A 57671-nucleotide genomic window follows, 5' to 3' on the forward strand; every position below is an offset into this window, starting at 1 on the left:
TTTGTGGAATAGCAAAAACTACGTACGCTGCTAAACAGAATGCAATCAACGCAAAGATAACCCTCATTATGTTTAACAAAAAAATCCCACTCCCCAATTATAAAATCGATTCTATAATTCATTATAACATTTAATGTTAATAATTGGATTTTACTCAACCCCTTTATTGCACTAAACTGCCCCATTGGCTTAAGTGAAACACTTCACAATATATTAAATTAAGCATTCTCCTTCAACAATCTGGCCCTATAATAAAAAAGACGCGTTCCTAAATAAACTCGCCCGATTGAGTATTGAACAACACGAAAAAACTGCATAAATAGTTCCACATTTATTGTGTTAAAGCCCAATTTTTCCTTGTTCATATCTTCTGCTGTGTCCAAATTTTATAGATGGTTTGACCGTCTATTTTTGTTTTTTCTGTACAGACATCGACTTGTAAATTATTATAATAAGCCCATTTAGAGACGAAATTTACTTAGCGTATGTTTTCTTATAAAATTAGAAAAATAAATAATATCCATAAGCATAAATGAAAGCCATGTAAATGAGGGCATATTTTATCTTTTAAAGAAAAGGAACTATCTTTGTCTATATAAGGAGAGGACATAATGAAAAATGTTTCTGACATTATCCATATAGGTGAATTAATAGCTGTTTCAAAGGTTTTCCAATTGAATACTTTTCGAATGATTACATTACTAGAAAATGGTTTAATGGAAGTATTCGAAAATAAGGAAGCTTTTTTGGAAAAATACGGAGAGAAGGAAACATATGACGAATTAGATTGGTGTGAGTTAAATAATGGAAAAATCTTTACTAAACCAAAATAGGATAGGAATAGAATTAAACCTCGCACCATTAAACGGCGCTTAAAATAAAGAAGGAGCCTTAACATCCCTTTTATGAAATAACAAGAAAATTAATAAGTAAGGTACAAATAAAAAAACAACGTTTATATTCAACGTTGTTCATTATTTTGGAAGCATTCCTCATTACATAGAAATGCTTTTCATTGACGTTATTTCTTCATGTTATTGGAGGCGCTCTTTTAAAAATTGAATCCATTTTCTTGTTGCATAAGAAATATAGCCATCCTTCCTCCATACTATACCTATTTGCCATTGGACTTCTTGATCGATAATAGGCAATACTTTTATCCCCTTATGAGCTACATTTAATTCAGTTAAATTACTTTGAGGCAGGATGCTAATCCCCATATTGCAAGAAACCATCTCAAGAATGAATTTCCACTGGGACGTTTCACAAACAATGTTTGGTTCAAAACCTATTCTTTCACATTCCTTCATTATAAAGCGACGAACAGCAAATCCTTCATGAAAGATGATAAATTTTTCATCCTTTAACTCTTCCCATTTCACCAATCCTTTTTTGGCAAGAGGGTGTGTATGATGAACAAGGAGGCGGAGGTCTCCTTTCAAAAACGGAATATAGTTAACCGGTTCATTCTCCGACACCTCGAGTACAATCAAATCTAGCTCCCCATTGAATAAAGCATTTTTTAAATTCGCTTCACCATCCTCCACAAAGCGAATAGTGATGTCGGGATATTGTCTATAGAAGGCGGACATAACATCCGTGAGAATTTCCGTACCCACTGAAGAGAAAATCCCCATTTTAATTGAGCCTTTATTAGCGTTTTTAATATCCTCTAATTCTTTATAAAAATGTCGGTATAATTGAGAAATTTGTTCACCATAGTGAAAAAGCAATTTTCCAGTATCCGTCAGTTCCAGTTTTCTTGTTGTCCGTACCAATAACTTTACACCTAAATCTTTTTCTAGTTCTTTTACTACATTACTAATTGTAGGCTGGGAAACATACAAATGTTCGGCTGCTTTAGAGAATCCCCCTTGTTTTACTACTTCTGTAAAGTAATTAATCTGTCTATTGTCCATAATTTCCCTTCCACTTATAAGTTTGACAAATATATATTATTTATTATATGTATTTTTATTATATTTATATAACTTCTATAATAGTCTAGAAATCGGAAATCATGCAAGAAAAGAAAAAAGCGTTTACAAAAAATCCGGTTTCTTAGCAATGTACTTTTTTACATGGTTGGTATGGATATAGTCGATTTAAAAATCAAACGATAAAAGGAGTTGTTACATTACCAGTACATTGCTAAACAAAAGCCTTAAAACAGGTAAAAGTAATTAGTAAAAAGAATTATTGGAGGGGGAAAAATGGAGATTATTCACGTCGCAGGAATATTACTTGCGATTGCGGTTATCATTTATGTCGCAATGAAGGGCATTAATATTTTGATTGTTGCTCCCATTGCTTCAATAATAGTCATATTAACGAATCAAATGGATTTCTTCTCTTCCATCATAGGAACAGAGAATTCTTATATGACGGGTCTCGCAGGATTTATTATCAATTTCTTTGCTGTATTTATGTTAGGATCCATTTTAGCTAAGTATATCGATGCGAGTGGGGCTGCTCAATCCATTGCGCAAAAGATTTTGGAGAAAACAGGTACAGATAAGCCATTTCCGATATTAGTAGCACTCTTCATTATTACGGCCGTCTTAACCTATGGCGGACTTAGCTTATTTGTCGTTGTATTTGTACTAGTTCCACTTGCAAAACCATTATTTAAACAATTAAATATCGCATGGAACTTAATTACTATTCCTATCATGCTTGGTTTAGGTACGTTTACGATGACAATGCTACCTGCAGCACCTTCCATTCAAAATGTTGTGCCAACAGCGTATCTAGGTACAACACTTACCGCAGCACCACTTTTAGGAATCATTGGTTCGGTCGTTGCGATTGCCTTTGGTCTTTGGTATATGAAATCAACATTAAACAAAAGTATTGCAAGAGGTGAAACATTTGCTGATTTTGAAGTAAGTGATACAAATGTTGAAGGGAAGAAAGAAATTCCTACATTTTTCATAAGTATCCTCCCAATTGTACTTCTAATCGTCATCATTATTATTGGTAGCGCCTTGAAAATACCGAATATTATATTAATTGCATTAACAGTTTCTATTATTGTCTCGGCACTTTTCTTTAACAAATATATTCCAAATCAAAAAGTGGTCATTAATGAGGGCGCAAGTGGTTCAATCATGCCAGTTTTTTTAACTGCTTCAACTGTAGCTTTTGGCGTTGTTATCACATTGGCACCTGGATTTAAATATATTTCTGACTTCATATTAGGTATCCCAGGTAATCCACTTATCAGTTTATCCATTGCCTCTGCAACTTTTGGCGCTATAACTGGTTCAGCTTCGGGGGCATTGGGAATTGTTATGGGAGCCTTCTCTCAAGATTATTTAGCGATGGGAATTAATCCTGAGGTTATCCATAGAGTAGCTACTGTTTCATCAGCTGTATTTACAGTTATGCCGCATACTGGTGTTGTATTAACCTTTTTTGCACTAACAGGTCTTAATCATAAAAATGGTTTTAAATATCAATTTATAGCCATGACCGGTGCAAATTTATTAGCGCTAATCGCAGTATTAATCGCAGCTATTTTTATTTATTAATTGATTATTGGGAGTCTGGTGAAATTTTTCATCAGACTTCTTTCTATTTATCTTTATTAACGAATTTGTTGACGCTTATCAGCCTTCTTAGCTGATCATTTTGGCTTGTTGAGCGTAAGTTTTGGTGTATCGAACAAATTTATACTTTAGAGAAGAATACTTATTCTTTATTTCTTAAAGGCACATATCATTTCAATTTTGCTATAGTTTTCTATTGTAAAATTGAAACAATGTGTATGATAGAAAGCATTGGAATTATCCATGATGCTATTTCCATCCTCGATTGAAGTATGACAGATTTTACAGCATTAAATACATTAACACGTTGTGAATTTTTTCACAATGTGATTTTTTATTTTATTGCATACATCTGTGAAGGTTTTGTGAACAATAGTTTAGTTCATAGTTTTAATCATGATGCCAATATTATAAACAGCGTTAAATTTGGAATAACTCTATTCATTTATAGGATCTACAAATATATTTTATTAAAAATATATATTTTTATTATATATGTATAACAACTATAATCATTATATCAGCAAAATTAAATTTCAAGTAGGTGAATGGGAATGGCAACAGGACTACGTGAACAAGTGATTGGTACATGGTCGTTGGTGTCTTACCAAACGACAGATAAGGATGGAAATGTTATTTATCCTTTAGGAAAAGATGCAAAAGGATTTATCATGTATAACCCGGATGGTTATATGTCTGCACAACTCATGGCAGCTGGACGCCCTGCTTATCAATCGGGTGACCTACATACAGGTACACAAGAAGAAATGGCAGCCGCAGCACACGGTTATATAGCTTATTCAGGTCGTTTTGAAGTGAATGAAGATAAACAAGAATTGACTCATTATATGGAAGTAAGCATGAATCCCACATGGCTTGGTCAATCTCAGCCTCGTATCTCTAAAATTGATGGTGATGTAGTCGTTATATTTAATGGACTTAAACCTGAAGATAAACTTACATGGAAACGTGTAGAAAAAAATATTTAATTAAATACAAAAATTAAAACTAAAGGAGTCATACTTATGGTAAAAGAACGTACAGTTATCGTAACTGGAGCAGCTCAAGGAATTGGCTATGCTATTGCAGAAGCATTTAAAAACAATGGTGATTTTGTTGCAATCTTTGATCTAAATGAAGAAGCTGCAAAAAGCGCTGCTGAAAAATTAGAAAATGCAAAAGGCTATCAAGTAAATGTAGCTAACGAAGAAAGTGTTAAATCCGGAGTTGAACAAGTCATAGCGGAACGCGGAACAGTTGATGTCCTTGTAAACAATGCTGGAATTCAGTTTATTTCTCCTGTTGAAGAGTTCCCAGAAGAGAAATGGGACCTAGTGGTCGATGTTATTCTAAAAGGGACATTCTTAACTACGAAACATGTTCTTCCTGCTATGAAGAAACAAAATTATGGTCGTATCATTACGATTTCTTCAGGACACGGCAGAAGACCTGATGCTTATAAATCTGCTTATGTTGCAGCGAAATACGGTCAAATTGGATTTACCAACGTGGTCGCAATGGAAAATGCAAAACACGGCATTACGGCTAATTCAATATTACCTGGACCAACTCGTACTGAATTAATCGAAAAGCAATTGCCAAAACTTGCGGAACAAGACGGAACATCTATAGAAGAAGCATTAAATCACCATATCTTAGGAGCGCAATGGATGAAACGATTACTTGAACCTTCAGAAATTGCAGCTACCGCTTTATTCTTGGCTTCAGACGGTGCAGCAGCGATCACAGGAGAAGCAATCGGTGTTACAGGTGGAGAATAATATCTAATGATGAATTTGGTTGAAAAATCATAAAGCGTAAAGCTTGAAAGGCGACTTTTCGTTCAACTTTGAACGGAAGCTCGCCTTTCTACTATTAGACTAATAGAAGATTCTAGCGAATTGTGGCATTTTAAAAGTAAATACTATTTTATTTGGAGGATCAATTTCCAGGTACTCCCTGATCTCTCGATAATCTTGTCCAACTCTATGATCAACAATTTCCCAAGTGCCGCCTACTTGTGGATTATTTTCTACTACCTTATCCTTCCCCTCCAAGGTAAAAAGCTATTTCCTCATCATATCAGGGTTCAAACATGCATCAAAAACTCTTTCAGGTGCTACATCAAATTTTCTTATCATTTTAAAAGTGGTTGTTGAAAAGTTGCTGATTTTATTACTCCCTGTAATTTTATGTTCTTTCTTTTTTGCATTCAATTTCTCTTTCTCAAGAAGATTAAAACGATTACTATGAATTTTTTCATAAAGTTGCATAAACCTGCCCCGTTTAGCTCAATAACACATTTTACCTTTTTTTTCAATCTTATATTCCCACTTATAATTCTTTTGATGTTTTCCTATGCAAAATTATCGCGAATATACTAATAAATAACGAAAGGGCTATAATGAATTTATCATCAAATATTAAACTGCAAATAAATTCTAGATGTATTATTTAACCCTCTCCTCTTTTTTTAATGATTGAGCAGGGTTTCTTAATGAATGTAAAAGCAAATCCCATTTCCCCCCCTAATGAGACAGTTTTAATTATCTATATTTTACCATTTCATTAAACAAGATGTCCCTAAAATGAACTTGAGCGCAATCTCCTTGTCCCAAGAATTGCGCCCGATTGCTGAAGATCATAACTACATAATGTTCTAAGAAATAGATTAGAGTCCTTATTGAACTAACGCACCCGTTAGTTCAATAAGAAAAAGCATTACCGTTGTTCCAGTAATGCACCTGTTAGCCATCCATGCAGCACAAAATCAGTGCTGCACCACAGAGAATGAAAGTAGGGTTTTTGTGGTCATACTGATATTGCGACATGAGGTTTAATTTTAGGCTCAGCTTTTTTAAAAATTACAATTGCTGGGTCGACTTTAGCATTGCCTTTTTTAGATTTTCACTGTTTTGTACTTTCATGGTAGTTGAATAATAAAATCAACATCAATCTTTAATAAAGCCTAATTTAAAAGGTTTTTACACTTTACCTAAATTTATTTTTGTAAAGTGGGCAAAATAAAAAAACTATAAGCGAGTTTCTTTATGAAAAAAAGCCTTGTAATATTGATGGCCTGCCTAACTCTTTTCTCTTTTTCTCCCGTTCAAGCTGAAACAGTAACTAAAAAGGATATACAGTTGCGTGATGATATAATCCTCAATTTGCTATTTCTACCCATCTATAAAGCAATCGAAAAACATTTCGGAGAACCGAAGCAGTTTTATTGCCAACAGATTCTCCAAATCAAAGAGAAGGTAGAACACGAAACCTACCGCTACTTTAATGTCACCGTGCAGCTAACAACATTTGAAGGTGCTCACGATTTCCCATATGATTTAGTTACTATCACTTTTAGTAATAAATATAGTATGGAGTGGCGGGCTATTGATGTCAAAAGCAAAAGGTTAAAGTCAAACGAAATAACTGAATGCAGACATCCTTTGTAAAAGGGTGTCTATTTGCTGTTGTCCGTTGCGATTTATTCATTTTTGTAAAGTGATTCAACCAAAGCATCCCGTTAGCCATTCATGAAGCGCAAAAGTCAGCGCTTCACCACAGAGAATGAAAATGTGGTTCCAAGTCCATAATGTTTAATGGCTCCCGAAGAAGGTCGTTGAACTATGGTGCCTTTGAGCCCATCCGTTAGTCTGACTCCGACGACCACGGTGTACCATCGACTGTCGCGCCCTATATGGGTAGCACTCATGGGAGATTAATCCTTATTCTGGTCGTTGCGTCAGCCAATTCTATCCTTTTTATAGAAAGAAGGTTCTTGATTATCTTTCAACTCAATAATGAACACTCAGAAGGCTCAGCCTTTTTTTAAAAAGCGTTTTTACTGGGTCAATTTTGTTATGCTCTTTTCAGGGTTTTGAGCTTTTATAATTTTCATGGGAGTTGAAGAACATTATTTTATAGAACTTTTTTACCCAAATTTATAAAAAATTGGTTATACTTACATTGGAGGTAAAGAAGTATGAAAAAAATATCCCTCATGAACAAAGGAGAACTAAAAATGAGAAAACTCGTTCTATTTCTGCACGCATCACTTGACGGTTTTGTAGAAGGTCCGAACGGTGAAATGGACATCGGCTGGGTTTCCTACGATGCTGACTTGGAGAAACACGCGAAAGAAATTCTGAGTACCGCCGACACTGTCATATGGGGAAGTGGGACTTATCAGATGATGCACAGTTACTGGACATCTGTGCCTTCGAACCCCTCAGCTTCGCAGCATGAACGGAATCATGCCGAGTGGATCGAAAAGACAGCCAAAATCGTTTTTTCCACGACGCTGGAGAAAGTCGAATGGAACAATTCCAGACTGGTGAAAGAAGATGTCGAGGAAGAGATCAAGAACCTCAAACAGCAGCCAGGCAAGGATTTGGTCATCCTCGGCAGTCCTAGGTTAGCACACTACCTTATGCAACTTGATTTAATAGATGAGTATAAAATTACGGTTTCTCCCGTCCTGATCGGCAGCGGGTTGCCGTTATTCCAAGGTCACAAGGAGAAGATCAATCTTAAACTTATCGAAAACAAGACATTTGATTCTGGAGCCATAGCCCTCGTTTACCAGACGGTGAGATGACCTTGTCTCCTAAAGCAGATTACGTCAGATACGATAGCATTCCTGTAGATCGTTAAATATCAGGTTTGAAAAAAATAAAGCCCCTCAGTAAGATATGAGTATAGACACCACTCTAACTTACAACTTTAGGAGGAACCCTACCATGAAGTTAGCTTGCCTAACTCTTACAAGTATAGTGAGACTAACAGCAAGCTATTTTACATTTTCTAATTGGTGTATAATAGTGTGAAGAAATTTTATACTAACGGAGGGTATGAAATGAAGATTTTGTTTGATGAAACATACACTTCAAAAGACGGAAAGCTTACAAGCAGGAATATTTGGTATGGATATGCTGATATATCTGTTGATGGTCACCATGGAAAAACCATTAAGCTTAATGAAGATTTTATGGATCAATTATGCGAATTAATAAAAAATGACTTATCTAAGAATGCAGCAAATGCGCCTACTCAAACTAACTGGTATTTCTATGGAAGTGCTGTAACTAAGGACGCTATTGGAGACAATATCCGTCCGACAATTATGGTTCGTGAGAGATCTGACGAGTTTATTACTAATTTTAATATCAGTGACCATGATTTTGCTGTAAATATTGATGCTATTCTGTTGTTTAAAGCGGATTTTGAAAAACGTTTAGCGAGTCATTGATGAGTAATATAAGTATAACCATATTCAAACTATTTGAGGGGATGATTCCATAATGAATTCATTCTCCTTTTTCATGTGGTGGGAGTCTTTTTTGTGGAGGAAAAGGACATTTAATAATACAGATTGTGAATAATTACACTTAAATTAGTCGAGTAGAAGGGAATCTCTCTACTTCACGGTAGATTGTATTCCTCTCCCCTCACAGAACCGTGCTTGCGCAATTAACGCACACGGCTCCTCCTAGTTATCGTTCACATAATGTAGCTAATTTCTTTTCTTAAGTCATATATGTTAACCTTAATTCTTGCGTAAGGTAATGGGTATTTATTAAGAAAGAGTCTGAATTTATCCCAATTAAATGATTTCCTTTGACTTCTTCTATTGAGCCATTTATACAGTAAGTATCCGATTTTGTCTCTGAATTTGTTTACACTTTGGGTATTATCTGTGATGCAATAATAATTGTAATAACCTATAAGAGAGCGTCTAAATCTATCCATAATGATATGAATATCTTTATTTCTATTAATCTTCAACCATTGCTTAGATTCTTTGAGTTTGCCTTGGACTTTCTTCCTACTTGACTTCCGTTTCAATCGGAACTTACCTTGTTTACTTTTCCCACAATAGTGTGTAAAACCTAGGAAATCAAAGGTTGCTGGTTTACTGTTTCCCTTTTGTTTTACATCTTTCTCCCCAAACTTTCCAAAGGGAATAATTTTAGTTTTATCCTCGGCTATTTCTAAGTTAAACTTCTTTAATCTCAATTTTAATGATTCGAAGAATTGTTCAGCTTCACTTCTAGATTGAAAACAACAAACAAAATCATCTGCATATCTCACTATAAATGCTTGTCCTTTGCACTGTTTTCTAACCCTTTTCTCAAACCATAGGTCGAGGACGTAATGGAGGTAAACGTTGGCTAATATCGGAGATATTACACCACCTTGCGGTGTGCCATTTTCTGCCTTGAATTTCTTTCCGCCTCCATATATCCACCTTTAAGAAACCTACCAATTAATCTTAGGAGGTTAGGGTCAGAGATTCGCAGTTTTAAGAACTCCATCATCCATGTGTGGTCAACATTGTCGAAGAATCCTTTGATATCTACATCTACTATATAATTTACTGACCTCTTTTCAATGTAATAGTTCAGTATTTTCAATGCATCATGACAGTTACGGTTTGGACGGAATCCAAAGGAACAGTCTAGAAAATCATTCTCATAGATGGTATTTAGTATCTTTGTAATGCCTTTTTGTACAATTTTATCTTCATGTTCTGGTATTCCCAATGGTCTTTTCTTGTCTGAATTGAGCTTTGGAATATACATTCTCCTTACTGGAACAGGACGATAACTTTTGCTTTTAAGCCTATTTACTAAGCCTTCTATGTTTTCTTTTAGATTTTCACTGTATTGTTCTTTAGTTGTACCATTAACCCCAGTTGCCTTTTTATTAGGTAACTCTTGATGACATTGAACTAATGATTGCTCATCTAATAAATGTGCAAGAGATGTAAATTTCATTTTAGGATCAGATTTTGCTAATTCTGCTATCCTTAGTAGTTTTGTTTCCATTTAATATTCCTACCTCTGCGTGTAGTAAATGTTTCCCTAGTAAGGGTGATAACTGGTAGCTAGCCTTTCCCTCCATCGGCATTACCCAACTTCATTGGTACTACGCTGCTATCCGACTCCCTAATCGGCATTTGGTTTCCTCACTTTGTATCGCTTGTACACCATACTCTTCTAAAAAAAAGAAAAGACCGATAGGGTCTCCCGAGTTGCCGTATCATATCAATGTATAACGTGCCAAGGTCTCTGACCCCAGAGAGGTTTCATTCTTCTTGCCATTACGAATAATGAAATGTTGCTTTCTGTCGCAGTTAAAACATCAGCCCTCTCGAATTACTAACATTATGGGGCTCAATCCCTTCAACCACTTGGCTTTCGGCCCATTACCTAACTGTCTACGCTTAAAGACGAAAGTTACCTTTAGCCCTCCAAGACTCGCTACGAGTGAATGGCTAGTTCTTACTCGACGGGAATCCCACCCGTTATATGATACGACCTATGCTCGGCCGCACAACTGCCCCGTTAGCACAAGAAGACAGGGATCGCCCGCAGCCATCCCTCTTCTTGAACTCTAGCATCTGTTACTTTAAGTACATTATTTCACAAACAAAACATTACTTGTTCCTACGCTAGATTCTACATTTAATTATAAAATTATAATTTTATTAGATTGTCAGTCAGAGTCTTATTATTTTAATGAAAGTTTAGATTTCGTATTCTTTTATTTGAGCTTTTCTCATCGATGAAAGACCGAACCATAGTCCGCATAAAGCTAGACCAGCTATCGAAATCCATAAAGCCGTTAGGAACCCTAGTTCGTCGGCTATGGCACCACCTAGTGGGGCGCCGATAACGACCACACTACGGTTGATGGATCGTAGTGTGGCATTCATGCGACCTTGCAGATGAGATGGTGTGACATACTGCTGATAACCCATTTCGAGAGGACCCTCGATTCCCATGGCAAAGCCGTACAATAGCTGCCCGACAACCGCAAAAATGAGAGCTATGTTAAGTGAGTCGGAGGTGTTAGTTGCTGGAGCTAGAGCCATCACAATCACTGCTGGAGCATAGAGAATTCGAGAAAAAGCCATTGCACGCCCGATTCCCAAGCGAGCACCGGCCCGAGTAGATAGAGACGTTCCAGCGACCGCACCGACACCTGCAGAGGCGAGGGCAAACCCAAGGTGCGAGGCATCGAAGCCAAGCTCAATCAAAAAAAAGGATACTAGGACCGTCATCGTCATGCTATGGAATAAAAACCAGACGTGCGTGTTTAAAGCGAGTGTACGAAGGTATTGGTGTTGGTAGACCCATTGCAAACCTTCCTTGATTTGCTGACCAAGTGGACCAACCTTCACTTTATCTGAGGGCTGGTGTTTAACAGAGGCCATTAAAACACCAGAAAACAGATACGATACGGCATCTACAAGAAGGGCAAAAGGTGCACCGATCCATGAGACAAGTCCACCTCCAATGGCTGGACCGCCCGTTTCCGTAACAGCTGCGCTTTGTTCTAGCCGTGCATATGCACGTGTTAATAAAGGACGAGGGACTAATTGTGGCACAAAGGAACGGTAGGCAACATCATTAAAAAGAGACATGGCGCCAAAGAGCACAAGCAGGATCATTAGCCAGCCAATACTGAGTACTCCTATGACAGCCAATAAGCAAATAAAAGCAAATATAATGCCACGCCCCATATCTGTTACCACCAGTACAGTCTTTCGGTGAAAACGATCAACCAAAACCCCCGCTATTAATCCCAACAATACATATGGAAGCCATCTAGATGCTGAAACCCAGCCAACATCAACAGCACTGCCTCCCAAATTAACAACCACCAATACTTGCAAAGCAATAGTCGTAATATATGTGCCTAAGTTTGAAGTTGTGGATGCAGTCCAAAAACGAACAAAGCTTTTTTGCTCCCTTAATTTCATCGGTGGTTTACCTCTTTTGCCAATTTAGCCACTTTATCCGTTATTCGTTGAACATCTAATTCGCCTTTTTCAGTTAACCCTCTCGTCATTTCATCTCCACCTTTTGGTGAATCACCGTGCCTCACCAAAAATATAAATGTTTTCATAATAACCCCAAATGTAGAGAATTTAATTATTAATAATAACTTCCTCAATTACCAAATTAAATCATTCTTCAGCCAAATTGTACCATTAGCTCAATAAGAAAAGCTTGCCAAATGGCAGCTGTATCTTATGCTCATGCCACCGTTAGCTTAAGTGCATTGCTTCACAATTAGCTTCTAAATGAACCTGAATACCCTTTTTTTGATTAGTAGTCTTATTCAATTAAATGGCTCGATTACGGAACAAAGGATTAACCATTACGCTTAGTTAAACTATAAACCCTGACCTGACTATCTCAATAGAGTAAAACTTATTGATACATCATCATATTACTTTTGTATCAAAATAATTCTCGTTGTAAATGCGAATTACTACGCTACCCCTAATAATAAAAAATGCCCGAACTCATTTAGTAGGGGCTTAAGAAAGTTTGTTTATTATTTCAAATGCTAAGTTGATATTGATATTTAGATGCTCGCGCATAAAGTGTGCCGCCCTTAAATTTAGGTCATAGATGTTAAACTCAATAAAATCAAAAGCAGGAACATATTGGACATATCCAATATGTTCCTGCTTTGAGATAAAGTTTGATCATTTTCTAACTTCGATCTTCCGCAATCGCGCCCGATTGTGGAACAACAAGGTATGTCTTATCTTGTGAAACGGTTCACCGTCACGCATATAAATGAGGTTTCCATTTATTGTGCATAGGTTGGTTCCAATATGTGTTAATATAATTTATGTAAGACCAATAAATTAACACGGGCTAATACAGTTGATTTGTATTAATTTAACTCACGAATTTTTCCTTCTAAGCAACGATTTTGGATTGAATGACAGATATGAGATTATACGGGGAGTAGAAAAACGCCGGTGACCTTAAGTAGGTGACCGGCGTTTCCATATTAGCGTTTCGGCATTTTGCTCTCATCCATGTACAACAGGTTCCAGCGGTGACCGTCCAGGTCGGCAAATCCTGCGCCGTACATCCAGCCATCAATTTCACTCGGCTTGCCAAAGATGCTTCCTCCGGCAAACTCTACTTTTTGAATAAATGCATCTACTTCTTCTCTGCTTTCAGCGCCAATGGAAAATATTACTTCTGCGCTATGGGAAGTATCTGCGGTTTTTGAACCTGTAAATTTCTCAAACGCCGCATCCGGGAACAGTAGAATCGTTGTTTGTCCTATGGCAAGCTTGGCTCTCTCGTTACCAACGCTCACCGCATGGAATCCAATCTCATTGAAAAAGGCAGTTGACCTCTCAACATCTTTGACCGGCAGGTTAATCCAAATCTCCTGTGACATGGCTGTAGCCTCCTGGAATATATTTTCAACTACTCCTACTATACTCTACTTCTGGCAAGAGAAGCGAATCTTATAAAAGAAACCGCAACATAAATAATACAAGTACCATTTACTCATTATCAAAGCAGTCGGCTGGGTAGGTTTACCAAATGATGATGAGTTATTATTAGACTAACGGGAATCGATAGTTCAATAAATGTAGAAAAGATGGTTCTTCCCTAGCGTAGGAAAAATCAGCTTTTTGTTTCCAAAACTTTCTTAACGTTGTTAAAATCGGGGGAATCGTCAAGAAAATGGGCTTAGCGTTGTAAATCCGCATTTTCCTGACGGGACCCCATCTGGCCGAAATCAGCAGCATGCCCCCTGTTAAATGATTTTGTTGCCTTCAAGGCAACAGCTCGCCTTAAGGCGATATTCCATAATCGCGCCCGATTGCTGAAGATCGAGGCTAAGCTTATGCCTCTTTTATTAATATTTATCATATATATCGTCAGCATTTTCAAATCGAATTTCTTCGGAATTTAACGTCCCCATTTTATCACTTCGATCCTCCCTATTACCTGGCAGGTTACCTTCAGGGACTAAATCTTGATTATCTCTAAATACTGTTTTTTGTTTCTTCTTATCATTGAAAGTCATCTTACCACTCCTATTCATCGTTATATGAATAGTTATTATACCCAGAGTTTTAAGTACCTATAGTCTATAGTTTATTAGGCCTCCTATAGCCATGAATTCGTAATAATAATGGTGATCAAAAATTTATTCAGTGTAGTGCATTTGATATTTCAGCAGGAATTTTTGTATAAAGCCCTCTTCACCGTTTTCTGATTTTAATAAATTCATGATTACTTGATAACATAATGGAAAAAATAAATCGAACCATACAGGAAAGAAGGGACCTTGATTGCTTTACACTTATAATTTATACAGCAGTGAACATTTGGGTTTTTCCAATTCACACCATATTAAAACGGATTTGCCCCCGCATAAGTTTCGAGCAATTATGATGGAATTTCGTCGAGGTGGGAAAGGAAACACGGAAGCCTTCATTCAATATATGAAAGAACAATTTCCTGACAGCTTCCAACTGTTTGAGTATGATGATGTAGTACAGTGGGAGGCGGATCAGGAAAATTCCGCTATCCTTGGGAATTTATTAACTCAAAATGATACGACTTTAGATGACCTGACTTAGTTTTCTGTTGCCTGCTTTCTCTACAATTAGTTCTTCCGAAAACCGGTTTCTTCAAACGGAATCTAGCTACTAGCTAGCATCCGCTCATAAAGGAGTTTTTTAAAGAAGAAGAAGATATATATTTTCCAGCATTGTTTCGAGCGTCGAGTGAAGGGATTGTTACTGAGATAAAAGAAACTATATCCAGACAAATATAAGTAGTTGTAACTTTATAACAACACGACTGCGATTATATTAACAAACAAAAACTCATTGATAATATGCAAATTATTAGTGGCACAATAAGAAAAGCTGCTGATGTTAGCTTGTTCTTAAACATAAGCACCCGTTCGTAATATAAGGTTAGCCAGATTTTTTGGGTTGACCTTTCCCTTTATGGTCTTATTATAACGGTAGTCGGTTGAGCTAATTATTGGAAGTTATTATAGAAACTGTGCATTCAATTTCTCCCATAGGTCTTTATTGATGTCAGTGAGGTTTATTTCTCGTCAATTCTTTAAAATGAAAGTTACATACTTATTGTCCAATTGAACTCCTTTCCTAACGGTTGCAACATTTCAATTAATCAAGAATACTCTCTTCTTTAGTAGCCTATTTAAGAGTATCATTACATATTTGAAATGGCTTCACGTGTTGTCCATGTAGCGCTACTGAAAGCTTGGTAGTTCGTAACAGCAGCATGAAAATCGTTTTCACTAATCGTGGCAGTTGCATCGTAAACAACAGCTGTCTTGAAGCCATTTTCGATTAAATCTCTCATATGCGATTCAACACATACGTTTGATAATACCCCAGCCAAAATTACTTGTTCTTTTCTGCGTTGTCTTAGTTGATAGACCAGATCATTTGTCTGAGGACTGGCCACCTTGTGCGGTGTTGCAATGACGGTTGTTTTGTCCCAGATATACGGAGCTAAAGTTGGAACATAATCGGCTTCCGGAGTTGGAGGACTATATTGATTTAATTTCTGATAAACACGCAAACTAATCAACATCTCTTGTTCGTTCCCCGTAAACTGCCAATCATAGTCATGTGGATATAAAAAGTGCGGGGAGACAAAGAGTTGATAACCTTTACTACGGGCAGTGCTTAATAGCAGTTCCAAGTTGGCTAATGTATTATTCTGTTTAATGTTAGCCTTTGTCAAATGATATCCTCTTCCTCCTGGAGACAAAAAGTCATTTTGAGGGTCAGTAATAACAATTGCAGTATTCGCTGGGTTTGGTTTAAACATAGAATTGTTCCCACCTTTTTTATGTTTTCACTTATCGATTATACGAAAGGACACTAATCCTTATTCCGGATATGCGCCCGTTTGTTGAACATAAAAATGATAAAAATAACTTCTATTTATTTTACTAGACAACCCTTTAATTTAATGGGTTTAGATACTGTCGTATGATTTCGTTCACCTTCTTTGTTGAAGAATTTGATAAGGAAAATATGGTTCCGTTATCCTCTTCTTTAGCCATGACTGCTTTTATATCATCTGTCCAAAAAAGATATGAGTCTTTACCAATCTCAATTATATAATCTGGATCCTTCCCTCTTCCGACTAACCCTTGTACCCATTTAGCATTATTAATTACTTTAACAAAAAAATTTATTATTTCTTTATTCTCAATTACAACCAAGGTGTTTTCTTTTTTCCCATAATAATTTTCCGTCTCATAAATATTAATCTTTTGTACGTTTTGATTTTTTTCTGAAGAGCAACCTGTAATGGCAAAAAAGATAAAAATAATACAAAGATATTTAAAGAATAATTTTATAATCTTAATACGCCTCCTCTTGCTCAAAAAGAATATATTGCTAATATTCTATCATATTGATTTTCAGCTTTCTTTATTGCAAAACTTCACAATCTTCTTGAACCTTAACCGAGATATCTAGATGTTGTTAAATAAGTCGAGTAGAAGGGAGCCTTTCTACCTTACGGTAAATTGAACTCCATCCCCTCCCAGAACCGTGCTTGCACTATTAATGCACACGGCTCCTCCTAGTCATCATTCACAGAATGTAGTTAATCTCTTTTCTTAGTTCATATATATTCACTTTAATTCTTGGTGAAGGTAGTGGATATTTATCAAGAAATAGTTTGAATTTATCCCATGCAAAGGATTTTCTTTGACTTCTTCTATTGAGCCATTTAAATAATAAGTTCTCTATTTTGACCTTGAAGTTACTTACATTTAGGAGATTATCAGTGATGCAATAATAGTTGTAATAACCTATAAGCGAGCGTCTAAATCTATGCATGATCATATGAATATCTTTATTCCTATTCTTCTTCAACCATTCTTTAGACTCTTTTAATTTTCCTTGGACTTTCTTTTGACTTGATTTCCGTTTCACCCTAAATTTCCCTTGTTTACTTTTACTGCAAAAGTGAGTAAAACCCAAGAAATCAAAGGTTGCTGGTTTACTATTTCCCTTTTGTTTTGCATCTTTTTCCGCGAACCGCCCGAAGGGAATAATTTTAGTTTTATCTTCGGCAATTTCCAAGTTAAATTTCTTTAATCTACATTTTAGCGATTGGAAGAATTCCCGAGCTTCGCTCTGATATTGGAAACAGCACACAAAATCATCTGCATACCTCACAATGTATGCCTGTCCCATGCACTGTTTCTTCACCTTTTTCTCAAACCATAAGTCGAGGACATAATGGAGATATACATTTGCTAATACCGGAGATATTACTCCACCTTGCGGTGTACCATTGTCTGTTGTGTATTTCTTCCCATCCTCCATGTAACCACCTTTAAGAAACCTACCAATTATTCTTAGTAGGTTAGGGTCATCAATTCGCAGTATTAAGAACTCCATCATCCATTTATGGTCAACGTTGTCAAAGAATCCTTTAATATCAACATCTACTACATAATTTACTGATCTCTTTTCAATATAGAAGTTCAGTATTTTCAAAGCATCATGGCAACTACGGTTTGGACGAAACCCAAAGGAACAGTCTAGAAAGTCATTTTCATAGATGGTATTTAGTATCTTCGTAATGCCTTTTTGAACAATCTTGTCCTCATGTTCCGGTATTCCTAGTGGTCTTTTCTTGTTTGAATTAAGCTTCGGAATATACATTCTTCTTACTGGAACAGGACGATAGCTTTTGCTTTTAAGCCTACTTACTAATTCCTCTATGTTTTCTTCTACATTTTCACCGTACTGCTCTTTAGTTGTACCGTTAATCCCGGTTGCTTTCCTATTGGGTAGTTCATGATGGCATTGAGTTAGTGTTTGCCTGTTTAATAGATGTGCAAGAGATGTAAATTTCATTTTAGGATCAGACTTTGCTAATTCCGCTATCCTTAGTAGTTTTGTTTCCATTTAAAATACCTACCTCTGTGTGTAGTAAATGTGTCTCTATTAAGGGTGATAACTAGGTAGCAGCCTTTCCTCCATCGGCATTACCCAACTTCATTGGTACTACGCTGCTATCCGACTCCCTACATCGGCATTTGGTTTCCTTGCTTATTATCGCTTGTACACCATACTCTTCTAAAAAAAAGAAAAGACCGGTAGGGTCTCCTGAGTTGCCGTATCATATCAATGTATAACGTGCCAAGGTCTATGACTCCAGAGAGGTTTTACCCTTCTCGCCTTTACCGAAGGGTAAAATGTAGCTTTCTGCAGCGCGTAAAGCATCAGCCCTCTCGATTTACAATCGTTATGGAGCTCAATCCCTTCAACCATTTGGCTTTCGGCCCGCCACCTAACTGTCTACGCTTAAAGACTAAAGTTACCTTTAGTCCTCCAAGACTCGCTACGAGTGAATGGCTAGTTCTTACTCGACGGGAATCCCACCCGTTATATGATACGACCTAAGCTCAGCCGCACACGCGCCCGATTGTTGAATTAGCTGCTTCTATATCCACCAAGTAATATATTATTACCTTTTTGAATTATCATCTAATTCTTTCTCAATTTCTTCATTGCTTACCCTTTGTATCCCAACATCTTTGATATTATGATGTTTTGAAATCTGTTTTAATTGATATTTTATAGTCGAAAGGCTAAATACGACATATAAGATAAATAATACTGCTAAAATGCTCCAAAACATTGATATTCCCCCTCGTATACTTACTTAGGATAGATTCCTTTCTTCAATCACCCTGCCTTTTATCCATAAAAACACCCCTTTAGACAAAAATATCCAAAGGGGTAACACATCGTAACTTTTTTATAAACTTCATGACTTTATTTCAAATTCAGACTAGATTAATTTATTTTTCTCCATCTTTACTCAATACAGTTAAAATATAAGGATCATTTCTTACTGCCTTTGTATTCTTATCGAATTGGAGATAATCCTTTATTTCGTTTTCTATCTTTTTAGCAATGTTGGTAACATGGGATCCGTTGATTTTATCTTCGTTTTTATCATAAGTTGAAGTGGATAAGGATGGAATGAATAGGAATACGTTCTTACCTTCAATTCTATATTCGCGATTAGCGCCCTTCCAATATTGCTAACGATATTGTATTTATCCCACCTTAATTCTTGCTCTCGTGCTTTCATGTCAATTCTGGTAATTTTCATCCTGAACTCACCATAATCCTTTGAAAGGGAGCGAAGCAGGCTTTTCAATTCATCCATTCTTGTCTCCGTTTTTGGAACGCTACATACATGAAATGTTCCAATTTATTAATCCGGACCTCGACTGGAAAGGCAGTCACATAATGATGTTTCTTTACGTTAAACTCTTCTTCCCTTTAATCACCCATGCAGCAGAAAAAATATATGGTCAAAAGAATATAATACGGAAAAACGATTAGATTCGTGTAGATTTAATCAAACCATGATCCAATAATGGGATATCGAAAAGGACGTTCATTAATTGCTTTAACAATTCCAACAATCGGAGCTATTATAGCAATTAGTCCAAAAATAATGAGGAATGGAATCCCGATTAATATCCATGAAAAAAAAGCAGACACAGAAATTAAAATACCGATCACAAAATGAAATACCAAAGCCTGTAATGATAAGCTTTTAATTTCTCGATCTGAGATAATAAAATATGTGATAATGGGAACTAGTATAGGTGCAAACCAAGTACTAGCATGAATCAATATTTTGAGTCCCTTATTTTTCATTTAAGATTTACTCCTTTTTGTATCATAATATTCAACAAACCTTTATACATTAATCATTATAAAGTTTTGGTTAGAATATTACATCAGGCTATGTACTAAATCGATATACGACCGTGGTCGTAGTCCAAATCAAAATTACAGTATGCAAACGATTCTTTTACATTTCCCAGCTACTGAGATTACTCCAGAATATGGCCCTTAACATAAAGAAAGAGCACAATTCTTACTGCAGAATTGCGCCCGATTGTTGAAAATGTTTGTAACTTCTTTTCCTTTATTTAATAAGGTTCAATATAATTACAGTGAGAACCCCTAAACCCATGGAACCTATTAACAAATAACCGAGAATACGTATGGGTAATGGTAAGCTTTTTAAATTGACTTTCGAAAGGTTTTTGGTTGGGTAGCCTTCAATCCGTCCCAAATGATCCATGGCATCATTAAACGGCGCTCCTTCGATATCGTTACGGTCAGACTGTTCCAAACGTTTTTCAATACGTTTCTTTACCTTTTCAAGTTCCTCATCCATTATGATTCCACCTACCCTTTTCGAACAATACGAAAATACCCAGTAATAACAGGGATTAATTTCTTTTTCTCTACTTCGATTTTATTACCTATAATCCTTTATTTATTCTATACTGGCCGATTGCAGAAAACACAATTTAGTGATGGCCCTTTTGCCAGTTATAAAAGGATATAGAAAAAGTGATAATAAACAATACTTGAAAAGAGATACCTATAATCATTAAGACTGATGTAAAAGCATCAATTGTACTGCCCGAAGTCGTCCACGATGTAGCACCGGGCGGTCTTGAAAAGTTTACCGCAATTTTATCCCCATTAGCTCCCCCAATATTAAAAACAAAATACCCAACAATAAGAAACCAATAGGAATCCCAAATAATTTTATATTTTTGTTCCCCATTTCATTCGCACCTTTCAAACAAAATTAATTAACAATATGGCCCTTATATGCAAAACGGGCACTACTCTTTACTAAGTAATAGCGCCCGATTGTTGAAGATCAGTGGCTGCTGAAGATGGCTTGAGCACTCGTTAGTTTAAGTAGATTGATTATTTATTAATTCATCATAATACTTTTTTGGATTAGAAATATTGTTATCAATAAAAAACTTTGCCTGACCTTTGAACATATCAATGTAAGAATCTCTACTAATGGTTAAATCTCTTAATTCAGCAATGTCTCCTTGAACTTGTATAGTATCTGCTTTTAAATCAATAACAACAGTCATATATATTTTTTCTTTGTATAAAACAGTACCAATTACTTGTTGCTTCACTAAATCGACAAAAGGAAATTCGTGACGTACTCCTGTTGGTTTAAAAAGCGTATATCCAACAATAGATTTATCTGTGTTATCATTCATTTTTACACCCCATTAATGAATTATTTTATAAATACCTATATTCGTTTTTTTATTGTGCTATCCTGCCCCGTTAGCTTAAGTACAAACTTTCACAATCTTATCGTTAAAACCCAATTTTCCATTAAAATGATCCTCAACAATATGGCCCTATAATAAAAATAAGCGCTGATTCTTGTTACAGAAAAGCGCCCGATTGTGGAAGATCGATAACAAAAGTGATTATTGATTTGCCGCATTTTTCACTGCTGCGACTGCTTTGGCATATTCCGGATGGTTTGTCGCTTCAGTTACGTATTCCACATATGTTACTTTATTGTCTTTATCGAGTACAAAGATTGCACGCGCTAGCAAACGAAGTTCTTTAATCGCTACGCCAAAAGCTTCACCGAAGGAAAGTTCACGGTGGTCAGACAGCATATTCACTTCCTCAAGACCAGTTGCTTTACGCCAGCGAGATAAAGCAAATGGTAAATCTACGCTTACAGAGAGAAATTCTACGTTATCCATTTTTGCAACTTCCTCATTAAAGCGACGAGTTTGCATATCGCAAATACCTGCAACTGCATCTATTGAAGCGATCACACTAATCAAACGAACGATTCCTTTGTCGTCATTCAATGAATATGGCTGTAAATTTTCTGAAAGTGCAATGAAATCAGGAGCTATGTCTCCAACTTTTAATTCTTGACCGATAAGCGTTACAGGTTTTCCACCAAATGTAATCGCATTTTTCCTTTCTTTTTTCATATCTAATTCCTCCACTAAGCCTAAATTTAATCTTATAGTAAAGTGTTTCAAGCAATTTAAACTTGTTGCCTTATAAGATTCCAATTCAAAAATGTATTAATGTTCTCTATTTTTTTGTTTAAAAAAGATTAAAATGTTTACGTGCCGCATCAATAGCATTAATCAAAAGTAGAATGTTTACTACCAGTTTTTCATGAGCAATTTTAGTTATTTCCTCACATAAAAAAGGCAGCAGAACCGCCGCCTTAATTTTAAAGACCTGTTTTATTTGATATGCCTAAAAAAATGAATTTCTACATCTTTGGGTGAATCATATCATTTCACAGAAACTTTACCTTGAACTTCAATCTTAACATCTGCTTTTTTCAATATATTTCCGACATCGCACCCTTTATCTGCTGCTTCTGTCGCTCTTTGTGCGGATTGAATTTGTTCTTCTGTTGCATCTTCAGATAACACGATGTGAGGATAATGGATAATTTTAAATTCACTATCAGATATATTCGCCTCTGAGTTCACTATAAGTTCAGCAACAGGCAGGTTTCTGCTTGCAAGCACAAACGTAAGAGTTGCCGCATAACAAGTCGTTACAGAAGCAACGAGAACCTCTTTTGGATTTGCTCCATTTCCACTACCACCTAATGATGTTGGAATAGCGATTTTTGTATCAAGGTACTCTGCTTTAAGAGTTCCATTCCCTGTTACCCCACCATCCCAAACAGCATTCACATTTATTTTCATATCAGCCATAATTAACACTCCTTCAAATAAATTAATTGCATATATCTTGACTATTCACATATTTTTTTATTCTATAGGTATCGCAAGCACTACTTAAAAAGACAAGAAAAACAGTTTTCATGATTTAACTAGTACCTACCGGTCGGTACAAAACGTAGTTTAACATACTCTTTAAAAAGTTGGCAAGTAAACAGTTTATATTTCTTTTAAATTTGTATTGTTTACAAATCACATCGTTGAAATTGATAAAGTTGAATGTTTTGCTGAATCTTTAAAACGCATTTTATAAGATTTTCTTATTTAAAAGATATATTTCAAAAAATTGAGACTCTTCACCTAATCAAATTTGCTTTAAATAATAAAAGACATTCTTCCGTTTATAATTTGCTGTGGGCTTTTTAACTGAAAACTGTTAATTGAATTCGAATAATCAATTTTTAATTCATCATCAAAAAATTAGCTCTGATTTCTCCAATAAAACAGAACGATTATTAGTCTCAAATAGAACGTCTTTAGCTTCATCCATTGATGAGACAAAAAACAAAGTAGGTACTCCTGCCCCACAGGCAAGCCCTTCATTTACGTTTTGAATTTTAAGATATCCCTTTTGATCCCCAATTTTTTTGTTCAGTTCTTCTGCTGCGCTTTTTGTGATAGTCACTGTCATTCGATACACCTCCTTTATTCTTTTCTCTTTGAATAAAATATATTTGTTTTAAATTTGAAGTACTTATTTTTGTACCTACCATTCGGTACATAACGAATTATACTCTATTCATTCACATGCTGACAAGAAATTAGTCCTCAGTATAGATCTGGTTTTTAATCCGAACTCTGATTAATATTCATAAAATTTGTGTCCAAAGCATTATTCTTGAAAACGGGAAGTAAATAATGTTAGTATTATTGTACCGAACAGTTGGTAAAACAATACATGATAATTAACTAATCGAAGGTTAAACTAAATAAAAATTGAAAAGGAGTTTTGAAAATGCCAATAGATCTATATGCAAAAGAAAATATGCAAAATTTAGCTCAATTAAAGGATCTTGCACCAGAACAATTAAAAGCTTTTAGTGATTTTAATGCTGCTGTCTTTAAAAACGGCGCACTATCAAAAAAAGAAAAAGAAATCATTGCTGTTGCGATTACTCATGTAACGCAATGTCCTTATTGTATTGATGCTCATACAAAAGCTGCAAAAAAAGCAGGAGCAACATTAGAAGAATTAGCTGAAGCTGTATTTGTAACTGCTGCAGTAGAAGCAGGCGGTACGGTTACCCATAGTACACATGTACACAATGCAAAGGATAAAGAAGCATCGGATGTACTTTATTCTCGTTCTAATTTAAAAAACTTAGGCCAATTAGGCAAATTTGCACCAGATGGTTTTAAAGGCTATCAAGCATTTAGTGCGGCAGCCACAAAAGCAGGAAAATTAAGTACTAAATTTAAAGAAATTATTTCCGTAGCAGTTGCAAACGCTACTCAATGTCCATATTGTATTGATGTTCATACAAAAAATGCAGACAAGCATGGCGTAACGAGTGAAGAACTTGCGGAAGCCATAATGGTAGCTTCCGCAGTACGTGCAGGCGGATCTTATGCTCATATGGCTAATATGATTCGAAGTTATCAAGATTGAGGTCGTAATTATTATGTCTTCCAAAAAACAAGAAATAATACGAATAGCTAGAGAAGTCATACACTCAAAAGGCTACCAAGCGACATCAGTCAGCGATATTATGGCAGCTACTAATATAGGAAAGGGACAATTTTACCATTATTTTCAATCAAAACATAATCTTGGATTAGCTGTTGTAGAAGATCTGGTCAAAGATTGGGAAGGACAGTTAATAATTGGAATTCTGAATACTTCAGATGACCCTGTTACTAAGTTAAATCGCATGCTCCAATGGGCGGAGACAAGTCATGCAGAAATGGAGATTAAGTATGGATGCGCAATGGGAAATTTGGTAATAGAAATGAGTGCCCAAGATGAGGAATTCCGATTAAAAATTAAAGAATTTTTTAATCACTGGGTGAACTCAGTTGCTGATATTTTAACAAAAATGATTGAGGATCATCAGTTAGATGAATCAATTAATCCGAAAAAAAACGCAGAATCCATTGTTGCCATGATTGAAGGCGGAATTTTACTAATGGTAAGCCGACAAAATATCCAAGTATTACAAGATATTTTTGAAGTAATTAAACAACAGTATCATTTAAATTAAAGACAAAAGTTAAGTCAAGACTTACTAACGGATGATTAGTAAGTCTTTTTAAGTTTCAATATTATATTTATTCCCTGATTGTATCATAATTGATGATTTGCTTTATTCCATTAAATGGCCCTTTTCATGAAGAAAGACGCTTTCCTTATTTCAGAAAAGCGCCCGATTGTTGAAGACTATCATTGAAGAAAGACGGTCAGTTACTTGAAAAAGATAAAGGTGAACTTCGTTATTAATTGCCTCCGTTAGCCTAATAAAGTTTCCCTTTACTCCTTAAATATCTTGATACTAAACCTTGAAAAAAAATCACAGCTGCACCAAGAATTAGAATGAAAATTGGTCTTTCCGTTCGACTAAAGAAGATAAAAATAAGAAATGCTACTATTATCCAAGTTAAAAAAGAAATGATAGCTACTACTATCTTGTCCGCTTCAAGAATTTCCCCTCATTTGCATCCTGTCTTTTTTACATAAATAAGTAACTTGGGTACTATATTCGATAACAGTATCGGTATTCAATAACACCTACTTTTACTAAACTTCCACGTTCCTTTATGTACTTTCCTTTACAATTCGATGTGTATAAACAAACACTAAAAGGTAATTACAGGATTTCCTCCCTATTGTTAATGTGAAAATTTCGAATTAATATTTAAGTTGATTTATTTTTCTATTTTCATAACAAAAATTGGAGGTGCCAGTGTATGATAATAGAGCAGCTCTTGCAAGCCGTGTACAATCAAAATTGCCATAATGAATAATAAACTATCTACTAATAAAATTAACCTATGTATACTAATTCTTTTTCTGCTTGCGGGTTGTCAGTCAACTACCACCCATATGGAAGGTCAGGGTCCATTGTCTGTGCAAGTCGGCGGAGGTGGATTATCGATGAAATTTGATGAAAATCCGCCTTGGAGTGGCAGTTTTGGTTCTTTCTTGCCTTGTATTCAAACGGATGAAAAGAAGATTGAAATAACCAATGTCACCTATCAGGCAGACAAGGATGCTCCACCACTGAATGTGAAAATTTTAAAACGTATTGTTACCAATGGCGATGTACAAGATGGAAGTCTTCCTCTCGCCGGAGCCAAGGGTATTCCGCCAAACTTAATAGATTCAGCTCCTCTAGAGGGAGAAATAAATGAGGAAATTTCAGGAACCTTGGTAACAAAATTGTGCAGCAACTGGGATCAAAAAAACTTTACTGAATTCCTTTTTGTTATTGAATCCGAAGAAACCGGGATGCATTTGGAGAATGTGCAGTTCGAATATTTGGTGGATGATGAGCCCTATTTATTAGAGGTACCATGGGAAATTGTGTTTTGCGGCACATCAACAGAGAACCACTGGATGTGCCAGGAACAATAAGTCTCTTGTCGCTGGGGTATCGCTTAAATGCGATATCTTTTATTTTATTAACCTAACATACTCCTCCCGCAGCAATCCATAATAGACCAAATCAACAAACTCCCCACCTCTTATGGCATGCTGCCACCATGCCCCTTCATCCTTCATGCCTATCTTCACCATAATGCGCCAGGATCCAAGGTTACCAGAAATAGCTTTAGCAAAAATCTTGTTCAATCCTAACTACTCAAAGCCATATAGGTATTTTTGCATATCCCTGCGAAAAGGTTTATTATGAAAATCCCTCCTCTAAAAGATTCATGAGGGATTTTGTAATACTCGATTGAGTGATAGCTCTGCTGTCTTTAAAAATTTGATCATTATCTACCTATAATCCTCTTACACAATCGCGCCCGATTATGGAACAATGTAATTTGATTTTCCCCATTAAATTCTTTTCCATACTGCAATGACTGAATTTACTACGGATAGAAAAACAATTGCAATATATTTATAAATATAATACTGCGCACCCGTAAAATTAGGTACTTCATCAGCAGCATAGCCTATAAAATAAAGAAGTACACTTGAAACAATTACACAGATAATAGAGATGCTAAACACAGAGAACCAGTTTACAAAATGCAAATGTTTCCTAAAAAAAATACTCTTAATCAGTAAGACTGACAAAATGATAATAAAGAACACCAAAATAAAGTCAATATATTCAAATGCTTCAAGAGACATTTAATTCCCTCCATTTAAAGAATTGCGCCCGATTGTTGAAGAAGATAATAGTACACTACTTCACAATTATAGTCTCTTATTTAATTTCCCTTTACTTTAAGTTTAATTTCTTCTATCCTCCATCTTCCTACCTTGTCATTCCTTCCTGCCGCCTTGGTCATAACAAATTGATAATTATGTTTAATATCCGTAACCGTATTATAGGTGAGAAGTATTTTTTCTTTTTCAATTCTAAATTCCTTCAGAGTAAGAACTGTATTAGGTACCCATTCAAAACCTTTTCCATAAAATGTAAATCCGCAAGGGCAATTACCTATACTGTCTATCGTCGAGAAACTTGTCCCGTTTTTAAGTGCAATAAACCCCCATGTTTCCTTGAATGTTTCCATTGCCTTATAAGATTCAATGGTACTTGTAGCATCAATAAAGTCTTGATATTCAACGGTGGATTTTAAAGCAGCAACTTCTTCTTCTAATTGAGAAAGACTTTCTACTAATCGTTTATTTTCTTTTTCCAACTCGTCTGAGGTATTAGAACTAATTCCTAATTTTTTTTCTAAGCTTGCGACTTTATCAACTAATTTGTCTTTATCCTCTTGCATTTCCTCTACAAAATCTGAAATTCTTAGGTTATCTAAAATAGCTATCGTCGCTAATACTAATAATAATACAAGAGTATGAGTTTTAAAGTTTTTCTTCAAATTCACTTATAATCCCTCCCATTTCTAAGGTGATATATATTGGATATAGGGTCTATCCTTTATATTCAAAAAATCACACCTTACCGTACTTATACTAAAAAGGAGAAAAACTTCTTCATTGTTAAACTAACTGTCCCGTGAGCTTAAGAAGACCTATCATTAATAATCTAAGATTATAACGGATTGCATTAATTATTTCATATCTTCTGGTTACCATAAATGTGAGGTGATTACCAAATGAAAAGAATTTTATTTTTCTTTCTAGTTATTTCCCTTACATTCACAATGGGACTGAAAAAAGATGAAGAGCATACTTGCAGAAAGTGGTGCGAACCGTTCTTAGAATATACACACAAAAAAGCACTTTATAAAGGAGCCATACAGGAACGTTATCGAATTATTCGTCACATGAAGTATGTTAAGAAAAGAAGTGATGAAGAAATCATCGACATTGCAAATGTAACAAAGCAAGACATTGCTGAAGTGATGAGAATAGTGGATAGAAAAACTGGTAAATTTCCTTGGGAGTTACAAGGGCAACAATAAAAGGATGAATGTAACTAATCTGCACCTTTAGTTCAATAAAAAAATAGCCACCGTAATGTCAGCCGAATCTTAAAGGAACGTCCCCGTTAGCGTAACGACAAATATAGATAACTTGATAATTTAGTCAATTTTCAACTTAGGGCTCCAAGGTGGCTCTTTTCTAATATCAATTGTAATTTTCTGCCTTTTTAACCCGGTTTTCTCAGCATAATAATCAAGCATATTAAAAACAGTAAAACGATGAAAACTTCCGTTGAGAAATTGTGGTTCATTTCGTCTGTTCGGGTCTATCTTCCAAAGTGATATAAAAACTCTTCCTGTATTATCGTTATATTCATTAACTGGTACGCTGAAATTGATATGCTCGTTAAATCCATTTGCAACAGCTATAATGGTAACTTCCCCCATATTTTTCTTTGGAAATCTTGGGTCTTTATGAACTGTAACAGGTATTTTGGCTATTCCTTCTGAATTTGTTAATTCTGTTCCTATTATCTTACCTAATGAATTTATTACAATAATTCGGGCGTCAGCAATTGGTGTACCATTTTCATCAAATGTTGTTGTTACTTTTGCCGTTAATATTGCAGACACTGCGTTTGGATTTGTATCCGAAAAGACCGATATGGGCGAATAGAAAAAAGATATTACAACAATTATTAAAACACTTTGTTTAACCAAGGATACCACAACCCTTTTAATGTTTTATCCTCAGTATTTTTTGACTTCCTTTTAAATATATACATCTGCTCTTATTGCATTAACCTGCCCCTTTATTTAGGGTTATTCAACAATATGGCCCTTTTCATGAAGATGGACGCTTTCCTTATTTCAGAAGTCGAGTAGAAGGGAGCCTTTCTACCTTACGGTAAATTGAACTCCATCCCCTCCCAGAACCGTGCTTGCACTATTAATGCACACGGCTCCTCCTAGTCATCATTCACAGAATGTAGTTAATCTCTTTTCTTAGTTCATATATATTCACTTTAATTCTTGGTGAAGGTAGTGGATATTTATCAAGAAATAGTTTGAATTTATCCCATGCAAAGGATTTTCTTTGACTTCTTCTATTGAGCCATTTAAATAATAAGTTCTCTATTTTGACCTTGAAGTTACTTACATTTAGGAGATTATCAGTGATGCAATAATAGTTGTAATAACCTATAAGCGAGCGTCTAAATCTATGCATGATCATATGAATATCTTTATTCCTATTCTTCTTCAACCATTCTTTAGACTCTTTTAATTTTCCTTGGACTTTCTTTTGACTTGATTTCCGTTTCACCCTAAATTTCCCTTGTTTACTTTTACTGCAAAAGTGAGTAAAACCCAAGAAATCAAAGGTTGCTGGTTTACTATTTCCCTTTTGTTTTGCATCTTTTTCCGCGAACCGCCCGAAGGGAATAATTTTAGTTTTATCTTCGGCAATTTCCAAGTTAAATTTCTTTAATCTACATTTTAGCGATTGGAAGAATTCCCGAGCTTCGCTCTGATATTGGAAACAGCACACAAAATCATCTGCATACCTCACAATGTATGCCTGTCCCATGCACTGTTTCTTCACCTTTTTCTCAAACCATAAGTCGAGGACATAATGGAGATATACATTTGCTAATACCGGAGATATTACTCCACCTTGCGGTGTACCATTGTCTGTTGTGTATTTCTTCCCATCCTCCATGTAACCACCTTTAAGAAACCTACCAATTATTCTTAGTAGGTTAGGGTCATCAATTCGCAGTATTAAGAACTCCATCATCCATTTATGGTCAACGTTGTCAAAGAATCCTTTAATATCAACATCTACTACATAATTTACTGATCTCTTTTCAATATAGAAGTTCAGTATTTTCAAAGCATCATGGCAACTACGGTTTGGACGAAACCCAAAGGAACAGTCTAGAAAGTCATTTTCATAGATGGTATTTAGTATCTTCGTAATGCCTTTTTGAACAATCTTGTCCTCATGTTCCGGTATTCCTAGTGGTCTTTTCTTGTTTGAATTAAGCTTCGGAATATACATTCTTCTTACTGGAACAGGACGATAGCTTTTGCTTTTAAGCCTACTTACTAATTCCTCTATGTTTTCTTCTACATTTTCACCGTACTGCTCTTTAGTTGTACCGTTAATCCCGGTTGCTTTCCTATTGGGTAGTTCATGATGGCATTGAGTTAGTGTTTGCCTGTTTAATAGATGTGCAAGAGATGTAAATTTCATTTTAGGATCAGACTTTGCTAATTCCGCTATCCTTAGTAGTTTTGTTTCCATTTAAAATACCTACCTCTGTGTGTAGTAAATGTGTCTCTATTAAGGGTGATAACTAGGTAGCAGCCTTTCCTCCATCGGCATTACCCAACTTCATTGGTACTACGCTGCTATCCGACTCCCTACATCGGCATTTGGTTTCCTTGCTTATTATCGCTTGTACACCATACTCTTCTAAAAAAAAGAAAAGACCGGTAGGGTCTCCTGAGTTGCCGTATCATATCAATGTATAACGTGCCAAGGTCTATGACTCCAGAGAGGTTTTACCCTTCTCGCCTTTACCGAAGGGTAAAATGTAGCTTTCTGCAGCGCGTAAAGCATCAGCCCTCTCGATTTACAATCGTTATGGAGCTCAATCCCTTCAACCATTTGGCTTTCGGCCCGCCACCTAACTGTCTACGCTTAAAGACTAAAGTTACCTTTAGTCCTCCAAGACTCGCTACGAGTGAATGGCTAGTTCTTACTCGACGGGAATCCCACCCGTTATATGATACGACCTAAGCTCAGCCGCACACGCGCCCGATTGTTGAAGATCAGTGGCTGCTGAACATGGCTCACACTTATTGAACTCTAGCACCCTTTACTTTAAGTACAATACTTCACAATCTGCTTTGTTAATCAAACCAAAAAAAGGCGATGCCTTTTAAAGCATCGCACCCGTTACCCTTTTTTTAGCAACAACATAAGTATCAATTAGGGTTGCTAAAACTCCTTTAGAGAAATAAACAACTAGATTTTCCCTCATTTTTGATCCCCTGAATAGGAATGGAAAAGCAGCAAGACATAATACAATAAGTATGTTTAACAACTTTTTTTCAGTCGTGCCCCGCAGGGCCGGGAACCCTATTACCAAGACTGATTCAGGAATGGCCTTGCGTGCCTATCCTCCATTGAATATCTCTTGAAGCAGGCGGACCTATAACTACTGTCTGATCGATAGGCTTGAGCACATCAGCAAGCTGGGCTGCATTCACGCCATAGATGAGTTGGAACACCTCGGGAGGTGTCATTTTAAGGATGTCAGACCCGAATATGATCTGCGTGGCATTATTATCGAAAACAGACACAAAGTGGGTGTTATCCATCGTCGCAGTTTGCCAATGCCACCAGCCCATCGGGATATACACCGTCTGGTGTGGCTTGACGCGGTAACTAAGGATTTGCCGGGAAAATGGATTAAGAATGGAGACGGCAACTTCTCCTTGTATTACGTATTGAAGTTCGGATGCGTTAGGGTGCCAATGGGCCTCTACGCTATGGCCTTTACTCAGATAGACGTCGAGTAAGCCTAGGTTTTGCATTACGGGTAATTGCTTAGCGAATTGCTGAAGAATGAAGTTTTGAGCGTTTTGCTGGAATAATGGTGCTGTACTTAAGTCGAAAGATAAATTCAAAGAAGGAGAGCTAAGGGCGGCTATGGCGCTGTCGGTTGGCACTGTATCCCACCTTTCTGGATTGGATAATTGAAACTATACATAATATATTCATCACGTGCCCAGATATACGTGCGGCATCCAAAAAACTGAAATAGAGGTACGGAAACGATTCAAGGATTGAGGGGCCACTATGGAAATTAATGTAATTAACGGTTGAGCCTATCAAAATGATGGGTTTTTATTTTATTATATAAAAAGATGTCAAAAAATTTCGATGAGAAGTGATATAAATTGCCGAGTATTCAGGATACCAATTACCCCAGGTTTAAGAGTAATCTGTCAGAGAAGGACTTGGAAGAAGTATATACCCCAAAAATAAAAGAAATAAAGTGGGCTGAGGTTAAATCTAAAGGATTCTTGCAGCAATTAGCATTACTAGTATTAATTAAAACTGTACAAAAGCTTGGATTTTTTATTCGTGTTGTTGATGTACCAGAAGTGATTGTAGCACATATTGCGAAAAAAGCACACCTACCTGTGCCTACCAAAGAAGAGTGGAAAACGTATAGTGAAACGAGAACTGCCAAACGTCATGTTCGCTTTATTCGGGATTATCTTCAGCTTCGACCGTTTAATCAAGAAGCCCATCAAATATTAATCAATACAATGACTAAACTCGCAATTAGCAAGGATGATCCGGCTGACCTAGTCAATGCTGCCATTGAAGAATTAATTCGCCAACGATATGAATTGCCTGTTTATAATACCTTAAAAGATGCAGCTAATGATGTCCGCAATAAATCCTATCGTGCCATTTATAATCAGATTGACCATGCATTAAATGAAGAACAAAAAAAGAGCTTAGATCAACTCTTTCAGATATCGGAAAACGCTACTTACAGCCCTTGGAATGAACTAAAGGAGGACGCTAAAAGAGCCACTTTATCACACTTAAACGATTTAATCGTACGCCGGAATTGGTTAGTAAACCAGTATTTTCCTACTGATTTAATTCAGGACATTCCCTACATCAAAGTAAAACAAATGGCATCTGAAGCCAAAACAATAGGTGCTTATCGTATGATAGAAATGGAGCCTAAGAAAAGATACGCGCTTACAATCTCCTTAGTATCTATGCAATTATCTAAAGTATTAGATGACATTGGAGAGATGCTCATTAAAAGAATGATGAGTATCCATAAAAAGGGCCGTCAACTGAGGTTCTTCCTGATTGGTTCGAGGATTCTAAGGACTATTATTCAAAGCCACCTGTCAAAGACGAGAGAACTTTTGAGGAGAAAAAGAAAGACGTTGAGGATATTCTCGCAAAGCTTAAAGAGGCGGGATTTTAAAAAGGAGGCTGGAGAATGAAAACAAAAAAAATATACAAGGACAAAGACGAATTTGTAATTCAGAGAGTGAACCAATTCAACCATTCGACCAAACGCATTTTTATCAGCGAGCAAGGACTTATAGAGGGTTTGGAAGCTTATTCTCAATTTGACTTGAGCCAATATGATATACAAGTTTCGCCTGAACTATGGGCAACGGTTATTAATAGGGTTGTAAGGATGTGGTATTCACAAACGATTCACTAATAAATTAACAGTATAATTCACATAAAATTGGCTCGGAGCTTACTCCAAGCTAATTCCCCTTTTACCATTCGTTTTTTTCACTAAAGCACACCGTTACTTTAAGTACATTTCTTCACAAACTATTCATAATAATACGAGTTAGTCCAGCCATAATCTTTACCATTATCAGCACACCATTTAAGGAAACCTTTTTTACCTTTGCTTTTAAAAGCAATCCAGTCACATAAAAGATTTTTGTAATAATTTACACTTTCACTTACATACTTTTCACTTTCAACATCGATGATTTCTGTAGAGAGGTTTTCGATTTTTAAAACTAAGTCCTGATCCTCAGAAATATCACCAAGGTATGCATCTTCAGAAATGTGGTGAAAAGAAAATTCAAGGGATCTAAGATAATAGTTAATGATTGCCATTAATGCTCTTTGTTCACTCTTCCCACCAGTCCTTAGTGCCGTTTCAAGGTACTTCAAATGTTTTTCGGATTTTAAGAATAAGCCATACCATCTAAATGGTTGTGGGTCTTTTGGATATTCAATCATCCAATCCTCAAGAATAGGTTTTAATACGTTTTCCTCAAGAGGATGTACTAGTACATAATGTATATCTTCTGATTCCTCGAACCATTTAAAAAGCCAAAGAGCAAATTCGTTTTTCCTTTTAACTTGCCATCCCCTTGCCTCTTTGATAAAAATGTTTAACGATCTAAAGGCATCTTTCCTAAGTCCCTTTTCTTTGAAGAGGCAAAACTCTTTAAAAAATGGGTAACTATCCAAATTTTTATCTTGGATTAAATTCGTAAGTATATCTGTCAAATCATTGATACCTTCTCTCCCTAAACGAACTTTTTGTTTATAAATCAGCAACTTCATATTTTTCAAATTTGTATATTTACTCTCCCGATGTTTTTTTCTTTAACTAAACCCACCAGTTAATACAATATCTGTGTTATTCAAGTTTTTTAATTGAATATTTGCTAATTCTAGCTGTTGCTTAACCTGTTTGATTTGTTCCTCGTTCTCATCGCTCATTTCAATAAAATCACTTTTAGTAATTTCTCCGTCTGCTCTCATGCTCTCATTATTGTTAAATTTTTTTGTCTCTTTTCAAATTTTTCTAATTGCTTTTCTAGGGAATTCATTTGTGAAAGCAATTTATTTTCTTCATCTGTTGTATCAAGTGATTTTAATTTCTGAATTGCCTCTTCAAAATCTCCCTTCCTTTCTTTTACCTTATTAATTAAGTAATCTTCCACGGGAAGTTACTTATGTCCCCTGTCTCTGCAAGGATTATTACTTATTTTGTAATAACAAGATTTGATAAAATTTGTTCCAGTTCCATCTGTTGAATGTACCTTTTTCTCCCACAGCAATTGCAAAAAATTAAGTTCTGTAATTTTCGGGTTGCTTTCCTTTTATTAAAGAAATTACTTGTAGTGTTTTCATCAAGTATTTTTTGAACTTCTAACCATTGTTCCTTTGATATAATCGGTTCATGAGCATCTTCTTTAAATACATGATCAACCACTCTCCCGTTTACCCTTCTACTAGCTTCGACTACTCCATAATAAACAACATTTCTTCTTGCTGATGAGATATGCGAAGTTGTTAATACCTTTCCACTTCTACTCCTCCAGCCAAGCATATCTAATTGTTTGGCTATTTCGTTTGCACTAACTCTTTCCAGTGTCTTTTGGAATATGTACCTAATTATTTTTGCTTCATCTTCAACAATGACCAATCTTTGATTTTTGTCCTTTTCATATCCCAATGGTGCCTTATTACTGTTTGTCCATCTTCCTTGTTCTGCTGCTGCTAATCTCCCCCGACTCAAACGCTTTTTAATTTGCTTATACTCAAAATTTGCCAACATAGCTTGGAACGAAAATAACATTTCATTGCTTTCTTGGGTCAAATCAATTGCCCCTTGTGGTGTAAGAATTTTTATGTCTTGTGCTATCAACATCTTTTTTATTTGTTCGGCATATGAATTGTCACGAGAAATCCGGTCAATATCCATTACCAAAAGATAGTCATATTCATCTAATTTGTTTAGCAGCTGGGTCAATTGAGGTCTTTGTGTGTTGACACCACTCGAAATTTCCTGATAAACGTCATATGTTAATTTATGTTGTTTTGCAAGTTTGATTAGAGCATTTCGATGATTTGTTAAAATTTCATCAATATCTAGTTGTTCCTCATTTCTTGATAAACGTAAATAAATCGCAGACAACGCCATTTCCTAACCCCCTAATGTGTCATATTAAAATCATAATATATGACCAATAAAAATAGAAAGTTAATATCTATTATCAATCCCACTTTTTCAAAAATTCAATAAACAAACATTTGATTAAATTTACTATTGATATGCTATTTCAATGGATAATTTCTACCTTAACAAAATTCTACATTTTTCTCGTTGTATATTAATATAACTTAATTCATTGTTTCCCAATTTTATTCGTCATTACTTAGCTTGGGGACTAGCTACCCTACTGACCCGCTTCCTAGATTAGAGGAAAGAACAAATAATAAAATTGATCGTTTAAAATTTATCCTATTCTTCAACTAAAAAATTATTTTACTAACGAGTTGGTTCGCCGTTATATTCTAATTGAGGTTTTTTCAAACACAAATTTAGCTTGGTAATTGAAGTAACTCGATACATTCACCGCTTAGTCCTGTAAAAAAGCAAATTTTAATCCCATCCAAAATTTCCATTGGTATATCTGTAGATAAACTGGCTCCATTTTCTTTTAGTTTTCCTTCTAAAATGTTTCCTACACTAAAGGTAATATGGCTGATTGCTCCATCTGCTGTCACCTTGTAGTCATTTGGAAAATGTAGCAACCCATTTTTTTGATTTCTTGATTTTAACAAAGTGTACTGGACTGTTTCATCTCGGCCCTGCCTATGGACTGTACACCCTTTAATTTTGGTTTAGAACTCAACCGATTCTTTCATTTTTTGTACAACTATTCCCACTTGGGAATACCTCATATCTTACATCCTGGTTTGGTTGTATAATAGACTCTTACGTGATAAGCCCAAGTAAATATCATTTTTAAAAAAGGGGCAGACTTTAATTTAGCCCAAAAATCGAATTACATTTTGCACAAAAAATAACTTCAAGATAGAAAATCTAGTCTAAATCTAGTAAGATATCCACATGTGACATTAGATAAGGGGATAAAAAAATGAGCGTATTAAACGTACAAAAGTTAAGTCATGGTTTCGGTGATCGTGCAATTTTTAATGATGTGTCTTTTCGACTTTTAAAAGGAGAGCACGTAGGACTAGTAGGGGCAAATGGTGAAGGTAAGTCTACTTTCATGAATATTGTTACAGGGAAGTTGCAACCCGACGAGGGGAAAGTCGAGTGGTCACGAAAGGTTCGTGTTGGTTATTTAGATCAGCATGCTGTACTTCAAAAAGGTACTACGATGCGTGAAGCTTTGAGTACTGCTTTTCAATATCTATTTGATGCTGAGTCAGAGATCAATGAACTCTATGCAAAAATGGGTGATGAAGGTGCTGATATCGATGCATTGCTTGCTGAAGTTGGAGAGCTACAAGAATCTTTAGATAGTAATGATTTCTATCAAATTAATTCAAAAGTTGAGGAAGTTGCTCGTGGTCTAGGGTTAGACGATGTTGGACTCGATCGAGATGTAGATGATCTTAGCGGTGGACAGCGTACAAAAGTTTTGCTAGCTAAGCTTCTGCTAGAAAAGCCTGAAATCCTATTACTAGACGAGCCTACGAACTATTTGGATGAACAGCATATCGAATGGTTGAAGCGCTATTTACAGGAATATGAGAATGCCTTTATATTGATTTCACATGATATTCCATTCTTGAACAAAGTTGTTAACTTGATTTATCACATGGAAAACCAAGAATTGAATCGCTATGTTGGTGACTATGATAAATTCTTACAAATTTATGAAATGAAGAAGCAACAACTAGAGTCTGCTTACAAGCGTCAACAACAAGAAATTGCTGATTTGAAAGATTTTGTTGCTCGAAACAAAGCTAGTGTTGCGACTCGTAATATGGCGATGTCTCGTCAAAAGAAGCTCGACAAGATGGAAGTTATTGAATTGGGAAAAGAGAAGCCGAAGCCAGAGTTTAACTTCAAAGAAGCTCGTGCATCTAGTCGTTGGATTTTCGAGGCTGAAGAGCTTGTTATTGGTTACAATGAACCACTTTCTCGCCCTTTGAATTTGAAAATGGAACGCGGACAAAAAATTGCATTCGTTGGTGCAAACGGTATTGGTAAGTCTACTCTTTTAAAAAGTATCCTTGGTTTGATTAATCCGATTTCGGGTAAGGTAGAACGTGGTGAGTATCAATACATCGGTTACTTCGAACAGGAAGCTAAACAGTCCAACTACAACACTTGTATTGAAGAGATTTGGAGCGAGTTCCCAAGTATGAATCAGGCTGAAGTCCGTGCTGCTCTTGCAAAATGTGGATTAACGACGAAACATATTGAAAGTAAAATCGAAGTTCTTTCTGGTGGCGAAAAGGCCAAAGTTCGTTTGTGTAAAATTTTAAACACAGAGACGAATTTATTAATTTTAGACGAACCTACCAATCACTTGGATGTGGACGCAAAAGAAGAATTGAAGCGTGCTTTAAAAGCATATCGCGGAAGTATCTTGATGGTATCCCACGAACCTGATTTCTATCAAGAAATTGCAACCGAAATTTGGAATTGTGAGGATTGGACTACAAAAGTGTTTTAAATAAAGATTAAGGGGTACCCAATGAGTAAAATTTTACTGGGGTACCCTTTTCTATCTATTTCAATATTAATTTAGCAACAGCTTCAACGCGGGTTGAAACATATCCAATATGTTCCTGCTTTGAGATAAAGTTTGATCATTTTCTAACTTCGATCTTCCGCAATCGCGCCCGATTGCGGAATAGTGGAAAATGCAAAAACTCGGAAATCAGAGACAATGAGCCTCCCACCATAACATATTTGCCCTTAGGTTTTAATATACGCTTGTAATCGGAGATTGACCGAGTTCCTACAACATCGAGAATCAGATCATAGAACTGTTTCTTTTTGGTGAAATCTTCTTGAGTATAATCAATAACATTGTCTGCACCCATCGCCTTCAGCATATCCAACTTAACGGTACTGTCTACACAAGTTACTTTAGCGCCATGTAATTTGGCAATCTGCAAAGCAAACGTGCCCACACCTCCACCGGCACCGTTAATTAAAACCGTTTGCCCCTCCTGAAGTTGTCCTTTATTGCGTAGTCCCTGCAAGGCGAGGACAGCAGCTTGTGGAATTGCCGTTGCTTGTTCAAATGTCATACTAGATGGTTTTAAGGATAGTGCATCTTCATGCACACATACAAACTCTGCAAATCCACCCCAGCCACACCAGGAGATGTCCCCGAATACCTCATTGCCTGGAAGAAGGTGTTTTACGTTTCTGCCAATGGCTTCAACTCGCCCTGCTATGTCCGCACCGAGTATCATGTATTTTGGTTTTAGCAATCCTCCCAAACGAGCCAGAAATGGTTTACCTCTTAGGAGGTCCCAATCCCAAGAATTCACGGAAACAGCATGGACTTTTACCAGTACTTCATTTTCCTGTGGAGTAGGTATTTCTACTTCTTTGAGTGTAAGAACGTCTGTCGTTCCGTACTTATCATATACCATCGCCTTCATGAAGATTTCTCCTTAACTTCCATTTGGGTAAAGGTATTTCTAATATTAAAACCATACATGAGCTAATGAATTTAATTTTACATTATATGTATTTAGTTACTTATCTACTTATTCAAAGATTCCTCATAAAATATCCTCTTCAACTAACTGTCTGTTAGCATATGTACATTTTTCCACAATCTTTTCTATATGATTTAACCTAAATATACAATTTCGTTTTATTGTTCTTATTCCACAATCTGGCCCGATAACAAAAAGACACGCCCTTTTATATGCGCGCCTCGATTTCGACTAAAGCTTAACTTATATAACTTTCAAAAATATTTACAATAAAAATCGTGTCTCAATTTCCCACTTAGCTGAGCATATATTTTGGTGGTCTCACTCTTCTCTTGACCAAGTAAGCTCTGAATCACTTCAAGTGGCGCACCATTGTTAATCATATGTGTAGCATAGCTGTGTCGTAATTGATGAGGATGTATTCTCTTTTTTATCCCAGCACGATTTGATATGCGTTTGATAATATATCTCAGATTATCAATACTCATACGCCTGTTTGGCTTTCTATCCGTAAAGTTAGTTATAGCACTAATATAGTTATTTACTGTTTTCTCACAGCGTTTAGATTTTGTTTTTCTGTAAGGGACGGCTTTATTACTCTCATATGGATTTCTAAGCCAAGCAACAAAGTTAGATAGCACTTCAAAGTTGACTTGTTGGAAATGTATTCCTATCTGTTCTAAATATGTAAAGTAGTGCTTTAAAGCCGTACAGTAGGTCAGTAGGTGTTGCTGCTACTCTCCTTGTTATGGAGGTGTTTCATATACTTGGCAACTGCTACAACAGGTAAACCTTCTGAATCCAATAGAATGTAAGCATTTCTATTATCTACTGGTATTTTTTGAACCCTCATAAGAAAATCACCTGCCAATTGTTTATCTTTAATATTATCTTTACTTATAATGTTTATCGTTATTGTTGTTTCTTAAGGTCCTCGAAACTATCGTTTCTGCGGAGTGGTATCCTCGCACCGAGGCTACACTCCCCCAAAGACAGAACTAATGTTCCTACTTGTATTTCCATATTATACTTTTAAACTTAAATCTCAACCCTTTTTTATAAAATCAATTATGTAAATAAAAAAGGATAATTTGCCTTCATGTTAAACTAACTATCCTATAAATTATTAACTAAATTTAACCGGCCGCCACTTTTTCAATCCACGGTCACGAATCATTTATTCATCTTGCAACAGAACGATTGTTCGTATATAGTTTTTATAAATAAAGGAGGATGGCTGCTTGAATCGATTACTGGCAAGAGCGTATGAAGAGAAATTTCTAGTGGAAATAATTTATTGTAATAAAGATAATGTATTTTCGAAAAGGTCTATTCTTGTTAAAGCTGTTAACGACAATTATGTAATAGCATATTGTCTAACTAAAAAACAAACTCGTATTTTTAAACTGGAGGCGATTCTTGCTGTTGATAAAATCAGAAAAACCGCTTCTTAATGAAACGGTTAATCTCGCGAATACTCTTGTTTGGCAATTGCGCCTGACTCAAAAATACACGTATTGCTACGGTGTTTTTTGCTCATCCAATTATTGTTGAATCCCCGTTTCTAATCCCCTTTACTGCGATGAAGGACAAAATATTTATCGGCTCATTTATCAGCTTAACAAAAAAGAAGGCATCATAAATGACGACCTTTAAATGGTACTGTACACCTTTCCATGGATATACTTTATTGATTCTCCTTTGCTTTCCAAATCAATTCTGGAATTAAGGGAAGATTATGAAGCGAAACACCAGCGGCCACGGACAATGCATTCCCAAGTGCCCCGGGCATACCTAGTACCCCGTGCTCACCAACTCCGCGTGCACCGTATGGTCCATCCAGCTGAGGAGTTTCAACAAATTCAACTAAATATTCGGGATTTTCACCGTAGCGAAGCGGGCGGTATGTCCGAAGCTGTGCGTTCAAAACCCTCCCCAGATCATCAAAATAAAACGTTTCCCTCCCTGCGAAGGCTAATCCCATGCTCATGGCACCCATGACCTGACCCCGGGCAGCTTTATCGTTCATTACTTTCCCTATATCGATAACAGTCACCGCTTTTACTAAGCGATAGGTAAAATCTCTTTTATCAAATTCAACCTCTACCCCATATGCTGCAACCGTCCACTCCGGACCTGGCTTCCCTTCACCTGTCTCGGGGTCAATGAGGCTTAAGTGGCGTAAGATATAATTACCCCTGCCGATGATTTGACCTCCAATCGAGTTTCCATTTGGATATTTATATCCATAAGCAACGTCTTTGAAATCTAGCCCAATTGAAGGGTCATCCCGTAAAAAAATCCGGCTGTTGGCTACTTCAAGATCTTCTATTGGTGCCCTTAGGACGCATGCTGTGATTTCCTTAAGCTGGCGAATAACATCATCTGCCGCTTCTAGAACAGCCCTTCCCCCCATAAATGTTCCCCGGCTCGCAACGGTTTTCCAATGCTCAGGTGTGGTTTGGGTATCGACTTCCATCCGAACATGGATTTTGTTTATATCCATTTTTAGACGCTCTGCAAGAATTTGCGCCAGAATGGTTTTGGTTCCGGTGCCAATTTCAACCACACCAGACATTAAATTAATACTTCCATCACGATTAAAGGTTAAAATGGCGCCAGAGGGTGCATCCGGGTCAATGGTCGATGTCTTCCAGCTGCAGCTGATCCCTTTTACACGAATAAATCGCTCGTTAATTTGTTTAATGGGCCCCTCATCCCATTTAAAGATTTCTCTTAATTTCCCGATACATTTTTGCAGATCTCCAACATTACTTTTATTTAAAAGAACCCTCGTTGGAGTAGTGTTTCCCGGCATAATCGCATTAATATAGCGAAGTTCAAGTGGATCCATTTCTATTTTCTTCGCCAGTAAATCCATCGTTCTTTCAATCGCAAAAGAAAGCTCCGAATGACTGAAGCCTCTGAACGCTGTTGCATAGGGATGGTTCGTATACATACAATACGAATCACACCAAACATTATCAACATTATAAGGCCCGGTGCAATCGACTACACCCGACCTTGTAACATCAACTGCTTTGTCGGAATAGGCACCTCCATCCCACCAATAACCAATTTCCATCACTTTAATTTTCCCGCTGAGGTCTGCCCCAATTTTTACTTTTGCATCCAATCCGATGTGGACGGGAGAAGTAATGATATCCTGTTCACGTCCATTAAAAACCTTTACCGGCTTACCTCCAACTGCTTTTGATGCTAAATAAGCAAACAATTCAAGCTGTGTTGCAGCCTTCCCCCCAAAGGCACCACCAACCAAAGGAGTCCGGACAACAACTTTCCCCTCATCTTCACCAAAATAATCGGCTATTAGCCTTTTAACCATAAATGGAGCTTGCGAAGAAGTGGTAATGTTAATGATTCCATCAGGTAAAATTTCTGCGATCGCGCATCTTGTCTCCATTGCAGCATGGTCTGACTGTGCGAAAGAATAATGTGCTTCAACGGTTATTTCACTTTCGGCCCAGCCTTTATCCATATTCCCTTTACGAATTTTATAATGGGTTGCAATATTGGTTCCGGGAACTGGGAAGGAAACATCATCTTTTTTATATTCACTTAAACGTTCATGAATAAGCGGGGCACTTTTTTGAAAAGCCTGGGTTGGAGAATTGACCACCGGTAAAAGTTCATATTGGACCTTTATTTGGTTAGCAGCATTTTGCGCTTGTGCGGGGGTTTCAGCAACTACAAGTGCTACAGGCTCGCCATGATATCGGACCTTTTCATATGCAATTAGAGGCTGATCACGAACTGACTCGCCGATTAAAGGAAGATGTGGTCCTCCTTTTATTATTGCTTTAACCCCGGGCATTTTTTCAGCAATCGCTGCATTAATAGAAATAATCCGTGCATGACCGAAAGGACTAATTACTTTTTTACATGAAAGCATTCCGGGTAAGGTATAATCATTCGTATATCTTGCAATTCCGGTTACTTTTTCCAGAGCCTCTTTACGAATAACACTTTTTCCAATTACATTCAAATCATACCCTCCTAAGCGCCGGTTTTCATGAAACCTTTCCCAGTAAATTAATATTCGTGTACATTAAGATAAATACACCTACATAAGAATAAACCTTATGATTAATTATGTAGATGAACTTTGTGGTGCTATCTTTTAAAAATGGGATTTCAGTGAAATCTTGTGTAAAATATCAAATGCCTATAATTCTTATTTGAAAAATTAGGGTTTATTTTTTACACACTCTAAAAAATCTAACCTCCACGTTTATCTTAAGTAAAGAGCTATTCCACAAAATGGCCGATTGCGGAACAAAGGATTAACCATTACGCTTAGTTAAACTATAAATAATTTTTAGCAGAGAGGAATGAAGATACTTTGAAGGGGAAATATGGAGTGTTATCTTTCATTTTAGCCATAGCGGGGATTTTGCTATTTTACTTGAGTTCTAAAGGAAGTAATGGAATTTTCAACCCTTATTTATTCGTAGGGCTTGCTGCTTGGATAACAAGTTTTGTCTTAGGTGTTAAAGGTGTTAAAGGAGTTAAAGCAAAAGAAAGTGGTTCTTTAAAATATGTTGGAATGGGAATGATTTCGTTTATTATTGTAGGCTATGGATTGTTAATAGTCATAATGGGCATTCGTGGGTTCGGAGCATAAAAAGCATTTTTGTTTAGAACATCAATCTATCCTATAGAAGCCCTCCTTGAACTTTTTCATATCTTGAATACTCTACAAAAGCGTGCCCGTTAACGCAAGAAGAATAGCTTCATTTACTGGTAAACCCTTTCCCAAGAACTGTTTTTTTATCCAAACCAACAAAAACTACAAGTTCTCCAAAAGAATCAGTCTCGGTGTTATTAAAAGTAACAGAATAAACATGGTCTTTACCATAATTTTTATCAATTGATGATTTTATATCATCATTAATAGGTACTTTCTTTAGAATTGAATCCTTTGGGCTTGCTGGAATTAAAGCTCGTTCTTCATCAGTCAAACTATTGAATGCTACCATCTCAATGGGCAATTGATTCTCGGTTACAGAATAAAAAGAAATTATTCCTATAACCATTAATGTTAAAAGTACCCCTAAGCCCCCGAAAATAAGCATTTTAATTGACTTTTTCACTACTTCTCTCCCTTTCTATCGAATTACCTTCATTCATTTTACCATATAAATCCAGTCATTTCACTAAACATTACTTCCCATAAATGAAAATAGACACAGTCCATATTAGAAAAATGTGCCCTATGTTTATTCTTGTCGAAATTCTCATACACGTCCATATGCTTATTATTGTTATCACCAAGTAGTCCCATCATTGCAGGCTTTCCATACCTCCGATCTTTTCCGTCAAAATAATAAGTTTGGTTGACACCGCCGAATGTCTGGTCCGAACTTAAGGATTCCACATAGAGATTATTGTCATCCATATAATAAGTCCATGTGATCGGATACCCTTCAATGTGAGTCGTGAAGGTTTGATGTTCATCCGATATGCCAGACAAGTGAATTGGATTGTCATCACCAGCAAATTCATCGACACGATGCTTAGCGATGAGATTTACTGGTTGATTCACAAGGGAGGACGGATCCAGTCCGGTCATTTCAAAGCGCAGTTCCGTTTTGTTGGATTGGCCGGGTACACTCCATACACCTCCGTTTAAGAGATTCCCTCCTACATCCAATTGATAGTCCAAATAAGGAACTCGGGTATATTTTTTTTTATGAGCAAGAGTCAGGCGAATTTGAGTTGGCGTAACTGTCATTTCATGGACTTTTGTTCCGCTAAGCTCCTCGCCCAAAGGGATATTTAGCGTCTCCTTAAATGATCCATTTTCCAATTGTTTTTTGGACAGGTCCATATTTAAACTCCAAGTACCTTCAACGGTTCCTAATGTGCGATCATAAGTAAGTTGAAATTGTGTTCCTTCAGCACGTAAAGCGTCAGACTTGAATACTTGCTGGCTCAAATACTCTCCAGAGGCTCCTGGGGTGCCAAAGATAGATGTCTCCGCTTCTTGAATAGGCTCATTCCTGCCATTGACAGCTTGTATGCGCACCCAACTTCTGCTCTTCATTTCAGGTTCTGTAAACGTAATGGCCGATTGTAGCAATATACGATCTTCAGACTGTTCGAAAGACTTCAAGGTCAAACCACCAATCCCATCCTTCTGAATTTGAAACGATTGTGTATTGGAGTTATACGGGTCATAGTTGATGGACTGTTTTCCGTCACCCATGAAGTGTATATTCTCAATCGTAAACTCGACATCTGCTGTCTTTCCATCCACAACCCAATCAGTCTCAAAATAACACTGGAATACACCAAGCTCTTCATTCCACTGATGCACATAATTCCCATCGATAACGTTCCCCTTATGATCTTTAAGTCCGCAGCATGTAATAGCATGTACGGTATACATCCTTGTTATAAGAATCGAATAATTCTCGTTCTGTCAATCCAAGGCACTCCTTTCTTAAATTTAATAAAAAGTGATGCAAACACTGATTTTATTACAAAGAAACCTCACATTTTGAAAAAAGATTGATCAAAATGCGAGGTGTAAATTTCGTACAATATTTAGTTTTGTAAAAAGTTTGGTCATTTTGCGCCCTTATTTCTTTAAAGCCCACGATTACTGAATATTAAAACACGAAAGGCTGCAAAAATAATTCCTCAGTTATTATGCTAAAGCACTCCGTTTAAGTGTGGTTATTCACAATCTTAAGTTGAGTAAAAATTTGGGAGCTTTTTTTACCACAAAAAGGATCGGCTTTATGACGGTCTTATTTATCTATATTATCACGGAAAGGAAAGCAAATTTCCAACAAAATGATGCCCTTTCTGCTTTTCCTCCATTTAAATGAACTACAGCAATAGAACTTTCATCCTCTGTCATCGAGCCCCCTATTGATGTTACACTTTTTCTGAAATTTTCCGATTCATAAAAACCTCATTTCCGTACATATCTCCCCAATCTCGCATGAGGTAGATAATAGGTTTTAATGTTTCCCCAAAAGCGGTGAGAGAATATTCAACTTTTGGAGGAATCTCTCGATATATTTCACGATGTACAATACCATCTTGTTCCAATTCCCGAAGTTGTAATGTTAACATACGCTTTGTGGTATAAGGCATAAGTCTCCCTAACTCGTTAAAACGTTTAGGTCCGGAAATTAAGTTATATAATATTTTCCCTTTCCATTTGCCGCCTATCACATCTACTGTAATTGCAACAGGACAAGCTGTGGTATTCGGACACTTTTCTGTTTTATAGTCCTTCATAGTAATCCCCCAATCTTTTTAAGTATCAAATTGTATACTATGTTACAAATTTGATACTATTCAACAAAAATGTGCGTACTTTTAATTTTATATTATATAAAGTATTATTAGTTTAGTAAACGGAAAACTAAATATTCATTATTTTCATGCTACTAAGCATTAAAGTTGTTATGCAAAAAAATTACCAGATCATCTTATAACACATGAAGACATCATTTTTATCATCGTTCGAAAGGGGGAAAAGAGTGTTTTGGGGGATATTATTTACCATTTATTGGAATCTAGAACTTTTTGTTTGGCGGCCTTATTTAAATCTAACTATCTATGGTTTTAGAAATGGGTAAGCCCATAGTAAATTCATCCTTACCATGAATAGATAATGAGACATTTTCTTATTTTTAGATAATATGAATTAAAAGGAGTGACAAGAGTGAAATCACAAATTATTCATTCTTTTGGTGAACCATCCGTATTTCAATATAAAGAGATTTCAAAACCTGAACTGAAACCTGGACATGTACTTATTCAAGTAAAGGCTACAAGTGTAAATCCTATTGATACGAAAGTCCGTGCTGGTGCAGTTCCAGCCGTTGCACCCGAGTTTCCAGCAGTATTACATGGAGATGTGGCAGGTTTGGTATCAGCAGTGGGTGAAGGAGTAACTGAGTTTAAAATTGGCGATGAAGTATTTGGATGCGCGGGTGGATTTAGAGGTACTTGCGGCGGTGCACTTGCAGAGTTTATGCTAGCAGATGTTGATTTACTTGCTCATAAGCCGAAAAATTTGACGATGGAAGAAGCTGCAGCTTTACCATTAGTTTCCATCACTGCTTGGGAAGCATTATTTAATCGTGCAAAGCTTTTACCTGGAAAAGATATATTGATCCATGGAGCCACCGGAGGTGTAGGACACATCGCCATTCAACTAGCCAAATGGGGAGGAGCGAAAGTCTATACAACTGCCTCTTCGCAAGAGAAGCTGGAGATTGGCACTCGCCTTGGTGCTGATGTAACAATTAATTATCGAGAGGAAAGCGTTCATGACTATGTACAAAAATATACAAACGGAAAAGGATTTGACTTCGTGTTTGACACGGTAGGGGGTGAAAACCTTGATCGCTCCTTTGAGGCGGCAGCGGTACATGGAACGGTAACAGCCATTGCTACTCGTTCGACTCATGACCTCTCCCCCGTACATTCGAAGGGACTTTCTCTTTATGTTACCTTTATGTTGTTGAAGATATTAAACAAGGACATGCATAAACATTATGGAGAAATTTTGAAGAAGGTTGCTAGTGTGGTTGAGGAAGGTAAGTTGCGTCCATTATTGGATTCAAACATTTTTACGTTTGATGAAGTTTCAAAAGCCCATGAGTACATGGAGTCTGGCAAAGCGATTGGTAAAATTATTTTGAAAAATAGTTGGTAATACTATTCCAAATTTGAAATGCTTCAACAACTTTACGTTCATTTAAAAGTAGGTGGTCAATAGAATCTGTATAAGATTCTCGAGGTACCGTCTGCTTTTATTTTTAATTACCGTAAAAGCCAATAGGGCATAGTAAAAGAAATCGGCAACTTCAAAATAATTTGAAACCATTAATACACTTTAAATAAAAGTTTTTATCAATTTCTTTTTCGGTTACATCCTCTTGTTCTTCTTTCCCAAAATCAACTTTATGCCTCAAGAAAAAATGCTTTTCTTATTGAACTAACCTCCCTCAATAAACTAATCTCAATCTCACGATTGCTGCTCCGTTACTTTAAGTGCAGAATTTCACAATCTCTTCTAAATTTTAACCAATAAATCAAATTTTCTTTAAAAGCATTGATCTACAATATGGCTCTTAAGATATAAAGAAAGAGCGTAATTCTTACTGAAGAATTGCGCTCGATTGTTGAACAAAGAAAGTGCGAAAGTAAACAAAAGGACTCCCATTTAGGAAGTCCACTACATTCCATAACCCTTCGTTTAAAGAATGACTTTACTTAATTCTAATCTCTTGTTTTTGAGCCATGAGAGTCGTCATCAACGGTACCTTCTCCCGCCTTGTTGTCCAGCGCGTCAGCTGCTACAGTACCAAATGGATCAAGAGCAGAAGCTATAGTATCCCCGGGAACAACACCTACATCAGTTCTTCCCGCCTCGCCAGTATCGTTATCGTCGCGTTTCCGTTCGTTAATATCAGCCATCTATTTCACTCCCTCATTTTTTATAGGGAAGTGCTATTGTTTTAGCAGCACTGTCCTGTAAGTATTTTGTCCAATAGGGACAAATTTACGAGAATGGATTAATGTGTAGTGTCTGTAAATTTTCCCAACCCCCTTTAATTAACATCCCTTAACAATGTTGAATTCGTTGACATTTCCCTCAAGCTACCAGATATAGCTAAGAAAATAAATGGATGAGTGTTCATTTGATCACATCTAATGAACAATCTAAAATTTATACGTTTAATTTAGTTGTAAAAAATCCTTTCCTAATTATCACAAGGGGGTGTCCCAAAACCGCGCCCGATTGTGGAATAACTTATTCCTAACGTTCTTTATTCGTTTCTTTTTCATCTCTCTTTTAAATACCTTACATATGCTTCTTTCGCCATATTTATGAAACACGAATGACAGATTTAGCAGCATATTTCAAATAGTGTACTTTTTGAAGGGCTTTCACTGATCTCAAGTGGCTCAAATGATATAGCTTATTAAACTTTTTCAGGGCGTTGTGCAATAACACTCTTATTAGACAGTCTGGCCCTTTTCATGAAGAAAGGCACTTTCCTTATTTCAGAAAAGCGCCCTTTAATAGAACAACTTAAATATGAACTAACTCAATCTTAAAATTAATTAATTCTTGTTTACCTATAGGTAAACAAGAATCTGTCTAGAACCGACTAGTATTAGTCTTCTTGCATTATTTCATCAAAGGCTAAAGAAACTCTGTCGAATTCCTCGTCGCTTTCAATGGCTGTGAAATCTCCATCCTGGTTGACCTTTAAAAAGAAAATATCAATGTCTTCCTCGATTTCTTCTTGAAGATCCTCCGCAAAGCCGACTGCAACGTATTCTGTCCCTTCCAAATTTACGACTGCCAGCACTTCAATTTCCTCACCCTGGTCATTTGTAAAGATTTCTCCTACTTTAATGTTTTCCATGAGATAACCCCCTCCAAATTGTCTTGCACGAATCTTCGTTTAGAAGGATTCATAATCATTTTATTTCCAAAGTAGTCTAGATTCAATTAGGAAATCGAGATTTAAACATTAAACATACAATTATTAATATATAACAAATTTACTTGGAAGTTTGAACTACCTCTACCCTGCTCCGCTACTTAAAGAGGAATAAAGCATCCCTTATTAAAGGAGAATGCAAATGTTTTTTGCAACGATTCCTTCAAACAATTTTGTTTGGATTAGGTTAATTTAACTGCTGTACATTCAATCCTGTTTTTCTTTTATATGTTCACGGATCCTTTGAAGCTCTTCCAAAGAGAGTTCGCCTAAAGATTCTCTAATTTCTTCCTCAATTAGTTTCCTGTTGTTTTCTCGATTTAGATTCCACCATTCTCGAAGACCTTCCGTATTTTCTAAAATGTATTGGACATCTATCTCATCTACTTCTTCATCTGACAGATAATCCAACAAAGCTGCTAACATACGAGAAAGGTTACCAACTTCATCTTTGTTTTGTTGATTATTTGGCAAATGAACAATATTTTCCTTTTCCGTCGCTTCATTTGTTTGTGCAGACCTTCGTGGCATCTTGTCGCTCCTTACTTATCTTAATCATTCATATTTTTAGTATAACCATTAAAAATTAATCGCTTAATTTACTTCGAGTAGGTAAATACCTCCATTACCCAACTCTTTAAGCATCCATACAGCACAAAATCAGTGCTGCACCACAGATGCAGGAAATAGTTAGAGAGTTCTAAAAACTGATAGAGACCTTAATCCAGTCAAGCGATTCCATAGATCAATGAATTGTATCTCTTTCCATTTTCTAATAATGGAGAAGAGGTCTCTTTGGTATTGCCTTTTTTTCGAAGTTAGAGAAGGTTATTTTCATGTTAGTTCAAAAATTTAAATAACCTGCATCTACAGTTTAAGTTACATTCTTTCAAGAACACTACACTAGCATTACCATAAGTATTCAATTTTCTTGATATTCTCCCTCCATTAAATCGCCCTTAACATAAAGAGAGCGTAATTCTTGCTGCAGAATCGCTCCCTTAATGGAATAACCAAAATATAGGTTGAATAAATTAAGATTATTCAGTAAATTAAGGATGAATCAAAAATTTATAAAGAAGTTAATACTTATGAATAAAATTAGCAGTTGTTTGGGAAAGACGTAAGCTAATTTTATTCTTAATAAAGAATGCTTCTTAAAAACCCTCAAAATCCTATTGGGGTGCGCCGGAAAATTAATTCCGTTACTAATTATCGTTGAATTGGCAATGAAAACTGTATAAGAGTAGATAGTTCCCGCCTCTTTACTTTAAGAGGCGGGATTTTTTTATTAATAAGAAAAGGAGAATTAGCATATGAAAATGACAAAATCAATGGCAAACGTACTACTATTGATAACTGCTGCACTTTGGGGTTCTTCGTTTGTTGTAACAAAAATAGCTCTAGATGCAAATGCGTCTGCGGGTTTCGTAAATTTTTTCAGAGGCTTTCTCTTTGTTATTTTGGTACTTATATTTTTTTATAAAAAGATATTTAAAATGACCCTTAAGGACTTTAAAATTGGACTAATTGCGGGATTGCTCAATTTTGGCGGTTATATTACACAAACTATTGGTGTTCAGTATACGACTCCATCCAATAACGCCTTTATTTCAGCAACATATGTAGTAATTATACCTTTCTTAGCTTGGGCTATATATCAAAAGAAACTTTTAGTAAAAAGCTTTGTTTCTATTGCCTTTTGTTTACTTGGATTGACTTTATTAACTGGAATATTAAACAAAGGACTAACCATAAATATCGGTGACGTATATTCTTTTATTTGTGCGTTGTTTTATGCAGCTTCTATTGTTTATCTCAGCTACGGAGCAAGAGCAACTGATGTCAGCATTGTAGCTTTTATGCTTGCGGTTGTACAAACAATAGGGGGTTTGTTTTTTTTCTTCTTCGTAGAGGAAGGACAGCTTACTAATATCAATTGGTCTGTTGCAATAGTACCATTATTATATTTGGGAATAGTATGTTCGTTTGTTGGTCAAACTGTTCAGGTTTTAGCACAAAAGCATACTTCTGCAACATCTGCTGGATTAATTTTGATGCTTGAAGGAGTTTTTGGAAGTATTTTTTCAGTAGCGTTTGGTTTTGAATCATTTACAATTCAGTTAGTTGGTGGAGGAATGCTTATTACGCTATCGATTATTTTTATGGAAGTGGATTTTAAACAGATGTTGGTCAAGAACAAGGAACAGTATAGAAAGCAATAATATTAACAATCCTTTTTTTCCAGAAAAGCGCCCTTTTATGGAAGATCATTACTCAATTTTATTGAGGATACCTATTATGAAAAATAAATTTATAAAAGAATTTTATTTCAAATAATTACTAATACCAACTGTATCTTTATCTAGTTATTTATGCTCCATTGAGGAGTTAATACCACTCAACAAAAGGCGCTGGAGCTGGACATATAATAGTTGAAATTTATACTTTCTTATGTCTCAAAAAAAGAAGGATTAGTCATGAAACCTAATCCTCCTTTTTGTTGTTCCTATTGATTAAACGCGTTACGCCCGCCGACAATTGGCAATGTAATTTCACTGCGAGTTGGAATTACAGTAATTTTTGTACCGGCTTTAGGACGAATCGTGTAGTCGTAATCGCTAGCGATAAGAACAATCCCGATCCGGTGTCCTGCCTTAAATACATAATCTTTAGGCTGCATATCCCATTCAAAAGTGTAATCTCTGCCAGGAACTAGTGATTCGGAACGATCTGCGGAATGGAGATTTTGTGGATCGACCCAGCCACGCGATACAATTACTGGACTTGAACTACTGTAATCAACGAGCAATGCTGTTAAATTGGCAACGGGACGGTCAATACTTGCACGGATGCTGACTGTAGGCGTCCCGCTCAACCGCACCACATCAGTTAATTCCGGAGTCACATAAGCCAACCGGTTTGAAGAATTTAACTCTGGATTGGCGATGAGAGTATTTGCCTTTTTCATTGGATCATCAATGATTGTTTGCGCGTTATGCGGCTGGTTCGGAACAGGATTTAGATATAAAGCCCCTAAATCATTTCCCGTGCCTGTTAAATGAAGTCTTGTCGACACTGTGCCGGGTGCAGGCCAGCTTGTTTCCTGACTCCAAGTTCTATCCTCACGCTGAATATCAACAGCAGGCTCATTCATAACCCCATTTTCAATCCCATACAGATAATAGTCAAACCATCTATTTTGTAATTGCGGCCAGTTATTGCCTGATGGACTTGAATGGCCACCCTGATGGAGCCACAATCTACGAGGGACATTATTTTCTCCTAATGCTTCCCACCACTGTGCAAATTGTTTTGTCTTAACATTCCAATCATTCAGCCCGTGAACAACGAGAACACTAGCCTTTAAATTCTTGGCATCCTTCACATAATCACGGTGTGCCCAGAATTCACTGTAGTCCCCTGTTTCTCTGTCTTGTCCAGCTTTTAACTCTGCTATGACATCTTTACATACTTGTGGATTTTTACGAGTTAGGACTGCTTCAGCCATATTGTCTGTATCTTCACCTTGGTATCCTCCAGGGGCTATAACTGTTCCGTTTGCACGATAATAGTCATACCAGCTGCTAATTGCTGCAACTGGGATAATCGTTTTCAGTCCATCCACACCTGTTGCAGCAACTGCATTTGGCAAGGTCCCATTGTAGGAAGTACCTGTCATCCCAACGTTTCCAGTGGACCAATCAGCTGATACCTCTCTCCCATCTCCTGTATAAGCTTTCGCACGCCCGTTTAACCAATCAATAACGGCTTTTGTACCAAGAATTTCTCGTTCATCCCCCGTTGTTGGACACCCATCCGATTTGCCTGTCCCAATACTCTCAGCAAGAATAACACCATAACCACGAGGGACATAGTAATTCCCTAAGGAACCAAGATTGGCAGCTTGTCCTTCCACAAGTGCGAATGGTTTTCCTCCTCGTCCATTCCCGTTACCAGGGTGTTTAACCGGAATAAAATCTACATCGACATTAAAGACAGGAACATTTAGAATTCCGGAGCGATAGGGACTCATCTCATAAATGACTGGTACTTTAACACCTGGTTCCGTTTTTGGACGGTACACTTTAATAGAGACGCGGTCACGTTTCCCATCCCTGTCGCTGTCTATCTCTGTCTCAACGAATAAGTCTTCAATTATCGCCTCGTCAGTAGAGTAGATTGGTTTTGTCATTCCATTTTCTAGTTCAATTCTGGTTGCGTCTGATGCGGTTTCCGGGATCAGCCCATTTAGTGGCATCCCTTTCCACTCGAGAACCTTTCCCTTGGCTGTTGCTTCTAATGTAGTGGGTAGATTTTGCTCGTTTGCTGCTTTTACTGTCCAGGAATCAACTCCTGTTAGGAATGTAAGAGATAGAACAGAACATAAACTAATCGACAAAACTTTTTTCCTCAAACCTTTTCCCCCCATATTCTCGAAATTTCGGCGATTTCCACCAAAATCAATTATATTACCAAATGTTTGAAATTTTTGTTCCATTTTGTCAAATATTCAAAAACAGGAGAATAGTAATTAATAGAAACAAAAATTTATAATACAAAAGCCCCGCTTTTCTGGTTACAGAAAAGCAGGGCTTTTTACGAGTTGTGCCATAAGACAAATATAGTTTGTTTGATTAAGAGATTTATAGTTAAATTTATTGCAGAAATCGCATATTCAGACAGGTTTTGCAATTACCTTTATTTTCTGTCCTCATGAACATCCCACGAGGACAATTTCCCTTTTCTATACTGATTTCTGTACTCATGAGGACAATTTTCAATCAATATTTTATTAGTCCTAATTTCATCTTTACCATCAACTAAACTGCCTCTATAGTACTTTCCAAGACTTCATGAGTTTCTCCTTTTAAAATCCTATATTATTTAGATGAGACTTCCCTTGTAACACTTTTACAACTTCTTCTTCAGTAATATGAGAACTATCATTTACTTGTACAGATTAACAGGCAACCAAGAACAACAGTAAACATAAACTAAAAATCTTCCTCAGTTCGTTCACCTCGACCTACAATATTTTACTCAGTTAATACGTAAATTCGTAAAGAAGAAAATAAAGTCCTTCTTCCACAAAATGGCCCTTTAATTAAAATAGACGCGTTCTTAAATAAACGCGCCCGATTGTTTGTCAGCATAGTTTAAGCACTTCTTCTATTTCAGCTATCAGTTTTTCCGGTTCTGTCTGTGGAGCAAAACGCTTTACCACATTCCCTTTTCGGTCCACTAAAAATTTCGTAAAATTCCATTTAACCGCCCGTGACCCTAACGCGCCTTTGGCCTCCTTTTTTATGTATTGATAAAGTGGGTCCGCATTCGCACCATTTACGTCTACTTTTGCAAACATTGGAAAACTCACATTGTAATTCAAATCGCAAAACTGCTGAATTTCCTTGTTCGTTCCTGGTTCCTGTTGACCGAATTGATTACAAGGAAATCCTAGAATCTCCAATCCTAAATCACGGTACTTATCATACAACGCTTGTAACCCCTTATACTGTGGTGTAAAGCCACACTTGCTCGCCGTATTGACGATAAGAACGACTTTTCCTTCGTAACGAGACAACGGCTCTGTCTGACCATCGATTTTCTTTACTGTAAAATCATACACGCCCATTTTTGTTCACATCCCTTTCAAGGTAACCTTTTGCCCGTCACTAACCAATTCCGATACGCTCCACTTGAAGAACACTTCAAAGACTTAGAAAATCATAGTCGTGAATTTATGTCTCACCTCATAATAAAATTTCTTCAATCGAAGTTAATTATCCTTCTTAATCTATACTGCAAGTTACTTTCAGTACGTTCCTTCACAATCTCTATACGGATTATTATAAAAATATGCTTAGTGTTTATTCAATAATCGATGCAATGACCATAAAAGATCAATATGACATTGGGATAAAAGAAGCTCAGGTATTTCTTAGCGAAGATACAACATGGCAAGAATTATCGATTGAATAATTCAGAGAGAAATCGAGATTACTCAAAAGTATGATTGTATTATCTGAACTTGTATTAAAAGACAGTTTGTATTGTGAAGGTAAGTTAAAAGAAGAACTTGATGAAATTTATCAAGCTATTAAACGATTGTTGCTTTAAAAAGCAATTTCTTAAGAAATTGAATGTAAAGGTACGCTCTGTTGCTTTTATTTAGTTCATACGCCAAGAAGATTCCAAAAATCCTTCAGGAACCCTCTTTCTTCAACAATCTGTCCTATATATATAGAAAGAGTACAATTCTTACAGCAGTATTGCATCCCTTATGCGGAGGAGTCAAAAATATTTTTAAAGACTTAAGTGCCTGTTTACGCCTAGCTGCCTAGGTAGAAAATTGTTCGGTTTTCATATTATCCATTTCAATAATTTTTCAATTCAATACCGTTGGCAGCTTTCGCTATCATTTTCGAAATCATCTTAAACTGTACGACCATAAGGGTGGGTATGCGCAACATTAAATTGCGTAGAAAGATTTTGAAGTTTGATTTTTCAATCATACTCCCAGCAGCCATTAGTCCTATTTTTTGATTTTTCTCAACAAACTTTCTCATTTCTTGTTCATAAGCAACAAAAGCACGGGCATAATCACCATGCGCGGCTTTAAGTTCGCCAGCTAATACATAAGCTCCAACGAGCGCTAGGCTAGAGCCTTGACCTGAAAGAGGAGATGGGCCATACCCTGCATCGCCTACCAATGTAATTCGACCTTTTGACCATGTTGGCATATGAATCTGGCAAACCTCATCAAAATAAAAGTCTGTCGCTTCTTTCAAGGATTTGAGTAGATGCGAGGTTTCCCAGTCCGTACAGCCTACGAAAGCATTTTCTACAAGTTTCTTTTGAGATTCCGTATCATAGCGGTCGTACTTCAATGCCTCTGATTGGAACAATAACATACCTTTTGCCTCAGTATTGTCATAGGCACTATACATACCTACAGTTTTGCCTGGCATCGAATAAAGTAGCTGTTGGTGGTCGAGGTTGAGATAGTTCCCAAGGGTGAAAATCGAGATATAACAGCCAAGCGTACGTTTAAATTGTGCGTCGTCTCCAAAAATAAGGGTCCTCACATTAGAATGAAGCCCGTCTGCACCAATGACCAGGTCAAATGTTTGTGGCTTGCCATGAATAAATTGGACTTCTGTACTAGCTTCAGTTTCATGTATAGAGGTAATCGAATCGCCCCAAATGTATTGAACCGTATCCTTAGTTAAATCATACAAAATGTTACTAAGATCATCACGCATGATTTCGATGTCCAGACCCTGCTGGTTCGCTATACTTGCTTCACTTATTTGACCTTCAATCTTGCCTTTACTGTTCACAAAGTAAACACCAGTCATACGTGTGTCTGCTGCACGGACTTGATCGAGTATACCCATCCTCCTAAGCACCTTAATGGCTGCACCACGGATATCAACCCCGTAACCACCCGGTCGCAATGAGGGTGCACGTTCTATTACAGTCACGTCAAAGCCGTGTCGGCGAAGCCAATAAGCGAGGGCCGGCCCTGCTATGCTAGCACCGGAAATAAGAACGCGCATCGTTTGTTTCATAATTATTTATTCACTCCTATCCTAATGCCTTTCATGCTTATAAACCTTTCTTGTACAA

At 36.5% G+C, this 57671-nt stretch carries 57 protein-coding genes and 4 pseudogenes; 19 read left to right on the forward strand and 42 right to left on the reverse strand.

Going from position 1 to position 57671, the window contains the following annotated elements; all coding sequences use genetic code 11:
* Positions 1-611: 611 nt before the first annotated feature.
* Entirely contained in the window at positions 612-833 is a 222-nt protein-coding gene (locus tag F7731_RS18250) for a hypothetical protein (RefSeq protein WP_151536239.1), read from the forward strand.
* Positions 834-1034: 201 nt separating this feature from the next.
* Here the strand turns inward: F7731_RS18250 and F7731_RS18255 are convergent, their stop codons facing one another.
* Complete coding sequence (locus F7731_RS18255; RefSeq protein WP_151536240.1) at positions 1035-1919, reverse strand: LysR family transcriptional regulator; 885 nt, start codon at positions 1917-1919, stop codon at positions 1035-1037.
* A 294-nt stretch (positions 1920-2213) separates the two neighbouring features.
* Here F7731_RS18255 and F7731_RS18260 point away from each other — a divergent pair, with 294 nt between their 5' ends.
* The 3 genes from F7731_RS18260 (at position 2214) to F7731_RS18270 (ending at position 5332) form a co-directional block, all read left to right on the forward strand.
* Positions 2214-3533 (forward strand): GntP family permease, encoded by a 1320-nt coding sequence (locus F7731_RS18260; RefSeq protein ID WP_151536241.1) that lies wholly within the window; start codon positions 2214-2216, stop codon positions 3531-3533.
* A gap of 572 nt (positions 3534-4105) precedes the next feature.
* The gene (locus F7731_RS18265; RefSeq protein WP_151536242.1) at positions 4106-4540 is read left to right on the forward strand and encodes a lipocalin-like domain-containing protein; all 435 of its coding nucleotides are present in this window, start codon (positions 4106-4108) and stop codon (positions 4538-4540) included.
* A 36-nt stretch (positions 4541-4576) separates the two neighbouring features.
* Entirely contained in the window at positions 4577-5332 is a 756-nt protein-coding gene (locus F7731_RS18270; protein ID WP_151536243.1) for a 3-hydroxybutyrate dehydrogenase, read from the forward strand.
* Between the two features lie 99 nt (positions 5333-5431).
* On the opposite strand, the gene F7731_RS26905 is transcribed toward F7731_RS18270, so the two are convergent.
* Positions 5432-5608, reverse strand: a complete 177-nt coding sequence (locus tag F7731_RS26905; protein WP_246197291.1) for an SRPBCC domain-containing protein — start codon at positions 5606-5608, stop codon at positions 5432-5434.
* Positions 5609-5617: 9 nt separating this feature from the next.
* On the reverse strand, positions 5618-5824 hold the full coding sequence (locus F7731_RS26910) for a hypothetical protein (protein ID WP_246197292.1): 207 nt from the start codon (positions 5822-5824) through the stop codon (positions 5618-5620).
* Positions 5825-6601: 777 nt separating this feature from the next.
* Between F7731_RS26910 and F7731_RS18285 the strand changes: the two genes are divergently transcribed.
* From F7731_RS18285 to F7731_RS18295, 3 genes are all read left to right on the forward strand, one after another.
* A complete protein-coding gene (locus F7731_RS18285; protein WP_151536244.1) occupies positions 6602-7003 on the forward strand; it encodes a DUF3888 domain-containing protein in 402 nt (133 codons plus the stop codon).
* Between the two features lie 569 nt (positions 7004-7572).
* Positions 7573-8148 (forward strand): dihydrofolate reductase family protein, encoded by a 576-nt coding sequence (locus tag F7731_RS18290; RefSeq protein WP_151536297.1) that lies wholly within the window; start codon positions 7573-7575, stop codon positions 8146-8148.
* A 258-nt stretch (positions 8149-8406) separates the two neighbouring features.
* Positions 8407-8799 carry a hypothetical protein gene (locus F7731_RS18295; RefSeq protein WP_007085177.1) on the forward strand — a complete coding sequence of 131 codons (393 nt, stop codon included), beginning with the start codon at positions 8407-8409 and terminating at the stop codon, positions 8797-8799.
* Positions 8800-9050: 251 nt separating this feature from the next.
* Here the strand turns inward: F7731_RS18295 and F7731_RS27400 are convergent, their stop codons facing one another.
* The 6 genes and pseudogenes from F7731_RS27400 to F7731_RS26575 form a co-directional block, all read right to left on the reverse strand.
* A complete protein-coding gene (locus F7731_RS27400; RefSeq protein ID WP_484482021.1) occupies positions 9051-9794 on the reverse strand; it encodes a reverse transcriptase domain-containing protein in 744 nt (247 codons plus the stop codon).
* Entirely contained in the window at positions 9737-10378 is a 642-nt protein-coding gene (locus tag F7731_RS27405) for a reverse transcriptase domain-containing protein (protein ID WP_484482020.1), read from the reverse strand. The genes F7731_RS27400 and F7731_RS27405 overlap by 58 nt, the downstream gene beginning before the upstream one ends.
* 701 nt (positions 10379-11079) lie before the next feature.
* Positions 11080-12318 (reverse strand): MFS transporter, encoded by a 1239-nt coding sequence (locus tag F7731_RS18305; RefSeq protein WP_151536245.1) that lies wholly within the window; start codon positions 12316-12318, stop codon positions 11080-11082.
* A gap of 35 nt (positions 12319-12353) precedes the next feature.
* Positions 12354-12464, reverse strand: a pseudogene (locus F7731_RS18310) (histidine phosphatase family protein); the annotation flags it as partial.
* Positions 12465-13367: 903 nt separating this feature from the next.
* Positions 13368-13769 carry a VOC family protein gene (locus tag F7731_RS18315; protein ID WP_129731953.1) on the reverse strand — a complete coding sequence of 134 codons (402 nt, stop codon included), beginning with the start codon at positions 13767-13769 and terminating at the stop codon, positions 13368-13370.
* A 468-nt stretch (positions 13770-14237) separates the two neighbouring features.
* A complete protein-coding gene (locus F7731_RS26575; RefSeq protein ID WP_170289744.1) occupies positions 14238-14408 on the reverse strand; it encodes a hypothetical protein in 171 nt (56 codons plus the stop codon).
* A gap of 268 nt (positions 14409-14676) precedes the next feature.
* Between F7731_RS26575 and F7731_RS18320 the strand changes: the two genes are divergently transcribed.
* Positions 14677-14967, forward strand: a complete 291-nt coding sequence (locus tag F7731_RS18320; RefSeq protein ID WP_151536246.1) for a calponin homology domain-containing protein — start codon at positions 14677-14679, stop codon at positions 14965-14967.
* Positions 14968-15574: 607 nt separating this feature from the next.
* Here F7731_RS18320 and F7731_RS18325 read toward each other — a convergent pair.
* From F7731_RS18325 to F7731_RS18370, 11 genes and pseudogenes are all read right to left on the reverse strand, one after another.
* Positions 15575-16201, reverse strand: a complete 627-nt coding sequence (locus tag F7731_RS18325) for a cysteine hydrolase family protein (protein ID WP_151536247.1) — start codon at positions 16199-16201, stop codon at positions 15575-15577.
* A gap of 136 nt (positions 16202-16337) precedes the next feature.
* The gene (locus F7731_RS18330) at positions 16338-16766 is read right to left on the reverse strand and encodes a YhfM domain-containing protein (protein ID WP_151536248.1); all 429 of its coding nucleotides are present in this window, start codon (positions 16764-16766) and stop codon (positions 16338-16340) included.
* A gap of 211 nt (positions 16767-16977) precedes the next feature.
* Positions 16978-18306, reverse strand: coding sequence for a group II intron reverse transcriptase/maturase (ltrA, locus tag F7731_RS18335; RefSeq protein WP_151536249.1), 1329 nt, complete (start codon positions 18304-18306; stop codon positions 16978-16980).
* A gap of 562 nt (positions 18307-18868) precedes the next feature.
* Entirely contained in the window at positions 18869-19042 is a 174-nt protein-coding gene (locus F7731_RS26580) for a hypothetical protein (RefSeq protein ID WP_170289745.1), read from the reverse strand.
* Positions 19043-19306: 264 nt separating this feature from the next.
* Positions 19307-19579 (reverse strand): hypothetical protein, encoded by a 273-nt coding sequence (locus F7731_RS18340; RefSeq protein ID WP_151536250.1) that lies wholly within the window; start codon positions 19577-19579, stop codon positions 19307-19309.
* Between the two features lie 191 nt (positions 19580-19770).
* A complete protein-coding gene (locus F7731_RS18345; RefSeq protein WP_151536251.1) occupies positions 19771-20079 on the reverse strand; it encodes a DUF4870 domain-containing protein in 309 nt (102 codons plus the stop codon).
* A gap of 274 nt (positions 20080-20353) precedes the next feature.
* On the reverse strand, positions 20354-20608 hold the full coding sequence (locus tag F7731_RS18350; protein ID WP_246197294.1) for a hypothetical protein: 255 nt from the start codon (positions 20606-20608) through the stop codon (positions 20354-20356).
* Between the two features lie 535 nt (positions 20609-21143).
* Positions 21144-21470: a hypothetical protein gene (locus F7731_RS18355; protein WP_151536252.1), complete on the reverse strand. Its 327-nt coding sequence runs from the start codon at positions 21468-21470 to the stop codon at positions 21144-21146.
* A 219-nt stretch (positions 21471-21689) separates the two neighbouring features.
* The gene (gene tpx / locus F7731_RS18360; protein WP_151536253.1) at positions 21690-22217 is read right to left on the reverse strand and encodes a thiol peroxidase; all 528 of its coding nucleotides are present in this window, start codon (positions 22215-22217) and stop codon (positions 21690-21692) included.
* A gap of 315 nt (positions 22218-22532) precedes the next feature.
* Entirely contained in the window at positions 22533-22967 is a 435-nt protein-coding gene (locus F7731_RS18365) for an OsmC family protein (protein WP_151536254.1), read from the reverse strand.
* 342 nt (positions 22968-23309) lie between these two features.
* Positions 23310-23625: pseudogene (locus tag F7731_RS18370) on the reverse strand (iron-sulfur cluster biosynthesis family protein).
* A gap of 324 nt (positions 23626-23949) precedes the next feature.
* Here F7731_RS18370 and F7731_RS18375 point away from each other — a divergent pair.
* The 3 genes from F7731_RS18375 to F7731_RS18385 all read left to right on the forward strand — a co-directional run bounded on the left by F7731_RS18375 (position 23950) and on the right by F7731_RS18385 (position 26565).
* Positions 23950-24603, forward strand: a complete 654-nt coding sequence (locus F7731_RS18375; protein ID WP_246197297.1) for a carboxymuconolactone decarboxylase family protein — start codon at positions 23950-23952, stop codon at positions 24601-24603.
* Positions 24604-24616: 13 nt separating this feature from the next.
* Positions 24617-25195, forward strand: coding sequence for a TetR/AcrR family transcriptional regulator (locus F7731_RS18380; RefSeq protein WP_151536255.1), 579 nt, complete (start codon positions 24617-24619; stop codon positions 25193-25195).
* Positions 25196-26085: 890 nt separating this feature from the next.
* Positions 26086-26565: a hypothetical protein gene (locus F7731_RS18385; RefSeq protein ID WP_151536256.1), complete on the forward strand. Its 480-nt coding sequence runs from the start codon at positions 26086-26088 to the stop codon at positions 26563-26565.
* 426 nt (positions 26566-26991) lie between these two features.
* Here the strand turns inward: F7731_RS18385 and F7731_RS18390 are convergent, their stop codons facing one another.
* Both F7731_RS18390 and F7731_RS18395 read right to left on the reverse strand, forming a co-directional pair.
* Positions 26992-27291 (reverse strand): hypothetical protein, encoded by a 300-nt coding sequence (locus F7731_RS18390; protein WP_151536257.1) that lies wholly within the window; start codon positions 27289-27291, stop codon positions 26992-26994.
* 80 nt (positions 27292-27371) lie between these two features.
* Entirely contained in the window at positions 27372-27998 is a 627-nt protein-coding gene (locus tag F7731_RS18395; RefSeq protein ID WP_246197299.1) for a hypothetical protein, read from the reverse strand.
* A 231-nt stretch (positions 27999-28229) separates the two neighbouring features.
* Here F7731_RS18395 and F7731_RS18400 point away from each other — a divergent pair, with 231 nt between their 5' ends.
* On the forward strand, positions 28230-28538 hold the full coding sequence (locus F7731_RS18400) for a hypothetical protein (RefSeq protein WP_151536258.1): 309 nt from the start codon (positions 28230-28232) through the stop codon (positions 28536-28538).
* A 120-nt stretch (positions 28539-28658) separates the two neighbouring features.
* On the opposite strand, the gene F7731_RS18405 is transcribed toward F7731_RS18400, so the two are convergent.
* The 3 genes from F7731_RS18405 to F7731_RS18420 all read right to left on the reverse strand — a co-directional run bounded on the left by F7731_RS18405 (position 28659) and on the right by F7731_RS18420 (position 32240).
* Positions 28659-29219 (reverse strand): hypothetical protein, encoded by a 561-nt coding sequence (locus F7731_RS18405; RefSeq protein WP_151536259.1) that lies wholly within the window; start codon positions 29217-29219, stop codon positions 28659-28661.
* Between the two features lie 259 nt (positions 29220-29478).
* Entirely contained in the window at positions 29479-30807 is a 1329-nt protein-coding gene (ltrA, locus tag F7731_RS18410; RefSeq protein ID WP_151536249.1) for a group II intron reverse transcriptase/maturase, read from the reverse strand.
* A gap of 857 nt (positions 30808-31664) precedes the next feature.
* Entirely contained in the window at positions 31665-32240 is a 576-nt protein-coding gene (locus F7731_RS18420; RefSeq protein WP_151536261.1) for a cupin domain-containing protein, read from the reverse strand.
* Between the two features lie 231 nt (positions 32241-32471).
* Between F7731_RS18420 and F7731_RS18425 the strand changes: the two genes are divergently transcribed.
* Positions 32472-33551, forward strand: coding sequence for a DUF4158 domain-containing protein (locus F7731_RS18425; protein WP_151536262.1), 1080 nt, complete (start codon positions 32472-32474; stop codon positions 33549-33551).
* Positions 33548-33778, forward strand: a complete 231-nt coding sequence (locus tag F7731_RS18430; protein ID WP_151536263.1) for a hypothetical protein — start codon at positions 33548-33550, stop codon at positions 33776-33778. The genes F7731_RS18425 and F7731_RS18430 overlap by 4 nt, the downstream gene beginning before the upstream one ends.
* Before the next feature lie 119 nt (positions 33779-33897).
* On the opposite strand, the gene F7731_RS18435 is transcribed toward F7731_RS18430, so the two are convergent.
* The 5 genes from F7731_RS18435 to F7731_RS18445 all read right to left on the reverse strand — a co-directional run bounded on the left by F7731_RS18435 (position 33898) and on the right by F7731_RS18445 (position 36660).
* Complete coding sequence (locus tag F7731_RS18435) at positions 33898-34593, reverse strand: hypothetical protein (RefSeq protein ID WP_151536264.1); 696 nt, start codon at positions 34591-34593, stop codon at positions 33898-33900.
* A 99-nt stretch (positions 34594-34692) separates the two neighbouring features.
* Complete coding sequence (locus F7731_RS26925; RefSeq protein ID WP_246197302.1) at positions 34693-34851, reverse strand: hypothetical protein; 159 nt, start codon at positions 34849-34851, stop codon at positions 34693-34695.
* A complete protein-coding gene (locus F7731_RS26930; RefSeq protein WP_246197304.1) occupies positions 34848-35033 on the reverse strand; it encodes a hypothetical protein in 186 nt (61 codons plus the stop codon). Before F7731_RS26930 ends, F7731_RS26925 begins: the two co-directional genes overlap by 4 nt.
* A 41-nt stretch (positions 35034-35074) precedes the next feature.
* Entirely contained in the window at positions 35075-36016 is a 942-nt protein-coding gene (locus F7731_RS18440; protein ID WP_246197305.1) for a recombinase family protein, read from the reverse strand.
* A 401-nt stretch (positions 36017-36417) separates the two neighbouring features.
* Complete coding sequence (locus tag F7731_RS18445; RefSeq protein WP_151536265.1) at positions 36418-36660, reverse strand: VOC family protein; 243 nt, start codon at positions 36658-36660, stop codon at positions 36418-36420.
* 317 nt (positions 36661-36977) lie between these two features.
* On the opposite strand from F7731_RS18445, the gene F7731_RS18450 reads away from it, so the two are divergent.
* Positions 36978-38531 carry an ABC-F family ATP-binding cassette domain-containing protein gene (locus tag F7731_RS18450; protein ID WP_151536266.1) on the forward strand — a complete coding sequence of 518 codons (1554 nt, stop codon included), beginning with the start codon at positions 36978-36980 and terminating at the stop codon, positions 38529-38531.
* 136 nt (positions 38532-38667) lie between these two features.
* On the opposite strand, the gene F7731_RS18455 is transcribed toward F7731_RS18450, so the two are convergent.
* Positions 38668-39474 carry an NAD(P)-dependent alcohol dehydrogenase gene (locus F7731_RS18455; RefSeq protein ID WP_151536267.1) on the reverse strand — a complete coding sequence of 269 codons (807 nt, stop codon included), beginning with the start codon at positions 39472-39474 and terminating at the stop codon, positions 38668-38670.
* Positions 39475-39788: 314 nt separating this feature from the next.
* A pseudogene (locus F7731_RS26585) lies at positions 39789-40094 on the reverse strand (tyrosine-type recombinase/integrase); the annotation flags it as partial.
* Positions 40095-40775: 681 nt separating this feature from the next.
* Between F7731_RS26585 and F7731_RS18465 the strand changes: the two are divergent.
* The gene (locus F7731_RS18465; protein ID WP_151536268.1) at positions 40776-40988 is read left to right on the forward strand and encodes a WYL domain-containing protein; all 213 of its coding nucleotides are present in this window, start codon (positions 40776-40778) and stop codon (positions 40986-40988) included.
* 233 nt (positions 40989-41221) lie between these two features.
* Here the strand turns inward: F7731_RS18465 and F7731_RS18470 are convergent, their stop codons facing one another.
* Positions 41222-43540: a xanthine dehydrogenase family protein molybdopterin-binding subunit gene (locus F7731_RS18470; protein ID WP_151536269.1), complete on the reverse strand. Its 2319-nt coding sequence runs from the start codon at positions 43538-43540 to the stop codon at positions 41222-41224.
* 375 nt (positions 43541-43915) lie between these two features.
* Between F7731_RS18470 and F7731_RS18475 the strand changes: the two genes are divergently transcribed.
* Complete coding sequence (locus F7731_RS18475) at positions 43916-44179, forward strand: hypothetical protein (RefSeq protein ID WP_151536270.1); 264 nt, start codon at positions 43916-43918, stop codon at positions 44177-44179.
* Between the two features lie 109 nt (positions 44180-44288).
* Here the strand turns inward: F7731_RS18475 and F7731_RS18480 are convergent, their stop codons facing one another.
* The 3 genes from F7731_RS18480 to F7731_RS18495 all read right to left on the reverse strand — a co-directional run bounded on the left by F7731_RS18480 (position 44289) and on the right by F7731_RS18495 (position 46809).
* Complete coding sequence (locus tag F7731_RS18480) at positions 44289-44648, reverse strand: hypothetical protein (protein ID WP_212031215.1); 360 nt, start codon at positions 44646-44648, stop codon at positions 44289-44291.
* A gap of 38 nt (positions 44649-44686) precedes the next feature.
* Positions 44687-45874, reverse strand: coding sequence for a hypothetical protein (locus F7731_RS18485; RefSeq protein WP_246197310.1), 1188 nt, complete (start codon positions 45872-45874; stop codon positions 44687-44689).
* 566 nt (positions 45875-46440) lie between these two features.
* Positions 46441-46809, reverse strand: coding sequence for a winged helix-turn-helix transcriptional regulator (locus F7731_RS18495; protein ID WP_151536271.1), 369 nt, complete (start codon positions 46807-46809; stop codon positions 46441-46443).
* Between the two features lie 430 nt (positions 46810-47239).
* Here F7731_RS18495 and F7731_RS18500 point away from each other — a divergent pair, with 430 nt between their 5' ends.
* On the forward strand, positions 47240-48238 hold the full coding sequence (locus F7731_RS18500; RefSeq protein WP_151536272.1) for a zinc-dependent alcohol dehydrogenase family protein: 999 nt from the start codon (positions 47240-47242) through the stop codon (positions 48236-48238).
* Positions 48239-48804: 566 nt separating this feature from the next.
* On the opposite strand, the gene F7731_RS18505 is transcribed toward F7731_RS18500, so the two are convergent.
* The 3 genes from F7731_RS18505 to F7731_RS18515 all read right to left on the reverse strand — a co-directional run bounded on the left by F7731_RS18505 (position 48805) and on the right by F7731_RS18515 (position 50570).
* The gene (locus F7731_RS18505; protein ID WP_151536273.1) at positions 48805-49002 is read right to left on the reverse strand and encodes a hypothetical protein; all 198 of its coding nucleotides are present in this window, start codon (positions 49000-49002) and stop codon (positions 48805-48807) included.
* Between the two features lie 704 nt (positions 49003-49706).
* Positions 49707-49961, reverse strand: a complete 255-nt coding sequence (locus F7731_RS18510) for a DUF1292 domain-containing protein (protein ID WP_151536274.1) — start codon at positions 49959-49961, stop codon at positions 49707-49709.
* A 285-nt stretch (positions 49962-50246) separates the two neighbouring features.
* Positions 50247-50570, reverse strand: a complete 324-nt coding sequence (locus tag F7731_RS18515) for a hypothetical protein (protein WP_151536275.1) — start codon at positions 50568-50570, stop codon at positions 50247-50249.
* A gap of 785 nt (positions 50571-51355) precedes the next feature.
* Between F7731_RS18515 and F7731_RS18520 the strand changes: the two genes are divergently transcribed.
* Positions 51356-52264, forward strand: coding sequence for a DMT family transporter (locus F7731_RS18520; protein WP_151536276.1), 909 nt, complete (start codon positions 51356-51358; stop codon positions 52262-52264).
* A 284-nt stretch (positions 52265-52548) separates the two neighbouring features.
* On the opposite strand, the pseudogene F7731_RS18525 reads toward F7731_RS18520, so the two are convergent.
* From F7731_RS18525 to F7731_RS18535, 3 genes and pseudogenes are all read right to left on the reverse strand, one after another.
* Positions 52549-54258 (reverse strand): annotated as a pseudogene (locus F7731_RS18525) (Xaa-Pro dipeptidyl-peptidase); the annotation flags it as partial.
* Between the two features lie 930 nt (positions 54259-55188).
* Positions 55189-55674, reverse strand: coding sequence for a glutathione peroxidase (locus tag F7731_RS18530; protein ID WP_151536278.1), 486 nt, complete (start codon positions 55672-55674; stop codon positions 55189-55191).
* Between the two features lie 742 nt (positions 55675-56416).
* Positions 56417-57613 (reverse strand): FAD-dependent monooxygenase, encoded by a 1197-nt coding sequence (locus F7731_RS18535; RefSeq protein ID WP_151536279.1) that lies wholly within the window; start codon positions 57611-57613, stop codon positions 56417-56419.
* Positions 57614-57671 lie beyond the last annotated feature (58 nt).

Origin of the sequence: Cytobacillus depressus (assembly GCF_008923245.1) — a bacterium.
Taxonomy (GTDB): Bacteria; Bacillota; Bacilli; order Bacillales; family Cytobacillaceae; genus Cytobacillus; species Cytobacillus depressus.

Excerpts from the sequence above, each read along its gene's own strand:
- F7731_RS18250 (WP_151536239.1), top strand. The coding sequence starts at position 612 with ATGAAAAATGTTTCTGACATTATCCATATAGGTGAATTAATAGCTGTT.
- F7731_RS18255 (WP_151536240.1), bottom strand. The coding sequence starts at position 1,919 with ATGGACAATAGACAGATTAATTACTTTACAGAAGTAGTAAAACAAGGG.
- F7731_RS18260 (WP_151536241.1), top strand. The coding sequence starts at position 2,214 with ATGGAGATTATTCACGTCGCAGGAATATTACTTGCGATTGCGGTTATC.
- F7731_RS18265 (WP_151536242.1), top strand. The coding sequence starts at position 4,106 with ATGGCAACAGGACTACGTGAACAAGTGATTGGTACATGGTCGTTGGTG.
- F7731_RS18270 (WP_151536243.1), top strand. The coding sequence starts at position 4,577 with ATGGTAAAAGAACGTACAGTTATCGTAACTGGAGCAGCTCAAGGAATT.
- F7731_RS26910 (WP_246197292.1), bottom strand. The coding sequence starts at position 5,824 with ATGCAACTTTATGAAAAAATTCATAGTAATCGTTTTAATCTTCTTGAG.
- F7731_RS18285 (WP_151536244.1), top strand. The coding sequence starts at position 6,602 with ATGAAAAAAAGCCTTGTAATATTGATGGCCTGCCTAACTCTTTTCTCT.
- F7731_RS18290 (WP_151536297.1), top strand. The coding sequence starts at position 7,573 with ATGAGAAAACTCGTTCTATTTCTGCACGCATCACTTGACGGTTTTGTA.
- F7731_RS18295 (WP_007085177.1), top strand. The coding sequence starts at position 8,407 with ATGAAGATTTTGTTTGATGAAACATACACTTCAAAAGACGGAAAGCTT.
- F7731_RS27405 (WP_484482020.1), bottom strand. The coding sequence starts at position 10,378 with ATGGAAACAAAACTACTAAGGATAGCAGAATTAGCAAAATCTGATCCT.
- F7731_RS18305 (WP_151536245.1), bottom strand. The coding sequence starts at position 12,318 with ATGAAATTAAGGGAGCAAAAAAGCTTTGTTCGTTTTTGGACTGCATCC.
- F7731_RS18315 (WP_129731953.1), bottom strand. The coding sequence starts at position 13,769 with ATGTCACAGGAGATTTGGATTAACCTGCCGGTCAAAGATGTTGAGAGG.
- F7731_RS26575 (WP_170289744.1), bottom strand. The coding sequence starts at position 14,408 with ATGACTTTCAATGATAAGAAGAAACAAAAAACAGTATTTAGAGATAAT.
- F7731_RS18325 (WP_151536247.1), bottom strand. The coding sequence starts at position 16,201 with ATGTTTAAACCAAACCCAGCGAATACTGCAATTGTTATTACTGACCCT.
- ltrA (WP_151536249.1), bottom strand. The coding sequence starts at position 18,306 with ATGGAAACAAAACTACTAAGGATAGCGGAATTAGCAAAGTCTGATCCT.
- F7731_RS26580 (WP_170289745.1), bottom strand. The coding sequence starts at position 19,042 with ATGTTTTGGAGCATTTTAGCAGTATTATTTATCTTATATGTCGTATTT.
- F7731_RS18340 (WP_151536250.1), bottom strand. The coding sequence starts at position 19,579 with ATGGATGAATTGAAAAGCCTGCTTCGCTCCCTTTCAAAGGATTATGGT.
- F7731_RS18345 (WP_151536251.1), bottom strand. The coding sequence starts at position 20,079 with ATGAAAAATAAGGGACTCAAAATATTGATTCATGCTAGTACTTGGTTT.
- F7731_RS18350 (WP_246197294.1), bottom strand. The coding sequence starts at position 20,608 with ATGGATGAGGAACTTGAAAAGGTAAAGAAACGTATTGAAAAACGTTTG.
- F7731_RS18355 (WP_151536252.1), bottom strand. The coding sequence starts at position 21,470 with ATGAATGATAACACAGATAAATCTATTGTTGGATATACGCTTTTTAAA.
- tpx (WP_151536253.1), bottom strand. The coding sequence starts at position 22,217 with ATGAAAAAAGAAAGGAAAAATGCGATTACATTTGGTGGAAAACCTGTA.
- F7731_RS18365 (WP_151536254.1), bottom strand. The coding sequence starts at position 22,967 with ATGGCTGATATGAAAATAAATGTGAATGCTGTTTGGGATGGTGGGGTA.
- F7731_RS18375 (WP_246197297.1), top strand. The coding sequence starts at position 23,950 with ATGCCAATAGATCTATATGCAAAAGAAAATATGCAAAATTTAGCTCAA.
- F7731_RS18380 (WP_151536255.1), top strand. The coding sequence starts at position 24,617 with ATGTCTTCCAAAAAACAAGAAATAATACGAATAGCTAGAGAAGTCATA.
- F7731_RS18385 (WP_151536256.1), top strand. The coding sequence starts at position 26,086 with ATGAAATTTGATGAAAATCCGCCTTGGAGTGGCAGTTTTGGTTCTTTC.
- F7731_RS18390 (WP_151536257.1), bottom strand. The coding sequence starts at position 27,291 with ATGTCTCTTGAAGCATTTGAATATATTGACTTTATTTTGGTGTTCTTT.
- F7731_RS18400 (WP_151536258.1), top strand. The coding sequence starts at position 28,230 with ATGAAAAGAATTTTATTTTTCTTTCTAGTTATTTCCCTTACATTCACA.
- ltrA (WP_151536249.1), bottom strand. The coding sequence starts at position 30,807 with ATGGAAACAAAACTACTAAGGATAGCGGAATTAGCAAAGTCTGATCCT.
- F7731_RS18430 (WP_151536263.1), top strand. The coding sequence starts at position 33,548 with ATGAAAACAAAAAAAATATACAAGGACAAAGACGAATTTGTAATTCAG.
- F7731_RS26925 (WP_246197302.1), bottom strand. The coding sequence starts at position 34,851 with ATGAGAGCAGACGGAGAAATTACTAAAAGTGATTTTATTGAAATGAGC.
- F7731_RS18440 (WP_246197305.1), bottom strand. The coding sequence starts at position 36,016 with ATGGCGTTGTCTGCGATTTATTTACGTTTATCAAGAAATGAGGAACAA.
- F7731_RS18450 (WP_151536266.1), top strand. The coding sequence starts at position 36,978 with ATGAGCGTATTAAACGTACAAAAGTTAAGTCATGGTTTCGGTGATCGT.
- F7731_RS18455 (WP_151536267.1), bottom strand. The coding sequence starts at position 39,474 with ATGAAGGCGATGGTATATGATAAGTACGGAACGACAGACGTTCTTACA.
- F7731_RS18495 (WP_151536271.1), bottom strand. The coding sequence starts at position 46,809 with ATGAAGGACTATAAAACAGAAAAGTGTCCGAATACCACAGCTTGTCCT.
- F7731_RS18505 (WP_151536273.1), bottom strand. The coding sequence starts at position 49,002 with ATGGCTGATATTAACGAACGGAAACGCGACGATAACGATACTGGCGAG.
- F7731_RS18510 (WP_151536274.1), bottom strand. The coding sequence starts at position 49,961 with ATGGAAAACATTAAAGTAGGAGAAATCTTTACAAATGACCAGGGTGAG.
- F7731_RS18515 (WP_151536275.1), bottom strand. The coding sequence starts at position 50,570 with ATGCCACGAAGGTCTGCACAAACAAATGAAGCGACGGAAAAGGAAAAT.
- F7731_RS18520 (WP_151536276.1), top strand. The coding sequence starts at position 51,356 with ATGAAAATGACAAAATCAATGGCAAACGTACTACTATTGATAACTGCT.
- F7731_RS18530 (WP_151536278.1), bottom strand. The coding sequence starts at position 55,674 with ATGGGCGTGTATGATTTTACAGTAAAGAAAATCGATGGTCAGACAGAG.
- F7731_RS18535 (WP_151536279.1), bottom strand. The coding sequence starts at position 57,613 with ATGAAACAAACGATGCGCGTTCTTATTTCCGGTGCTAGCATAGCAGGG.